This window comes from Streptomyces sp. ActVer (assembly GCF_027270795.1).
GTDB lineage: Bacteria > Actinomycetota > Actinomycetes > Streptomycetales > Streptomycetaceae > Streptomyces > Streptomyces umbrinus_A.
This window is the reverse complement of record NZ_JAPWHT010000023.1, coordinates 1-43,649: the sequence shown is the minus strand read 5'-3', so window position 1 is coordinate 43,649 and position 43,649 is coordinate 1. Positions and strand designations below refer to the sequence as shown.

The 43,649-nt window shown below is 68.3% G+C and carries 41 protein-coding genes and 5 pseudogenes; 35 read left to right on the top strand and 11 right to left on the bottom strand.

Annotation, left to right across the window (positions count from 1 at the left end; all coding sequences use genetic code 11):
* The 19 genes and pseudogenes from O3Q52_RS06505 to O3Q52_RS06415 form a co-directional block, all read left to right on the top strand.
* Nucleotides 1-149: pseudogene (locus O3Q52_RS06505) on the top strand (lanthionine synthetase); the annotation flags it as partial.
* The gene (locus O3Q52_RS06500; protein WP_269647827.1) at nt 131-1,132 is read left to right on the top strand and encodes a thiopeptide-type bacteriocin biosynthesis protein; all 1,002 of its coding nucleotides are present in this window, start codon (nt 131-133) and stop codon (nt 1,130-1,132) included. The pseudogene O3Q52_RS06505 and the gene O3Q52_RS06500, both read left to right, overlap by 19 nt.
* Complete coding sequence (locus tag O3Q52_RS06495) at nt 1,129-2,304, top strand: hypothetical protein (RefSeq protein ID WP_269647826.1); 1,176 nt, start codon at nt 1,129-1,131, stop codon at nt 2,302-2,304. Before O3Q52_RS06500 ends, O3Q52_RS06495 begins: the two co-directional genes overlap by 4 nt.
* 202 nt (nt 2,305-2,506) lie before the next feature.
* On the top strand, nt 2,507-3,745 hold the full coding sequence (fxlM, locus tag O3Q52_RS06490) for a methyltransferase, FxLD system (protein WP_269647825.1): 1,239 nt from the start codon (nt 2,507-2,509) through the stop codon (nt 3,743-3,745).
* A 452-nt stretch (nt 3,746-4,197) separates the two neighbouring features.
* Entirely contained in the window at nt 4,198-4,392 is a 195-nt protein-coding gene (locus O3Q52_RS06485) for a hypothetical protein (RefSeq protein ID WP_119582648.1), read from the top strand.
* 207 nt (nt 4,393-4,599) lie between these two features.
* Nucleotides 4,600-6,240, top strand: a complete 1,641-nt coding sequence (locus O3Q52_RS06480; protein WP_269647824.1) for an ATP-binding protein — start codon at nt 4,600-4,602, stop codon at nt 6,238-6,240.
* Nucleotides 6,241-6,329: 89 nt separating this feature from the next.
* Nucleotides 6,330-6,806, top strand: coding sequence for a roadblock/LC7 domain-containing protein (locus O3Q52_RS06475; RefSeq protein ID WP_269647823.1), 477 nt, complete (start codon nt 6,330-6,332; stop codon nt 6,804-6,806).
* Nucleotide 6,807: 1 nt separating this feature from the next.
* Nucleotides 6,808-7,173: a DUF742 domain-containing protein gene (locus tag O3Q52_RS06470; protein WP_119582651.1), complete on the top strand. Its 366-nt coding sequence runs from the start codon at nt 6,808-6,810 to the stop codon at nt 7,171-7,173.
* Entirely contained in the window at nt 7,154-7,783 is a 630-nt protein-coding gene (locus tag O3Q52_RS06465; protein WP_119582652.1) for an ATP/GTP-binding protein, read from the top strand. Before O3Q52_RS06470 ends, O3Q52_RS06465 begins: the two co-directional genes overlap by 20 nt.
* Nucleotides 7,784-7,827: 44 nt before the next feature.
* Nucleotides 7,828-8,316 carry a GAF domain-containing protein gene (locus O3Q52_RS06460; protein ID WP_269647828.1) on the top strand — a complete coding sequence of 163 codons (489 nt, stop codon included), beginning with the start codon at nt 7,828-7,830 and terminating at the stop codon, nt 8,314-8,316.
* Nucleotides 8,317-8,374: 58 nt separating this feature from the next.
* Nucleotides 8,375-9,610 (top strand): acyl-CoA dehydrogenase family protein, encoded by a 1,236-nt coding sequence (locus O3Q52_RS06455; protein WP_269647822.1) that lies wholly within the window; start codon nt 8,375-8,377, stop codon nt 9,608-9,610.
* A 197-nt stretch (nt 9,611-9,807) separates the two neighbouring features.
* A complete protein-coding gene (locus O3Q52_RS06450) occupies nt 9,808-10,236 on the top strand; it encodes a hypothetical protein (RefSeq protein WP_269647821.1) in 429 nt (142 codons plus the stop codon).
* A 36-nt stretch (nt 10,237-10,272) separates the two neighbouring features.
* A complete protein-coding gene (locus O3Q52_RS06445) occupies nt 10,273-10,458 on the top strand; it encodes a hypothetical protein (protein WP_269647820.1) in 186 nt (61 codons plus the stop codon).
* 150 nt (nt 10,459-10,608) lie between these two features.
* Nucleotides 10,609-12,942, top strand: a complete 2,334-nt coding sequence (locus tag O3Q52_RS06440; protein ID WP_269647819.1) for a DEAD/DEAH box helicase — start codon at nt 10,609-10,611, stop codon at nt 12,940-12,942.
* Between the two features lie 431 nt (nt 12,943-13,373).
* Nucleotides 13,374-15,275 (top strand): ABC transporter ATP-binding protein, encoded by a 1,902-nt coding sequence (locus tag O3Q52_RS06435; protein WP_269647818.1) that lies wholly within the window; start codon nt 13,374-13,376, stop codon nt 15,273-15,275.
* A gap of 314 nt (nt 15,276-15,589) precedes the next feature.
* Entirely contained in the window at nt 15,590-16,504 is a 915-nt protein-coding gene (locus tag O3Q52_RS06430) for an NUDIX hydrolase (RefSeq protein WP_269647817.1), read from the top strand.
* A gap of 42 nt (nt 16,505-16,546) precedes the next feature.
* Nucleotides 16,547-17,800, top strand: coding sequence for a protein-L-isoaspartate O-methyltransferase (locus O3Q52_RS06425; protein WP_269647816.1), 1,254 nt, complete (start codon nt 16,547-16,549; stop codon nt 17,798-17,800).
* On the top strand, nt 17,797-18,657 hold the full coding sequence (locus O3Q52_RS06420; protein ID WP_269647815.1) for a class I SAM-dependent methyltransferase: 861 nt from the start codon (nt 17,797-17,799) through the stop codon (nt 18,655-18,657). Before O3Q52_RS06425 ends, O3Q52_RS06420 begins: the two co-directional genes overlap by 4 nt.
* Entirely contained in the window at nt 18,654-18,788 is a 135-nt protein-coding gene (locus O3Q52_RS06415; protein ID WP_269647814.1) for a hypothetical protein, read from the top strand. Before O3Q52_RS06420 ends, O3Q52_RS06415 begins: the two co-directional genes overlap by 4 nt.
* A 74-nt stretch (nt 18,789-18,862) precedes the next feature.
* Here the strand turns inward: O3Q52_RS06415 and O3Q52_RS06410 are convergent.
* Together O3Q52_RS06410 and O3Q52_RS06405 are read right to left on the bottom strand one after the other, a co-directional pair.
* A pseudogene (locus O3Q52_RS06410) lies at nt 18,863-19,092 on the bottom strand (glycosyltransferase); the annotation flags it as partial.
* 40 nt (nt 19,093-19,132) lie between these two features.
* Nucleotides 19,133-20,479: an XRE family transcriptional regulator gene (locus O3Q52_RS06405; protein WP_269647813.1), complete on the bottom strand. Its 1,347-nt coding sequence runs from the start codon at nt 20,477-20,479 to the stop codon at nt 19,133-19,135.
* A gap of 622 nt (nt 20,480-21,101) precedes the next feature.
* On the opposite strand from O3Q52_RS06405, the gene O3Q52_RS06400 reads away from it, so the two are divergent.
* The 8 genes from O3Q52_RS06400 (at nt 21,102) to O3Q52_RS06365 (ending at nt 29,310) form a co-directional block, all read left to right on the top strand.
* Nucleotides 21,102-22,442, top strand: coding sequence for an aspartate aminotransferase family protein (locus tag O3Q52_RS06400; RefSeq protein WP_269647812.1), 1,341 nt, complete (start codon nt 21,102-21,104; stop codon nt 22,440-22,442).
* A 124-nt stretch (nt 22,443-22,566) separates the two neighbouring features.
* Complete coding sequence (locus O3Q52_RS06395; RefSeq protein WP_269647811.1) at nt 22,567-23,313, top strand: class I SAM-dependent methyltransferase; 747 nt, start codon at nt 22,567-22,569, stop codon at nt 23,311-23,313.
* A complete protein-coding gene (locus O3Q52_RS06390; RefSeq protein WP_269647810.1) occupies nt 23,313-24,698 on the top strand; it encodes a nucleotidyltransferase family protein in 1,386 nt (461 codons plus the stop codon). The genes O3Q52_RS06395 and O3Q52_RS06390 overlap by 1 nt, the downstream gene beginning before the upstream one ends.
* Nucleotides 24,695-26,254, top strand: a complete 1,560-nt coding sequence (locus tag O3Q52_RS06385) for a hypothetical protein (protein ID WP_269647809.1) — start codon at nt 24,695-24,697, stop codon at nt 26,252-26,254. Before O3Q52_RS06390 ends, O3Q52_RS06385 begins: the two co-directional genes overlap by 4 nt.
* A complete protein-coding gene (locus O3Q52_RS06380; protein ID WP_269647808.1) occupies nt 26,251-27,240 on the top strand; it encodes a hypothetical protein in 990 nt (329 codons plus the stop codon). The genes O3Q52_RS06385 and O3Q52_RS06380 overlap by 4 nt, the downstream gene beginning before the upstream one ends.
* Nucleotides 27,237-28,277 (top strand): Gfo/Idh/MocA family protein, encoded by a 1,041-nt coding sequence (locus tag O3Q52_RS06375; RefSeq protein WP_269647807.1) that lies wholly within the window; start codon nt 27,237-27,239, stop codon nt 28,275-28,277. The genes O3Q52_RS06380 and O3Q52_RS06375 overlap by 4 nt, the downstream gene beginning before the upstream one ends.
* Entirely contained in the window at nt 28,274-28,765 is a 492-nt protein-coding gene (locus O3Q52_RS06370) for an adenylyltransferase/cytidyltransferase family protein (RefSeq protein ID WP_269647806.1), read from the top strand. The genes O3Q52_RS06375 and O3Q52_RS06370 overlap by 4 nt, the downstream gene beginning before the upstream one ends.
* A complete protein-coding gene (locus O3Q52_RS06365) occupies nt 28,762-29,310 on the top strand; it encodes an NUDIX hydrolase (RefSeq protein WP_269647805.1) in 549 nt (182 codons plus the stop codon). The genes O3Q52_RS06370 and O3Q52_RS06365 overlap by 4 nt, the downstream gene beginning before the upstream one ends.
* Nucleotides 29,311-29,370: 60 nt before the next feature.
* On the opposite strand, the gene O3Q52_RS06360 is transcribed toward O3Q52_RS06365, so the two are convergent.
* From O3Q52_RS06360 to O3Q52_RS06350, 3 genes and pseudogenes are all read right to left on the bottom strand, one after another.
* The gene (locus O3Q52_RS06360; protein ID WP_240439549.1) at nt 29,371-29,925 is read right to left on the bottom strand and encodes an aminoglycoside nucleotidyltransferase; all 555 of its coding nucleotides are present in this window, start codon (nt 29,923-29,925) and stop codon (nt 29,371-29,373) included.
* A 128-nt stretch (nt 29,926-30,053) separates the two neighbouring features.
* Nucleotides 30,054-30,152 (bottom strand): annotated as a pseudogene (locus O3Q52_RS06355) (transposase); the annotation flags it as partial.
* Between the two features lie 659 nt (nt 30,153-30,811).
* Nucleotides 30,812-31,825 carry a carbon-nitrogen hydrolase family protein gene (locus tag O3Q52_RS06350; protein ID WP_269647803.1) on the bottom strand — a complete coding sequence of 338 codons (1,014 nt, stop codon included), beginning with the start codon at nt 31,823-31,825 and terminating at the stop codon, nt 30,812-30,814.
* A 958-nt stretch (nt 31,826-32,783) separates the two neighbouring features.
* Between O3Q52_RS06350 and O3Q52_RS06345 the strand changes: the two genes are divergently transcribed.
* From O3Q52_RS06345 to O3Q52_RS06325, 5 genes are read left to right on the top strand one after another with little or no spacing between them, the layout of a single operon-like run.
* On the top strand, nt 32,784-32,996 hold the full coding sequence (locus O3Q52_RS06345; RefSeq protein ID WP_269647802.1) for a hypothetical protein: 213 nt from the start codon (nt 32,784-32,786) through the stop codon (nt 32,994-32,996).
* Nucleotides 32,996-33,676, top strand: coding sequence for a restriction endonuclease (locus tag O3Q52_RS06340; RefSeq protein WP_269647801.1), 681 nt, complete (start codon nt 32,996-32,998; stop codon nt 33,674-33,676). Before O3Q52_RS06345 ends, O3Q52_RS06340 begins: the two co-directional genes overlap by 1 nt.
* A gap of 33 nt (nt 33,677-33,709) precedes the next feature.
* The gene (locus tag O3Q52_RS06335) at nt 33,710-34,441 is read left to right on the top strand and encodes a restriction endonuclease (protein ID WP_269647800.1); all 732 of its coding nucleotides are present in this window, start codon (nt 33,710-33,712) and stop codon (nt 34,439-34,441) included.
* Nucleotides 34,438-34,830, top strand: coding sequence for a transposase (locus tag O3Q52_RS06330; protein WP_269647799.1), 393 nt, complete (start codon nt 34,438-34,440; stop codon nt 34,828-34,830). Before O3Q52_RS06335 ends, O3Q52_RS06330 begins: the two co-directional genes overlap by 4 nt.
* 20 nt (nt 34,831-34,850) lie before the next feature.
* Nucleotides 34,851-35,855 carry a DDE-type integrase/transposase/recombinase gene (locus tag O3Q52_RS06325; RefSeq protein WP_332112873.1) on the top strand — a complete coding sequence of 335 codons (1,005 nt, stop codon included), beginning with the start codon at nt 34,851-34,853 and terminating at the stop codon, nt 35,853-35,855.
* 758 nt (nt 35,856-36,613) lie between these two features.
* Here the strand turns inward: O3Q52_RS06325 and O3Q52_RS06320 are convergent.
* Nucleotides 36,614-37,108 (bottom strand): DUF6624 domain-containing protein, encoded by a 495-nt coding sequence (locus O3Q52_RS06320; protein ID WP_269647798.1) that lies wholly within the window; start codon nt 37,106-37,108, stop codon nt 36,614-36,616.
* A 617-nt stretch (nt 37,109-37,725) separates the two neighbouring features.
* A complete protein-coding gene (locus O3Q52_RS06315) occupies nt 37,726-38,196 on the bottom strand; it encodes a hypothetical protein (RefSeq protein ID WP_269647797.1) in 471 nt (156 codons plus the stop codon).
* A 154-nt stretch (nt 38,197-38,350) separates the two neighbouring features.
* On the opposite strand from O3Q52_RS06315, the pseudogene O3Q52_RS06310 reads away from it, so the two are divergent.
* A pseudogene (locus O3Q52_RS06310) lies at nt 38,351-38,634 on the top strand (transposase); the annotation flags it as partial.
* A 99-nt stretch (nt 38,635-38,733) separates the two neighbouring features.
* Here O3Q52_RS06310 and O3Q52_RS06305 read toward each other — a convergent pair.
* The 4 genes from O3Q52_RS06305 to O3Q52_RS06290 form a co-directional block, all read right to left on the bottom strand.
* On the bottom strand, nt 38,734-39,327 hold the full coding sequence (locus O3Q52_RS06305; RefSeq protein WP_254076161.1) for a hypothetical protein: 594 nt from the start codon (nt 39,325-39,327) through the stop codon (nt 38,734-38,736).
* The gene (locus O3Q52_RS06300; RefSeq protein ID WP_119581996.1) at nt 39,317-40,513 is read right to left on the bottom strand and encodes an MAB_1171c family putative transporter; all 1,197 of its coding nucleotides are present in this window, start codon (nt 40,511-40,513) and stop codon (nt 39,317-39,319) included. The genes O3Q52_RS06305 and O3Q52_RS06300 overlap by 11 nt, the downstream gene beginning before the upstream one ends.
* A complete protein-coding gene (locus O3Q52_RS06295; RefSeq protein WP_269647795.1) occupies nt 40,510-41,064 on the bottom strand; it encodes a secondary metabolite protein in 555 nt (184 codons plus the stop codon). The genes O3Q52_RS06300 and O3Q52_RS06295 overlap by 4 nt, the downstream gene beginning before the upstream one ends.
* Before the next feature lie 175 nt (nt 41,065-41,239).
* A complete protein-coding gene (locus O3Q52_RS06290; RefSeq protein WP_269647794.1) occupies nt 41,240-41,734 on the bottom strand; it encodes a helix-turn-helix domain-containing protein in 495 nt (164 codons plus the stop codon).
* A gap of 682 nt (nt 41,735-42,416) precedes the next feature.
* On the opposite strand from O3Q52_RS06290, the gene O3Q52_RS06285 reads away from it, so the two are divergent.
* Both O3Q52_RS06285 and O3Q52_RS06280 read left to right on the top strand, forming a co-directional pair.
* A complete protein-coding gene (locus O3Q52_RS06285) occupies nt 42,417-43,292 on the top strand; it encodes a helix-turn-helix domain-containing protein (protein ID WP_269647793.1) in 876 nt (291 codons plus the stop codon).
* Nucleotides 43,293-43,294: 2 nt separating this feature from the next.
* Nucleotides 43,295-43,649 (top strand): annotated as a pseudogene (locus O3Q52_RS06280) (hypothetical protein); the annotation flags it as partial.

Genomic DNA, 43,649 nt, shown 5'->3' with positions numbered 1-43,649 from the left:
ACCTGGCCGCCGCCCTGACCCGGCACGCCCATCCCTGCCGCGACGCCGGCCTCCTGCAAGGCGACGCGGGCACCGCCCTCGCCCTGACCACCGCAGCCCACGACGCTGCGCCGACCTCGGGATGGGACGCATGCCTACTGATCGACTGATCCAGCCCGTCCGCCTGGAAGCGACCCTGAACGCCGTGCTGGACGTCCTGGCCGGCACCGACACGGACACCGCCGCAGCCCGCGCCGGACTCGAGCTCACGGACCTGGACGCCGCCGTCGCCGTCTACCAGCAGGCCGGGCAACAGGCCCTCGCCCAACAGGCGGGGCCCCCGGCATGGCGTCAGCTGTACATCCAGTTCACCGACTGGGCCAAGGCCGAGCAGACCGCCGCCGACCACATCGTCCCCGTCCTGGACCTCGCCCAACAGGACGGTCTGATCACCGGGTGGTGGTTCATCCGTAAGCACCCGTGCTGGCGGATGCGGCTGCTCCCGGCCTTCGGGACGTCACTCCCCCTGACACTGACCGACATGCTCGACAAACTCACGGCCGCCGGACAAGTCCACCGCTGGTGGCCCGGCATCTACGAACCCGAAACCGCAGCATTCGGCGGCGACACCAGCATGACCATCGCCCACACCCTGTTCCACGCCGACAGCCACGCCATCCTCACCACAGCTCATGGCGAGCTGGGCCGCCGGGAGTTGTCACTGCTGCTGTGCGCCACCCTGATGCGCGCCGCCGGCCTGGAGTGGTACGAGCAAGGAGACGTCTGGCACCGCGTCACCCGGGAACGGCCCCTTCCCTCAGACGTACCGGCCGCCAAAATCCACGCCATGGCCGACAGCCTCCGACAGCTGCTCATCGCCGATACCAGCCCCTCTGGTCCCATGCTCCAGTCGGACCGCACCCTCAAGCCCGCCGCCGACTGGGTGAGCGCGTTTCGGCAGGCCGGAAGAGACCTCGCCACAGCCGCCCGGGACGGAGCCCTCGACCGCGGCCTGCGCGAGGTCATCTCCTACCACGTGATCTTCCACTGGAACCGGATCGGCCTGCCCGCCCGCACCCAGAGCGTTCTCGCTCACGCGGCACATACCGCGATCCTGCATCCCGCTGACCCCACGGAAAGGCCGATGCCGTGACCGCGCCGCCACAGTACCCACAGGCAAGGCTCCGTCGGCTCTCCAGGCGGTTCCCGCTGGTCAGCCGGTCCCACCTCGTCTACCCCAGCTTCGCCGCCCGGCTCGACGAAGTCCGCTCCTGCGGGGAGAAGTCGGCGCAGGACGGACCGCTCCGCGACCGGATCAACCTCGCATGCGCCACCTGGAACCTGTCCGCACTGATCGCCTCCGACAGCGGGCTGACCGACCTGGCGACAGACCTCTGCCTGCGTCAGCTCCGTCTCTTCCAAGCCGCATGGCCTGTCACCGGGGACACCGCCATCGCCAGCCTCCAGCCCATCGTCAACCTCGTACGGCTGACCGCCCGAACGGGCGACCCGCAGGCCGCCTTTCAGCAGCTCATGAGCGTGCACCGCGCCGCCCGTGACAGCGGCAACGCGACCGTCTACGGACAGGCCATCGACCTCACGGGCTTCACCACCGACGCCGGCTTGGACCACATCCAGCCCTGGCTACACGACCTCTTGCTCGACGACGGCACCCGGCTCCTGGTCGCCGCCGGCCAATGGCATGAGGCGGCAGAACACGCGACCGCCTACGACGAGCAGCCCGAGCGGCTGTACGGCAGCAGGCAAGCACGCATCGTGGCGAACCTGCATACGGACGCTCTGGACACGGCCAACTCCCTGATCGACAAGGCCACGATCACGGAGCCGTGGGAGGAAGCCGTCGCCCAGGTCCTCCGCCACTACGCCGACCACCTTGCGGGCCGCGCCACAGCAAGAGGGTTCGCCGCTACGGCACTCGCCGTGCGGGATGCGCTGGAGCCGGACCCGCCACACCTGCGCATGTTCCGGGTGCGGCTGGCCCTGGCCGCGATCGACCTGGCGCCAGAAGGCTGTGAAACCCTCGCGCGCCCCCTGTACGACGCGATCGTCAGCGACACCACACGGGCGCGGGACGCGTACGCAGCACGCGAAATCCTCCGCCACCCCGCTCCACCGGCTGACGGGTGGTCACGCCACGAGCTGGAGGCGATCGTCCTCGACGGCGGCCTCGGCCGGGGCGCCCTGCCGGAATCGGTGCTGTCCACGTTGATGCGGGCTGTCAGCACGGCTGGGGCGAGCCTCGCTCAGTGCCTCACTGAGGAGGGAGGTGTATCGCCGCATGCGAGAGGGCCAGGCGTCAGCTGATGCAACGACCGCCGATGCTCGGGGGGCGTGGGACGCGTGCCGCTCTCACCCGCCACGCAATCGCCGCCTTCGACCACACCTGGGTGCTACCGACCAGCAGGAGGCTGGGGCATCGGCTGCGCCGTCAGTCGCCTGTGTGGAGACGCAAGCCACCGACGCGCCTCCCCGTCATTCCGCCCCGCCAGCCCCTAACCTCGCGCGAATGGAGACCACCGTGACACCCGTCACCGATCCCGCCGTATGGCGCGACGAGCTCGTGAGCCGCCTCGTCGACAGCGGCCACCTGCGCACCCCGGAAGTCATCGCCGCGTTCCGGAGCACCGAGCGCCACCGGTTCCTCCCCAGTGTCGACCTTCAGAGCGCCTGCGTCGACGACGCCGTGGCGATCAAGCACGACGCGACGGGCACAATGCTTTCCTGCATCTCCGCCCCCTCCATCGTCGCCACCCAGCTCGAACAACTGGGCGCCCAGCCCGGCCACAAGATCCTCGAAGCCGGCGCCGGCACCGGTTACAACGCCCGGCTGCTGTCAGAACTCGTAGCTCTCGAAGGCCATGTGTGGACCGTGGATGTCGACCAGGACCTCGTCGACGGCGCGCGGAAGAACCTCGCTCAGGCCGGGACCGCAAACGTCACCGTCGCACTGGGCGACGGCGCCGGCGGTCTGCCCGAACATGCGCCCTTCGACCGCATCCAGTTCACGGTCGGCGCCGGGGACATCCCCGTGCGGATTCTCGACCAGCTCGCCCCCGGTGGACGCCTCGTCATCCCGATGCGGATTCGCGGCAGCATCTCCCGCAGCTTCGCGTTTGAACGCGACGGCCAGACCTGGAGGACGGTCTCAACCGAGATGATGACGTTCGTCCCTCTGCGCAAGGGCGTCTGCAATGACGTCCGAACCATGGTCGACATGGCAGGTGAGGGCGACGTGCGCTTGGAGACCTACAGCGAGCAGAACGTCGACCGCGAGGCGATCCGCACCGTCCTGGACCAGCCCCCAGCCGAGATCTACACCAACGTGAAGTTCCGCAAGGGCGACTCCTACGAGTGGCTCTACCTGTATCTGGCATACGTGCTGCCGAACGGCCTGTCCCGGATGCCGGGGTCCCGCTCCGGCCTCATCCCGAACTTCGGCTGGGGCTCGATGACCGCACTCGACAATGACTCCTTGGCCTACCTCACGAAGCAGGAAGGCGAGGACGAGCACGGCACGTTCTGGCAGATCGGCGTCATGGGCCACGGCCCGCGCGCCGCCGAACTAGCCGACCAGGTCGCCACCGAAATCAGCGAGTGGAACCAAAGCTGGGGCAACGGCTCACCCGAACCCAGCTTCCGCATGGCCGTTGGTGACGCCCGCAACCAACTGACAGCCTGCGAACCACGCTTCGTCATGGACAAGCCCTGCAGCCGCCTCGTCGTCGACTGGCCCCGCAGGAGTTGAGCCGACGATGCCACCACAGCAATGGAGAGAATTCAGTCCGGTTGACCAGCATCACCGAACATGCAGCGCAGCGGTATTTCCCGTTCTGGGTGTCAACACCCTTGTGCACCATGCATTTTTCACAGGCTTCTGACCTGAGATCATCGATTACTTCCCTGGTTTACCTGTAAAATCATCGAAGGCCGGAAACGGTCACCCGGGCGTCGCGGACATGACGCGAGACGACAAGTCTGCGCCCCCGGAGGACAACGTGCCTGCCCCGTTTCCCGCCTTAGCCGGCATGACGGCCCATCTCGGCCGCGCACGGACCAATGCGGTCACCAGCTGCGCGGGTGCGCCATCCTTCAGGCGCGCCGACGCGTCAAGTCCCGCAGCCACGCGGGGCATTGCCGCCGACCCGATTGGCAACGCGGGGCCCCTCGGACGCACTCGCCCAGCAGAAACCCAATTCCGTGAGCATCACTGTCTCCCTGGTTGTTGTGCTGGCCGTCATGGTGTGGCTGCTGATCCGCAAAGGCGGCCTCAAGGCCGGCCACGCAATAGCGGCCGTGCTCCTCGGCTTCTATCTCCACGACAGCTCGCTCGCTCCGTCCATCAGCCGCGTCGTGCAGAGTGCGGTCGAGACGATCAGCGAGATCCGTATATAGACCGGCCGCCGGGGCACCCCCGTGGGCCCGGGCCGTACGCCGCCTCCCCCGTCGGCTGCGGTCTGGCGCGCGTGCCCCGGCGGCCACTCCCACCCGAGTCCCGGCCTGCACGCTGCGGTCCCCGCGCCCGGTGCGGGTGCGCTGCTCGCTCGTTCCCTGCCGGCCATTTCCTCCTCCCTGTCAGGACCACGTTCCGCGAGGTCACCCATGTCTGATCAGTCATGCCCGCGACCCATCGGTCACCGACGTGGCCAGCGCCGGCGTGCGCGCGGCGCCGAGCCACTACGCACCGAGAAGGGGCTGCACCTGCGGCTGCGGCTTCTGGTGCTCGTGCCCGCCCTCTTCGTCGCGGCGATCTTGTGTATGGCGGCTGCCGTCGGCACGACGGCACGCGTCCATGTGGATGGCTGGATCATCGGGGCGGTGGCAGCAGCCGCCGGCCTGGCCGTGCTGGTCTCCGCGGACTGGATGGCAGTTCGCACGGCGGCTGAGCTGCACCGGCAGCGCAGCGAGTACAGCGATTCAGTGCATGGCTGGCTGCGGCACTTCCAGTCCAGTGTGGACGATGGACGCAAGAGCATCAGCGATGCTCTGGAGCAGATCGACCGGGGCGAGCGGCCTTTCCCTCCCGACTTCAGCGCGGCACAGGCGAACTCCGACGGCAACCCGTGGAACGAAGCTGAGGCCGCTCTGTTCCAGCTGCAGGCAGAAACGTGGCGGGCGGTGGTAAACGGGCGGCAGACGGAACTGACACAGGCGCTTGTCTATCTGGCCGGCGGCTTGACCCTGCTGCTCGTACGCGCGCTCGGCATCGTGACGGAGCTGACCAACCAGGTCCAGGACCCGGACTTGTTGTACCGCGTGTACGACGTCAATAACCTGCTCAAGCGCATGCGGCGGTCGGCAGGGCGACTGGCGGTTCTGGGTGGTGTGAAGGCGCGCACGCTGAACCAGCCGATCGGGCTGGTGGCTCTGCTGCGTGGCGCGTCGGGGGAAATCGAGAAGTACGCCCGGGTCCGCATGCACACCTCCACCCTGGATGTGCAGATACCGGGCTTCGCCGGTCCCGATCTGATTCACCTGCTGGCCGAGTTGGAGGAGAACGCCACTCTCTGCTCCCCGCCGGACAGCAAAGTCGTCGTGCGCGCGACGAGGGTCACCGCGGGTCTGGCCGTGGAGATCGAGGACCGGGGCATAGGCATGGCCCAGGGCGAACTCGATCGCTGCAACCGGATGTTGGCCGATCCCCAGGACACAGACCTGGCCGAGCAACTGGCCCAGCGCCAGACCGGCTTGCTCGTGGTGGCCAAACTCGCCCGCCGGTACGGCATCCAAGTGCGACTGCAGAAGAATCTCATGCACGGGATCACGGCACTCGTGGTGGTGCCGGACAAACTCCTGCTCTGGCAGAACGAGCCGGCGGCACCGTCACAGGCTCACGCATACGTTGCCGCCACACCGGTCCCGGCAGCGCAACTCACGAGGCTCCCCGGTCCTCGGCAGTCCGGCGGTCCTCGGCCCAGTCCTCCGGCCCCAGTCCCAGCGGGGACGGCGCCACTGCCTTACCGTGACGCGCGGCCTGCCCCTGGGCGGCGCCCCGTCGCCTCGACAGCGACCACGGCAGCGCCGCCGCTCGGCGCCACATCTGACACTCGCCCCCGGTTGCCGCAGCGAACACCACAGGCAACGGTCCATGAGCGCGCGGCCCCTGCCGAGCCAGAGGCCGCCCCCGTCCCGCTCGCGCCGCCGGATCCTGCCTTCGTCAGCAATTTCACCCAAGGCGTGCATCGCGCGGAACAAGCCGCGGCAGACAGCGAGGCGCGACCGCCAAAGGGGAGCGCGAGCTGACCCCCCGCGACGCGCCCCACACATCCTTCGTGCCTCGCTTCGCGCCTGAGTACCAGTCCGTACAGCGTACGGAGATTCGGAGATTTGGAATGACCACCGACTCGACGGCAGTCCAGCCGGATGTGGTTGTGGACGAGCTCCTCAACGACTTGGCCCAGCTGCCCGATGTGACGGGCGTCCTGCTCGGCACGCAGGACGGCCTGCGGCTGGCTCACGCGGGACCGAGCATGGACGGCAAACTGGCAGACCGCCTGGCCGCAGTCATCAACGGCCTGTACTCGATCGCCCACGGAGTCGACGACGGCGAGGGCCGTGTCGAACAGGTCCTCATCAGGAAGTCCAGCTTCCTGCTGTTCATCATGAGTGCCGGCAGCCCCCCGTCCGTAGTGGCGCGAAATGCGGGACGCGACCCGAAAAAGGTCGAAAGCGTGCTGGGTGTGCTGACCAACCCCCGCGCGGACGAAGGAGCCGTCGGTTTCGCGATGGTCGACCTGATCAAGCGGATGGGCGAGTTGCTTGCCACGGAGGCACGTGTGGGCGGGGCCCCTTCCGGTGACGGCCAGTGAGATGGCGGCCGCAAGCAGCCCGGCCTGGACCGTCGAGGACACCGAGGCCCCCAGCCTTTACGTCCTGACCGGCGGCCAGACCAAGCCCACGCACGACTTGCAGATCGAGACGCTGCTGTGGGCCGAGGGAGAACCGCCTGTCGGCCAGCCGCCGGAAGCCGAACAGGCCATGGCGTTGTGCCGGGAGCAGCCCCTGGCCGTCGCTGAGATCGGCGCCCTGATCGGGCTGCCCTTCCAGATCACCAGGATCCTCATGTCCCGGCTGATCGACATCGGTGCGCTGAGTGCCGTGACCGCCACGGGCTCCACTGACCTTCCCGACGTTGCTCTCCTAAAGGCCCTTCGCAATGGACTCCTCAAGCTCTGACCTCGGGCTGCCACGCCGGCTCGGCGGCGCGAATGCCACCTCCGTCAAGATCGTCGTCGCCGGCGGGTTCGGGGTCGGCAAGACCACGTTCGTGGGCGCCGTCTCCGAGATCACCCCGCTGCGTACCGAGGCCGTGATGACGGCCGCCTCCGAGGGCGTGGACGACCTCACGCTGCTGCTCGACAAGAAGGCGACCACCGTCGGCATGGACTTCGGCCGGATCACCTTCCCCCAGCTGAACACCGTGCTGATGCTGTTCGGCACCCCAGGGCAGACCCGGTTCTGGTTCATGTGGGACGAACTCACCCGAGGAGCCCTCGCAGCGGTTGTCCTCGTCGACACTCGCCGCCTCGACGAAAGCTTTCCCGCAGTCGACTACTTCGAGCGACGCGGCCTGCCCATCATCGTCGCCGTGAACGAGTTCGACGACGCCTGCCGCTACGACCCCGACGAAGTCTCAGCCGCTCTCGCCCTGCCGGCCACGGTTCCGGTCGTGCTGTGCGATGCCCGCAAGAGGGCGGACGCGGCCGGCGTACTGGCCCATCTCATCGACCACGCACTCACCCGCCCACATTCCCCTGCCACCGTCCTTCAAGGAGCACAGCTGTGAACACCCACGCTCCGTCCGACCTCCTGTCCACCGCCGGCCACGACATCGACTGGCAGAGCCACCTGCCCGAATTCTTCGACCCCACGGCTCCGCCCGTTGGCGCGTTCGACGCCTTCGCCCAACAGGTCGCCAACGCGGCCGGCACTCCGTACGCCATGCTCAACTGGGTCGGCAGCGAGCAGTTCTTCCTCGGTCTCGCCAACCCCTCCGGAGGCGAACTGCCCGTGGTGGGCCGCACCATGCCGCTGACGCACGGCTTTTGCCCGCACGTCGTCCAGCGCCGGGGCTCGCTGGTCCTGACCGATGTCCTCGACTTCGACGAGTTCGCCGGCAACCCGGTCGTCGACGAGATCGGGGTCCGCGTGTACGGGGGAGCCCCTCTCATCGACGAGCGCACGAACCGTGTCTGGGGCACGGTCTGCGTGGTCGGCACCGAGCCGCGAGACCGCTCGGAAGGTCGCCCGCTGTGGACGCTCATCGACCACTACCGCGACGTCTTCATGACCGAGTTCTACCGGCGTACCAGCTCGTAGCAACACCCGCGCGCCCGGCCGCACCAGCCGCGACCACCACCCCGAGGGGGAGACAACGATGCCCACGATGTCGTCCACGACTCCGGTCACGCCCGACTACGAAGCCCTGGTCCAGCAGTTCGACGAGTTCGCTGCTGCGGAAGTCACCCCCCGAGTCCAGCGCATGGAGTCCTCCCCTCACTCCGTGGAACGCGACCTGGCCCTGCTCATGGCCGAGCAGGGATGGTTCGGCGCCACGATCCCGCGCCAGTACGGCGGTATGCATGCGGGACATCTCGCCAAGACCCTCATGATCCAGAGCGTGGCGCGGGCATCGGGCGCGGCCGGCGCCATCCTGCAGGCGAGCCAGCTGCCCGTATCGATGATCATCCACTTCGGCAGCGACGAGCAGAAGGCCCTGCTGCTGCCCCAGATCTCCTCTGGGGACACACTGCTGTCGATCGCGGTGACCGAAGAGGAGACCGGCAGCCATGTGCTCGGCATGGAGACCACCGCCCGCCGCGACGGCAGCGACTGGATCATCGACGGCAGCAAGGTCCACATCGGCAACAGCCACATCGCCCACGTCCACTGCGTCGTGGCCCGCACCGCCTCCGCCGAGAAGGCCGGCTCCCGCGCCCTGACCGCCTTCCTCGTCGAACACGACCGCGACGGACTGACCGTCGAACCGCACCGGCCCGCCCTCGGCCTGCACGGCTTCAGCTTCGGCAAGCTCACGTTCGACGGCGTACGAATACCCGAAGCCAACGTGATCGGCGAAGTGGGCGACGGCAAAGACATCGCCTACAGCAGCAGCATCCTCTACGGCCGGCCCAACCTCGCTGCGGTATCCCTCGGTATCCACGAAGCGATCATGGAATGCGCCGCCAGCTTCCTTGAGGGACGCCGCCGCTACAACGGCACCCTCGCCGACCTTCCCGTCCTGCGTGACCGGATCGGTGCCATGAAGTCCCGGCTGATGGCCTGCCGCGAACTCGCCCACCAGGCCGTACACATGCTCGACCACGGCCAGAGCTGCGACGGCGAACTCATTAACTCCAAGTACCTCAACCACAAATGGGCCGTCGAATCCGGCCAGGACGCCATGGAACTGCACGGCGCCCACGCCCTGCGCACGGACTACCCCCTCCAGCGGCTGTGGCGGGACGTCCAGCACACCTACTCGCCCGCCGGAACCGGCGAGGTCCAGCGCCAACGCCTAGCCGAAACCGAGCTCGGCGACCCTCCCATCCAGTGGTCCGAACGACTCGCCGCCAAGACCTCGCTCTTCCTCCCCACCAGCACAGCCGCCTAACTTCCAGGCACCCGCGCCCTCAAACACCACAACCAGCTGCGGGGAACCCGGACGGCCTATCTGTCTCCGGAGCCTGCCGCCTGGTCCAAGCTCCACCCGTCGTGTGGAGCCTGCCGACAGCGCGGCTGGCCGTGGAACAGATCACGCGCCACGACCTTCCCACCCCATCTCCTACTCAACCGACACGGAGCACCTCCATGACGAGCACAACTCCCGCCGTACATACAGCCGACACGGATGTGTCCGCGCTGTTGGTCGAAGTGCGGCGGGAGCTGGACAGCATCGCGAACCGGGGCATCGTCTCCGCCCCACGTGCCGTCGCCGACACCCTCACCACACTGAAGGAGCTGGCCCCCACCCTGATCCCGCACGCCCGCACCCTCGCCGCAGCGCTCGGCGACAGGGAACGCTCCGAACTCCACGAGCTGATTGAGCGGACCGAGGCCCGCTCCAACTCCCGGCCGCGGGCGGACCTCGCGTACGAACACCTGCTGGTGCTGGTCAGCCAGCTGCAGGAGCTGCTGCGCTGGCTGGAGCGAGCGCACGGCATCTCATGTCGACGCACACTGGCAGCCGCCGCCAGGCGCCGCGGCAGCAAAGAACCTCACCCGGACCAACTGGGGTAACGGTCTGCACCTGGTGCCAATCGGCGCTTTCGTCCTGTGCAGCCGCACCAGGGCCCACCGCAACGTGTCGACTGGATCCTCGGCACCCCCGACTGGGCGTCGACCCTCCGGCGTGTCGAGGTCATCGACACCGAGGACGTCCGACGGGTGACCGACCACGCTCTCGTCATCGCCACCTTCGAGCTGCACGCCGTGCAACAGACGCTCAGCACCGCCGTGTAACCGGACCGACGTGGCGCGAAGACGCCGGCCGCGCTCCGAAGTCCAGGCTGGTTGCCCGTCTGACGCATCGGGGCGGCGAGACGACACGCCCTACCCGCTGAACGAGTCCCTTCCGATCCCTCTTCGACGACATCGAGGAACTGACCGACCGTGAATCAGCTCCAGACCTCACCCCCGCTGTTCCCGCACCAGCAGGAGGCCGTGGACGTCCTGACCAAAACCCTGATCGACTCCAGCCGGGTCACCGCAGTGATGGCATGCGGGACAGGCAAGACGCGGGTGGGCGCCGAAGTCGCGGGCCAGGTCGCCGAGATCGGTTCCCGGCGCCGCCTAGTGGTCGTCCCCACCCTGGAACTCGTCCGCCAGACGATGATGGAATGGGCACACCAGCTCGGCCGACACCGGCTGGGCCGCATCATCGCGGTCTGCTCAGACCGCGAGGTCCTCTCCGCCCACCGCACCGGACTGCAGGACGAACTCACCAGCACAGAGGCCCAAGTCGCCAACGACGCCGCCCAGCTGGCAGCCCTCGCCAAAGACCCCGGGCCGCTCACCATCGCCTGCACCTACGCCAGCCTTCACATCCTGGCCCAGGCCCAGGCCCACCACCGCATGGCGCCGCCGGACATCGCCGTGATCGACGAGGCCCACCGCACCGCGGGCGCCGCAACCAAAGCCTGGGCGGCCATCCACTACGACGACATCATCACGGCGCGCCGCCGCCTGTATCTCACCGCAACGCCCCGGATCCTCGACGGCGAGGGCGAGGACGTCATCAGCATGGCGGACGAGCGTCTTTACGGCCCGGTCGCCTACCGGCTGCCCTTCGCGACCGCCATCGACCTCGGCTTACTGGCCCGCTACCGCCTCGTGGTCCCCGTCGTCACCAACAGCGAGGCCCACCAGCTCCTCGGCCGGGACGACGCCTTCCTGCGCATCGGCAGGACCGCCGTGGCCGCCCCCATGCTCGCCAAGCAGCTCGCCGTGCTGCGCGCCGCCCACGAGCACGGCATCCGGCGCATGATCACCTATCACGGCAGCATCGCCGAGGCGAAGTGGTTCGCCACCCTCCTGCCCCACGCCCACGCTCTCCTGCCCCCCGATCAACGCCCCACCGCCCTGGCCGCCGAGCACGTCCACGGCAACCAGACCGTCGCCCAGCGGCGCAAGGCGCTGGACAGGCTCGCCGGGCAGGAAGACGGCCTGATCGTCGTCTCCAACGCACGCGTCCTGTCAGAAGGAGTCGACGTCCCCGCCGTGGACGCCGTCTGCTTCCTCAGCCCGCGCAGCACGATCGACACCATCCAGGGGACCGGCCGGGCCATGCGGCTCAGCGACCGCAGCCGACCCAAAACCGCGACCATCATGGTGCCGGTCTTCCTCCAGCAGGACCAGGATCCCGAAACCGCGCTGAGCTCCACCCCCTTCGGCCCGGTCTGGCAGACGGTGCGGGCCCTCGCTTCACACGACGAGACACTGCACCAAGAACTCGAAACCGCCCGCCGCTCCCTCGCCACCCCCACCGCTACCGGAAAGGTCCGGCTCGGCGCCGGCACCGAAGGTGAACTGCCCGACTGGCTCTCTTTCACCGGCATTCCCGTCCCTCCGGACTTCGCCGACGCCATCACCGTACGGACGGTTCGCGCAGCCACCACCGTCTGGCCCGAATACCTCCAGGCCGCCGAAACCTACCGGGCCGAGCACGGGGACCTCCGTGTCCACGAGGACTACCGCACCCCCACCGGACTGGGCCTGGGGCGCTGGATCGCATACCTGCGCAAACTCCACCGGCTGGGCAAACTCTCACCTTCCCAGATCGAGGAATGGGAAGCCCTCGGGATGACATGGTCAGTTCCCGATCAGAAACTGCAGAAACTGATCCACGAGCTAAGAGAATTCAAGAAGGAATACGGACACCTGGACGTCCCGAAGACCTACGTCGCCGAGAGCGGCGACCGCGCGTACCCGCTCGGCCAGACATATGCCAGCCTGCGTACCTCCTACAGATACGGACAGGTGCCGGATGCCAAGGTCGCGGCCCTCAACGCGGAGGGATTCATCTGGGACCGAGCCGAGTACGTCTGGAATCAATTCGTCTCAGACTGCCGCGAGTTCATGATCTGGCATGGCCACCTCGACATACCCCAAACCTACGTCCTGCGCGGTCGAAGCATCGGCCAGCAGGTTTCCGGATTCCGTACGCATCCGGACCGCCTAAGTCCCGAGCAACACCGAACACTCGACCGTATAGGCTTCGTCTGGGACTCGCTGCAATTTCGCTGGGACCTCCATATAAAGGTAGTTACCGACTTCAAGGCCGAACACGGGCACCTGAACATCCCAGGCAGCTATGTGATCGAAAAGCCCGTCCTTCTTCGCCCGCGCAGCTGGATGAACACATGCATCCAGAAATACCGGAAAGGAAAACTCAAACCGGAGCGACATCAGCAACTCGTGGCCCTCGGAATGAAATTCCCCGACTAGCAGGAGAGGCTGTGCCCAGTGAAGATCTCCGCCGCGGGCGCGCCAATGCCTGACCGGTCGGCCCGCCATGCTGATCAAGCCGCTCCGAGCTCGATCGCGCCCCAAACATGCCGTCATCCCACCCACCTCATCGGCCTCGTCCGTATCGGCCGTCGGTGTTTCGGCCACCGCCGTCATGTGGTGGACCCGCCTGAATCAACGGCCACGAGCGTGCGGACCGCGAGATTGGGCGGCTGGGGATACGACTCAAACACGTGTGTTCGAAGACGGGCGTCGCGTCGTTGTTCCGGTCATCATCAGCCATCCCCCCAAGTCGGTGCTGGAGGTTCCCAGTTGCCTGTCGTTCAGAATGCCCCGAATGAACTCCCGACGGCCGCATGGCCGTTTGCGTCTGCCTCCCGGTTTACCGACAGGGCGAGGGGAGGTGGCCGGTGAGCGCCGAGCCCGCCTCTCCGGCGCCTGATACGGCGGCGCCGCGCCGGTTGCCGCCTCCACCGCCTGCCGAGCTGCGCTACGGCGGCCGGCACGCCAAGAATCCCCTGACGGACGCATCGTTTGCGCAGATGTGCCGGCGGCTTCCGTCGGTGCTGGCGCAGACCGCACGGATGGCGTGGGCGATCGACCGACGGGCTGTGCTGCTACTGGTGGGTTGTCAGCTGGCCATCGGCATCAGTGCCGCCGTTCTACTCACCGCCACATCCCGTGCGATGCGCTGGATCCTGGCCGACGGCGAGGTGGCCGACCGGCTCCACCAGGCGCTGCCGGCCCTGCTGATCATCGCCTGCGCGTCGGCGGTGGGGCGGGTGGCGACCGCGCTGTCCTCATACGCGGACGGCCGGATCACCCCACGGTTGACGACCGAGTCCGACTGCGCCCTGGTGGCGGCGGTGTGCCGGATGGAGGCCGCCGCGCGGGCGGAGGACGGCTGCGCGGACCGGCAGGAGGCCGCGGAGATGGGGGTGGTCCGCAGCCACGTGATGGTGCAGGACGCCACCCGCTTCACCGCTGCCATCGTGCGTATGGTCAGCGCGAGCGGGGTGCTGTCGGTGCTGCACCCGCTGTTGCTGCCGCTGTCGCTGCTCGCCGTCGTCCCCGCCGGCGTGGGCGCCGTCCTGCACGCCCGCGTCAGCTACGAGACCCACTACGCCAACGTGGGCGACCGCAATGTTCGGCAGAACCTGCGCGGCTGGGCGACCAGCGTGAAGTTCACCGACGAGATCCGCGCCAACGGCATGACCTCGTACCTGGTGTTCTGGTACCGGTCGATCTCGGAGCGGATCGACGCACGCACCCTCGCCGCGGCGCCGAAGATGTTGCGGATCGTGCTGATCAGTTCGGCAATCGGCGGCATCTTCCTCATCGCGACTTGGGCGGGTCTCGCCTGGCTGGCGGCCAGCGGACGGATCGAGCCGTCGATCGCCGCGACCGCGGTCATCGCGGTGCAGACCGCGCTCGCCGCCCTCAGTCAACTCGTCATCTACGGCGCAGCCATGTTCCACACCTCCCTCTACCTCGCGGACATGGGCGGTTTCCTCGACTACGCCGCCGAACGCGCCCCCAGCCGAGGCGAGTTCACGCCGAGCCGGCCGGTGGAAGAGATCCGCCTCGACGAGGTCGCGTACCGGTATCCGGGCAAGGAGACTCCGGCCGTGGCGGGAGTGTCGCTGGCGGTCCGCAGCGGCGAAATCCTCGCCGTGGTCGGCGAGAACGGCTCCGGGAAGTCCACCCTTACCCGGCTGCTCGCCGCCATCTTCCTGGCCGACAAGGGCATGGTCTCCTGGAACGGCCACGACGTCGCCGACCTCGACCCCGACAGCCTGTGGGACCTGTCCGGGCTGGTGCCGCAGAACTTCGCGCAGTGGCCGCTGTCCGTCCGCGACAACGTCACCCTCGGCCAGCCCCGCGAGGCGGGCGACGACCTGGTGTGGCGGGCCCTGGAGGAGGTCGGGCTGCGGGACGCCGTCGAGGAACTCCCCGACGGCCTGGACACGCTGCTGGCCCGGGAGCTGTGGGGCGGAACGGAACTCTCCGGCGGGCAGTGGCAGCGCCTGGCATGCGCGCGGGCCCTGTATCGCAGGTCAAGCCTGCTGATCCTGGACGAGCCGACCAGCCAGATGGACGCCCGCGGCGAGCACGCCATCCTCGAAGAGATCAAGACCATCGCGGCAGGCCGGATCACGATCGTAGTGACCCACCAGCTGGTCAACACCAAGATCGCCGACCGGATCATCGTGATGGAACACGGCCGGATCGCCGAACACGGAACATACGACGAACTCGCCCACGGAGGCGGCCTGTTCGCCGAACTTCTGGCCCTGTCCACCGACCGCTGACCCAACTACGTCGCGCTGTAGGGTCCGCGATTCGATGCGCAATGTCGGCTGAGGACGCGCACTCGATGCGCAAATCCGGGTCTGGGTGCGCGATGGATCACAGGACCTGCGGTGGTGTCGAAGCCGATCCCGCCCTGAACCACGCTGGGGCGGAAGAGGTGCGCACTTCCGGCCGTCCGGACGAGTGCGCATCGAGCTCGGATTCCGGCGTCTCCGCAGGAACCCGTGCGCACGAAGTCGCGAATCCTACACGCGCCCTGGCCCCCGGGGCGCGACGACTCCACCACTTACCCGCCGTACCGATGGAGGATTCCGTGACCGCACCAGCCGTTACCACGACCACGGCGGCGCTGCTCGTCAGCGCGGACGGCCACTACCTGCTGCATCTGCGGGACGCCAACAAAGACATCAGCTGCGCCGGACAGTGGTCCCTGCCCGGAGGCCATCCCGAACCCGGCGAAAGCCTCGACGACACGATCGCCCGCGAACTGATGGAAGAGGCCGGCCTGCACATCCCCGACCTCGTCCCGCTCGCCGTCGTCGAGGACACCGACGCCGACGGCCGGACCACCAGCCGGGTCCAGGTGTACGCCGGGACGTGGGACGGCGACCCCGCCCTGCTGCCCCTCACCGAGGGGATCATGCTGCGCTTCACCGATGCCGAGCAGATCCCGTATCTGACCATGGACCCCGGCACCACGGCCGTCATCCGCCACCACCAGGAGGGCCCACGCCCAGACGGTGGTGCCACCGACGCGTTGCCGGTGCTGCGCCTACGCGATGCCGGCACGAAGACGGTGCCGAACGTTATCGGCGTCCATCTGTACCTGGAACGGGACGGCGAGATCCTGCTCGGGCTGCGGCATCCCGACTCCGTCTACGCGCCCCTGGAGCACCACTTCCTGGCCGGTCACTGCGAACGAGAATCCGCCATCGCCTGCCTGATCCGGGAGGCTTGCGAGGAGGCCGGGTTGGTGATCAAGGCTGAGGACGTCGAACTTGTGCACGTCGTCCACCTCGTCGACTCCCCCGGCGCACAGCCGCGCCTCCAGCTGGTCTTCCGGGCCCGAACGTGGCAGGGCGAACCCCAGGTCCTCGAGCCGGACAAGTGCGTCAGCTGGGGCTGGTGGCCCGCCGACGCTCTGCCAGAGCCGACCGTCACCTACACCCGGGCCGCCATCGACGGCATCCGGCGCGGCCGCCTCTACACCGAACTCGGCTGGACCTGACCCTTGTGCCTTTCCCCTCGCCTTCTTTAGGAGATCGCCACCATGCCCAAACCCGCCCCACCCGTTTCCCCCACCACCCCAGCCGTGGACGACGCCGACGCGGCGAGAGCCCGTGCGGCCATGGTCGCCCACCTCCACGAGGCCGGGCATCTGCCCCCGGGCCCGGTGTCCGAGGCACTTCTGGCGCTGCCCCGCCAGGTACTGATGCCGCAGGCGTACGTACGACGCAGCGCACCGGACGAAACCCCACCACGCTGGGATCTGCTGGACTGGTCGGCGCCCGAGGACCGGGACGAACTGTTGCACGTGCTCTACAGCGGGGACAGCGTCGCCATCCAGCATGACCGTGAACCGCTCCTGGGCCGGGCGCGTGGCACGCGCTCGGGCGGGGCGATGACGTCCATGTCGAGCGTGACGGGGATGACCGCCGGGCTCCTGCAGGAACTGGATCTGGAGCCTAGGCAGCAGGTGCTGGATGTCGGCACGGGCGCCGCCGTGACCGCTGCGGTGGCCTGCTTCCTCAGCGGCGACGCCGGGGTCGTCACCATCGACCGCGACGAACACGTCACCTCGGCCGCCGCCACCCACCTCGCCGACCTCGGCTACCGGCCCACCGTGGTGACGGGAGATGGCAAGACGGGCTGGCCCGACCGGGCGCCGTATGACCGGGTGTTCGTCTCGTTCGCCGTGCCTCGTGTGCCGTCGGCGCTGGTGGAACAGCTCGCGCCGCAGGGGTTATCGCTGGCGACTGTCGGCACCAGCTCGCCGTCGTGGCCGGGATTGGCTGTGATCACGAAAACCGCTCAGGGACGCATCGAGGGAGAGCTGCGGGCGGTCGAGTTCGGGCACCGCGCCGGGTGGGGCTGGGACCGTCTCTTCCTGTCCGCCGCGTTCCGCGAGGAGATGGCCACTGCCGAAGGTGTGACCGTACGCGGGCACCGCCTGCCACCACCCCGAGAGGCGCGTGGATTCTGGCTGGCCCTCGATCACCTTCGGCCTGGACTGGTCTGTAACTTCGGCGCCGAGCACCTTCAGATCGGCGCTCCGGAGTGCGGCTCCTGGGTGCGCGTGAGCCCGGATGGTGACGGCACGTGCTCAGTCACAGAGTTCGGGCCTCGCGGCATCTGGCACGAGATCGAAGAGATCGCGGCCCAGTGGCAGGCGGCCGGCGAACCCGACGCGTACCGGATCGAATTCTCTGCGGACGGAAAGCAGTGGGCGGTCGCCGGATCCGGCCGTAACGAGCTGTGCTGGACGCTCCGCGACGAACGCCCGGTGAAAGGGGACCCGCAGTGAACACACCCGCCGATCACCCACCCACTCCGGCTCCGGATGGCGAGGATCTGCTGTTCGGCGCGGCGGCCGACGAGTACGCCCGCTTCCGGCCGGGTGTACCCGAGCAGGTTGCGTGGCTACTGGCCGACGCCGTGAAGGGCGTACCGGACGTGACGCTGCTCGACCTCGGAGCAGGCACCGGGCAAGTTGCCGCAGCTCTCCTCCCAGCGCTTCCCTGTATTACTCACGTGGATCTGGTCGACCCCAGCCGGGCCCAACTCCGTGAAGCCGTCGTCACCCTCCACCCTCTGTTGGGGAACCGCGCTCTGTCCTGCCACGAAGTCCCGGCCGACCAGTTCAACCCTCAACGGCCTCACTACGGGGCTGCCTTGATCACCTGCTGCCGGGCCTTCCACTGGATGAACCGCCCCGCCGTACTGGCGATGGCCACCCGGGTCGCAGCCCCGCACGCGACGCTCGCACTCATGGGTGACGGCAGCCTGTGGACCCACGAAGCCGACTGGACAGGCGCGTTGAAGGGCTTGATCCAGTCCTATCTCGGGCTTGGCCGCCGTGTCGGCAGCTGCGGCACCTACAACCAGCCAAGCCGCCGTTACGAGGACGACCTCGCCGACTCCGCCTTCAGCGACGTCAGCCAGCACCTCTTCCGCTTCCCCCGGGTCTGGACGCCGCAGCAAGTGATCGGCTATCTGCGCACCACCTCGTTCGCCCGAGCCGACCTGTTCGCCGAGCGGCACGCCGAGTTCGAAGCGGAGGCGCTGCACCTGCTCGAAGGACACGCCGATGAGAACGGACGGTTGACCGAGCAGGTCGAATTCACGGTGCTGCTGGCCCGCCGCCCGGGAGGAACCGCGTGAGCGGGCAGGCCGCCGCTGGGCGGTTCACACTTCCGGTCGACGTACACCTGATCCTGCTGCGCGACAGCCCCAAGGGCCAGCAGGTGCTGCTGACCCGGCGGGCCGGACCCGTGTATGCGGCCGGGATGTGACATCTGCCCTCTGTTCACTAGGCAAGCCACCTGTCGCGTATCAGCTTGTCGAGTTTCGCGCATGGAGCGTATCCCTCCAGGGTGGTCGAGGGCATCACCGGCACGTCGTGCTCGGTGAACGCCCGCCACAGCTGGGGACGGCGGAGCCAGCCGAGGTAGCGGGCCGGTATCCCGGCCGCTACAGCAGCGGTGACAGGGCGTGGAACTGGGCTCCTGAGGGCGCGACGCTCAACTCGATACCCGGGATCGGCGCCAGGCTCTGGACCAGGTGCTCGGTGCCCTTCTCGGCGGTCGGCCGTCCCGCCTAACAGGGGCAACTGTCCGGGTGTGGCATTTTAAGCCCTCTACACGACGTGCATGAGATCACGGACTCCTGGATGGTCCTCGTACGGTTGCAGTGCGGCGGCCACCTCTCGGAGCCTGGACAGCGCACGGGCCGATTCGACGCCATCGGTGAGGTGGGCCGCCTGCAGGGCCAGTGCGGTGCAGGCGTCGACGTCGCCCGAGACGCGATAGGTATCGGCCAGGTCAAGTGACGCGAGCATGTAGTCGCGGGGGTAGGCAGGGCCGGTCATGGCCAAGCGCTGCTTGAGGTAGGGCGTTGCGTCCTCTGGCTTGCGCGCGGCGAGCCAGGCGCGGCCGGTCGCTGCATCGAGCGCGTGTGGAGTGAGCCACTGTGACCACCAGGGCCCATCTGTGCCGGCGTCCTGGAGGAGCTCGTGGCCCCGGTCGCGTGCGCTGCTGAGCGCGTCGGTGTCGCCGCGGCGTCCTGCGGCGAAGATTTCCCGGTCGGCAATGACCGCGCGCACGCGGGGTGGGAGATCGCCGTGGGAGGCGACGTCGAGGAGTGTCTTGGCTTCCTGGTGCTGCCCGATCCAGGATGCCTGGTAGGCAGCCGAGGCCAGGAGGTTGTGTGCCGCGAAGCGGGCGGGGCCGGCCGGTCCGACCTCGCGGGCCAGGCGTAGTCCGGTCTGGTAGACGCGTTGCGCCTGCGCGTGGCGGTCCGCGTCGAACAGCATCCACCCGTACTGCTCACAGACCTCGATGAAGGCTGTGTGCAGGCGGTCGGCCTCGGCATTGCGGTAACGGGCGTTGATGACGACGCGGGCGACGCTCTGCCACAGTCCGTGCGCCCAGTCGAGATTGCTGGAGCTGCCTTCGGTGTCGTCCAGGTCGCGTAGCTCTTGGACGCCGTTTTCGATGCTGGCGACCAAGCGGAGGGAGAGGCGGTCGCCGCCTTGTGCGGCTCTCAGAGCCCCGCCGGACATGAGGAGTGCCAGGCCGGGCGCTGTGACAGCGGCACCGCTGAGGAGGGTACGGCGGTCCATGGAGTTGGGGTCTCCCTTGCTGATCTCGTGGAGCAGGTCGGGCAAGGCGGCGTCGCCGGGGGTGTCCAGGTATGGGCGGACAGGTTTGTGCTGGCGGCGTCGTGGCCCGTCCCAGCCCAGTTCCTGGGCTGTTACGCGGCGTCTGGCTCGGAAGCTGAGGACGGCGAGTGCGTCCGCCTGATTGGCCTTGTCGGGGCGGACTGGCACCGGCCGGATCCACGGGTATGCGCTCTTGAGGTGCAGCGGCGATAACCCGCGACGGGCACGCAGTTCGTTGATTCGCGCGGCGAGTTGTTCGGGTTTCATCCCGAGCTGCGCCAGGAGGACGGCAAGCGGTGCTGCACCTACCGGCTGTGGCTCCACCACGGCACTCCTTCCGGGCGCACAACGCGTCTGTCGACGCTAGCGCGAGGCGCTCCGGAGTGGCACCTGGCGCGGGTGAAACCTGGTGTATGTACACCGAGTTGCGTGCGTACACCCCGTCCACCCCCTAAACCGCGCGGACGACTACTCCCCGGGCCCCGTTTGCGGTTCTCTGTCGTGCACCGAACGAGGAGCAAGGGGGAGGAAAGTGGATCAACCTACCGATTCTCTGTAGTGTCGCGGACTCGACACCACGGGTACGGGCTGGACGCTCAGCGTCTGGAACGGCCGAGCCCCCGCGCCATCATCGGCGAGTGGCTGTTTAAGGATCGGCCGCCGACCGGGGGCTGCCCGGCTGGACTTGGCAGCCCGATCCCGTCCCTGTCCGGACGGTGGCGGATCTCCTGATCGCCCGGACCCCGATGTACCGGATCCGAGCCGGAGTCGCCACCAGCGGGTGGGGCGACCGCTTAGCGGACTGGATCCGCTGCCTGGAGCCCCATGCCATACCGGCGCCGGCGCTCACTCCATGAGCCTGCCCACGCCCCCTTGTCCTGCACCGCCGAACTGGCCGGGTCAGCGGCATCGCTGTGCCCTGCGCTTCACACCGGGAGGAAACGAAATGACCGCCACCGACGAGGCCGTGGCCTCTTCGCACCTGGCGCAGTCCCTGGCCCCGCCGACGGGCAGTTCCCCTCCCAGCCCTGGGCGGAGGTTCACCGCCACGGGCGGGGGGATGGCGCTCGACGACCGATGGCACGCCCAGAGTGCTCGTACGGATGCGCGGGCTGCTACCAGAGGTGACGTGGTCGGACCGTGCGCGAGCGGCCAGACCCGTTACCCGCGCTACTTCAGTCGCGCTGCCGGGCCTTACCTGTGGGATCTGGACGGGAGGCGGTACGTCGACTTCACCCTCGGGTACGGGCCCGTCGTCCTCGGGCACGCCGATGAACGGGTGACCGAGGCGGTGCTCGCTGAACTGCGCAACGGCAACTGCATCGCTCCGCTGTGGAGCCGTCGCCAGAGCGAGCTCACCGACCTGCTGACCTCGGTGGTGCCCGGCGCGGAGATGGCATACCTGCTCAAGACCGGGTCCGACGCGACGAGTACGGCGGTACGGCTATCCCGGATCTTCACCGGACGCGACAAGGTGATCCGCTGGGGCTACAACGGCTGGCACGACTGGGCGGCAGGTATCCCGGCGGGCATTTCGGAAGGGACCCGCGCCGACACGCTGCTGTTCGAGTACAGCGATCTCAGTACGCTGCGCGAGGCGTTCGCCCGTCATCCCGGGCAGGTGGCGTGCGTGCTGATGATGCCGTTCGGCGACGAGACGGCTCCCGAGGGCCACCTGCAGAAGATCCGTGACATCGCGCACGAGCACGGGGCGCTGTTCGTCCTCGACGAGATGCGTTCGGGGTTCCGGCTGGGCCTGTCCGGTGCTCAGGGACTCCTGGGCGTCCAGGCGGATGTCAGCACGTTCAGCAAGGCCATGGCGAACGGGCATCCGATCTCCGCCGTCGTCGGGCGGGCCGACGTGCTGTCGACCTTGGCCCGCACCCGGATCTCGTCGACGTTCTACGCAGACCCCGCACCGATGGCCGCGGCACTGGCCACGATCCGGATCCTGCGTGACACCGACGCGTTCGAGCGGATGTGGAAGGTCGGCTCCGCCTTCCAGGACGGCCTGTCGGCGCTCGTCGACCAGCATCGTGTGCCAGCCCGGGTGGTCGGGTACCCGCCGATGCCGTTTCTTCAGTTCACCCACGCCGATCCGGTCATGCGCGAGCGGATGAGCACGGCCTTCGCCGCCGAGGCGGCGCAGCACGGGGTTCTGCTGCATCCGAGCCACCAGTGGTTCCTGTCCGCCGCACACACCGGCGAGGACATCGAGTTCGCACTGCACGGCTGCAACCAGGCGCTGTCCGCGCTCGAACCGGTGCTCGCAACGCAAGCCGCCTGATCAACGCCGAAGCGCCTCCCTTCGTCCCGGCGCGAGCGTGCCCGTCGGCGGTTGCCCGCCGACGACGGCACAGATTCCTTCGCAACTCGCCGACGAGTTCGGCCGAAACTAGAGGAGACCACGAGTGACGACAACCCGGCTGATCGCGCCCTCCGACACGGAGCAGACGACCAGAAACCGGCTCATGGACCTGTTCGCCGAACGGCCGATCCCCGATGACGCGCTGCTCGACCACCTCGAAGTCTTCATGCGCCCGCAGCGCATCAACGAGATCCTCACTCTCGAACAGCTCTACCAGCAGATCCTCGGCGTCCACGGGATCATCGTCGAGTTCGGTGTCCGCTGGGGCCGCCACCTGTCCGTGTTCAACGCGCTGCGTGCCCGCCACGAGCCGACCAACATGTACCGGAAGATCGTCGGGTTCGACACGTTCACCGGCTTCCTCGACCCGGCCCCCCAGGACGGCGACTCCGACCGGGTCTTCGCGGGCAGCATGAGCGTCACGCCCGGCTACGAGAACTACCTGGAACAGGTCCTGCGCCTGCACGAGGCCGAAGCGCCGATGGCGCACATCCAGCGGTTCGAGCTGTGCAAGGGCGACGCTCCGGAGCAACTGGCCGCCTACCTGGAACGCAACCCACAGACGATCGTGGCGCTCGCCTACTTCGACATGGACCTGCACGATCCGACCCGCGCGTGCCTGGAGCTGCTGCGCCATCACATGCCCGCCGGCAGTGTCCTGGCCTTCGACGAGCTGACGCACCCGGACTTCCCCGGCGAGACCATCGCGCTGAAGAACGCGATCGACCTCACCGGCCACCGCGTCCAGCGGTTTCCGCAGTCGCCGTACCCCGCGTTCGTGGTGCTGTGATGGGCGCCCTCACGCAGGTCCTGCGGTGGGCTGCCGATGCACACGACACCCCGGAGGATCAGGACTTCGACGACCGCGTGCTGCTCGATCTGATCGTGCAGCACGCGCTCAGCGGCCGTCTGGCCCGGCGCCTTCCCACCGGGCCGCAATGGCTGCGTGACCGGCTCGGTGGGCCCGTAGCGGCGATGCATGCCGACACCCTGGCGCTCGCCGAGGCACACATCCGTGCGGTCGATCGCATCGTGACAGCGCTCGGCGAGCAGCAGCCACCGCCGGTGGTGGTGAAGGGGATCGCGACCGGGCTACTCACCGGCCAGAAGCACCTGCTGCGGTGCGGGGACATCGACCTGGTCTGTGCCGACGGGGGGCCGCTAATCGAGACGTTGACCCGGCTCGGCTACGAGCGCACCCGGGCACCGTTCCTCCACGAACTCGGCGAATTCACCCGTGCGGGCGTCGAGATCGACGTGCACGCCTACCTTCCGGTACCCGGGTACGGCGCGGTACGGCACGCGGACCTCACACCCCCGGAGCGGGGGACCTGGTATCAGCCGCGCCGCGCTCCCTCGATGCACCCGATCCGGCACGGCCAGCTGGTCGACGGCGGCACCGTCACGGTGGGCCGGGTCAGTGTTCCCGACCCCTGCCTGCTGACGATCGTGCTCTGCGCCCACGCCTTCTTGAACTTCACCAACATGTGGTCGCTGTCGCATCGCGCCAAGCCGTACGTCAAGTTGGCCGAGCTGGCCGACCTGCACGCCCTGGTCCAGCACGAGGCATTCGATACGCAGAGGTTCCTCGCGTTGGTCGCGGAGCTGGACGCGGGGGACGCGGTGAGCTGGGCGGGCTGGGCCTCGACCGTGCTCCTCCGGAGGAATCCGCTACCTGTACCGGCCGGCACCGGACCGTTTCCCCGCTGCCTGTGGTGGGACTTCTGGGCGCGGCTTCCGGTCGACGAGGAGGCGCTGCTCCTACCCGACTGGTTCGACCTCGCCACCGTGAAGCCCCTGCTCGGAAGCCGGATCGAACTGGACACCGGCCGCCCGGCGCCGCCCTGGACGGTCGAGGTCCGCCGCGACGGCGACGAAGTGACGATCACGGTCGGCCTGCCGGAATCAACCGACGCGGCGACCGAACGCGGCCGGGTCGACTTCGGAGCGATCGGCACGGAGTGGGTCCTGGCCGATGGACAGCTGACCGCTGTCGGCGGCCATGACACCTGCGACCTACTCTCGGGACGTCGAGTCCGGCTGCGCTACCCCGTCCCCCATGCGGGCGGCGAGATGCTGGTCGGTGTGGCCGAGCAGGACGCGTCCGGGGCGCTGCTGTCGGCCGTACTGCTTCCCGCCACCTGTCGATCGGCGGATCCGGTGGGTGTCCGGTGATCCGCGCCACGCGGCTCCCCGGATACTCCTGGGACACGACCGGCCGGGTCGAGGCCAGCGTCCAGGCCCTGATCGGTGAGCGGCTGGCGGAGCTGCCGGCGCGCGCCGCCGGAGTGGCAGCCCGGTTGCGTGAGGTAACCGGGGACTGCCGCATGGTCGCGGTCTACCTGCGGCCGGACTCGCCCGACGCCGTCGTTGGGCTGTGTGAACGCCTCGCGTCCACGAAGAACGCTCGGGAGCGCGCCCGGTTGCAGCACGAGATCGGGCGGCGCCGGTTCGCCCGCCCCGGCACTGCTCAGATAAGGCTCACGGGCGACCTGGGACAGGTGCTGACGGCAGCCGACAACCGCACCCGGGCCTACGTACCTGATCCCGGGTATCGGGACATGATCGCTGCCTTGCTGGCCGGCTTCGGCACGGGATTCTCGGACTTCGTGGAGAGCCAGCACGAGGTGCCCGGGCCGAACGCGCGCCTGCGCCAGGGCATCGTCAAGTCGTGGCGTCTGCCCGACGGCACCCGTGTGATCAGCAAACGTGCCAACCCGGCCAAACCTGGCCGGTTCGCCCAGGAACAGTTCGCCTACCGCGCCATCGCCGCCCGGCTCGCCGGCCCGGTCACCTTCGGCCGGGACCGGCGCCTTCAGCTCGCACCCCTGCTCGCGACCATCCGGGACGGCGCCACCGGGCACGTCTATGCCGTCTGGCAGTGGGCGCCCGGTGAGACCGCCGAGTCGATGCTGCTGGCACCGGGCGAGCACACGTCGCTGCTGCGCGACTACCGGGATCTGATGAACGCCCTGCTCGACCGCGGCATCCTCTGGCGCGACCTGAGCCCCCGCAACGTCCTCGTGCACGGCCATGTACACCATCTCGTCGACTTCGAGAAGACACAGGTCCCCGAAGTCAACGCAGCTCCCGTACCGCACGAGGACCGGGGCGCCTACTGCCGCGGTCAGATCGGAGTCGAGGAACTCGGGGTCCTCTGCCCGGAAGACGAGGTCCGCGCGTGCCTTAACGGCTACCTGGACCCCGACACCTGGGACTTCGACGCGTCCGGCCCGGTGCCGTTCCCGCCGCGCCCGGAGGTGACGGCGGTCCTCGCCGCGCGCGGCATCACCGACCCGGACCTGGGCGCCTACAACCGGACCGACCGGCAGATCTGGCAGGTCCGATCGCCGGACCTCGACCCCGTCACCGGGCAGCCCCGATATCCGGGCCTGGTCAATTTCCGTGTCGAGCACTACCTGAGCTGCGCCGGTCGCACCGACGCGGACGACTACGACCGCAAGACCACCGAGATCCTGATCGCGGGCCGCCGGCACGGCTGCTTCGACGACGCGGTCCAGTCCGTCGCCGACGCGGTGGACGAGGCGGAACGGCAGTTCGTCGTCGCCGAGGTCGCCGAGCTTCTCGCCGGCAACGACACGGGGCCCGTCACCGCGCCGCACGCGGCAATCCGCGCACTGGTGGACCGCATCGACGTCCTGGACACCGCCCGGCAGGATCCCGACTACTTCCGGTCGGCCTGCACGCCCCTGGGGGAGGAAGGACGATGACGCACCCGCCCTTGCCCGGACCGGTGTGCCTGCGTACGGATCAGGTCGTCCGTATCGGCCCGCTCACCCTGCGCATCGCCAGCGACCAGGCCGGCTTCCCCGCGCTGCGCTACTACAGCCGTGCCGCCCGGATGCCGGTCGGCACCGTGCCCGACGTGGAACTGTGGTGCCTGTCGGACGCCGATCCCGGCCTGCCCGCCGACACCACGGCGCGCGCCCGCAACTTCGCCTCCGGCTACTACGTGACCGACCATTTCGGCGCACCGGTGCGCATGTCCAGCTCGGGCAACCGGATCGTGCTCGTGGGGGACCACCTGGAACGGCTGGTCTGGCCGTACGTCGTGAAGTACCTGCTCCTTCGGCACACCGCCACCACCGGTGGACTCTTCCTCAAAGCAGCCGCCCTCGCCTTCGGCGACGGGGCGACGCTGATCGTCGGCCGCGGTGGCGCCGGCAAAACCGTCCTGGTCACCGGGCTGTGCCGGAACGGCGCGACGTTCATCACCAACTCACACGTGGTCCTCGCAGACGGGGCCGTCCAGGGCGTCGCGAGCACCATGAGGATGCGGCCCGGCCCCTGGCTGGACCAGGCGGCGAGTACCGCGGCCCTCGACCCGAGCGAGCGCCTCGTCGACCCGTACGACGCGTTCCCCCACCACACGGGTGCCGCGATGCCGCTGCGCGCCGTGTGGATCGCCGACTTCCGCGCCCCCGGGGAACACGACGTGCAGCAACTGCCGCCCGACGAGGCGGCCGGCATCGTCGAACAGTTCGCCTTCGGGCTCAACGTCTACCGGCTCGAAGAGGACCTGCTGGACCTGTGCGGCGGCGACTACCGCGCCTTCTCCACCCAGTACGCACGGATGCGGACACAGCTACACGCGGCAGTCAACAACTGCCCCACCTACCACGTGCGCTCGGACGTCCAGCTCACCGCACACCGCGACCAGCTTCTCCAACTGCTCTGTGACGGAGGTACATCATGAGGGGCGCCCTCATCGGCTACGGCACCATCGCGACCGGTCACGTCATCGGATACCGCCAGGCCGAAGGCATCGACGTGACCGCCGTCGTCGACCCCACCCCAGCACGCGCGGCAGCCGCCCGCAGCTCCGGGCTGCGCGCATACGCCACCTACGCGGAGATGATCGACCGCGAGGCTGTCGACTTCGTCGACATCTGCACGCCGCCCAACAGCCACGCAAGCTACATCGAGCTCGGGCTGCGCGACGGTCTGCACGTGCTGTGCGAAAAACCGGTGTTGATGCCACACGAGGGTCGCTACGACCGCTTACTCGACCAGATCGCGGCCTCCGACAAGGTCTTCTACCCCTGCCACAACTACAAGTTCGCCCCCATCCTGGAGACCATGCAACAGGTCGTCCACAGCCCCGGTTTCGGCGACGTCCTGAGCGCCCGCTTCCGCACCCTGCGCCAAGGCCACGCCGTCGGCGTCCCCGAGTGGAACCCGCACTGGCGGCGCGATCCGCTCATCTCCGGCGGCGGCATCCTCCGCGACCACGGTCCGCACAGCGTGTACCTGGCGACCCACCTGACCGGACGCACGCCGCTGGCCGTGTCCTGCCTGACCGGTGCTATGCGCCACGACGGCCACACCGGCACGGAGGACACCGCGATGCTGATGATCCGCTGCGACGACGACGTCCAGATCGAACTGGATGTGACCTGGTCGGCCGGATACCGCAACAGCTACTACTCGGTCATCGGCAGCAGCGGCAGCGTCACCGTGGAGAACGACGACGTCCAGTACAGCCTGGACGGCCGGCTGCACCGCACCAGCCTGCTGTCCAACTTCGACGACCCCAGGCACCCCGACTGGTTCGCCGCGATGTTCGCCGACTTCCTGACCAAGACACAGCACCCGGAACAGGCGGCACCGCTGCTCGCCGAGTCCCTCACGACCTCCCTGGTGATCGACGGCGCCTACGCCTCGGCCGCCGACGACGGCCGGTGGGTCGAGCTGACACCGGCGCGGGACCTGCTCATGGGCACCGCGCGATGACGGCGCCGCGCGACGACGGAACCGGCCCGGTCCCACTCGACGACATCCGGGACTGGCTCAGCAGCCGGCCCGGCGACCGGACCGTCGTGCTCGCCACCGGCTGCTTCGACCTCCTGCACGCGGGACACCTGACGTTCCTGGAGGAGGCGAGCCGGCTGGGTGACCTCCTGGTCGTCGGGGTGAACAGCGACCAGTCGGTCCGGGACCTCAAAGGCCCGAGCAGGCCCATCGTCGGCGAACGCGAACGCGCCGTCCTCGTGGGCGCTCTGAGGTGCGTCGACCGGGTGTTCCTCTACGACGAGCCCACCGCCGACCGCCAGATCCGCTTCCTGCGCCCGCAGATCTTCGCCACCGCGCGCGCAAGCATCACCGCGTACCCGAGTGAAGTGGCGTCCGCCGTCGAGGTCGCGGCACACGTACACGCGATCGACCGGATTGCGCCGTACTCCACGACCACGCTGGTCGACACCCTGCGAGCGAACCTATGACGGAGGAGGTCATCGCCACCGGCAGCGCCCCATGGATCCCGGTGCCGCATCTGATGGAGGTGGTCCCCGCAGACTTCTCCCCGCCCCAGCACCTGACCACCGCGGCCTTCGCCCTCGTATCCGAAGCAGAAGGCCGCCTGCTGCTGACGCACGTCAACCTTCCCGGCCGGGGCTGGGACGTGCCCGGCGGCCACATCGACCCGGGCGAGGACGCCCGGCGTGCGGCAGCGAGAGAAATCAGCGAAGAGACCGGGCTTCTCGTACCTTCCGAGACACTGACGCTGCTCGGATGGCAACGATTCACCTTGCACGAGAAGCCACAGGACAGTTATCCGTACCCGTTCCCAGTGTCGTACACGCTGATGTTCACCGCGCAGACCGGCCTCGCCGATCCGCCGGTGGCCCCACCCCGGGACTCGGAGTGCGGGCCTGCCGGATGGTTCACCCCTGCGCAAGTCCGGCAGCGGTGCGCGACCTGCACCTGGCTGCCGTTCCTCGCCCTGCTACGCGAGGCCCGGCACCCTGCCGACGTCTCCTCAGACTGAGAAGACTGAGCTTCCAGCGTCGGGCACGAGGAGACACCGATCGAGAAGGGTCACCTGCGTCTACGCCGGGCCGCTTGGGGAACGCTCCTCAAGCGGCTCGAAGCCCTCAGGCAGAGGGATCCCGAACCGCTGGCACAGCAAGGGCACGTCGTGGCGATCGACATCACGAGCCGGATAGCCGGTATGCCAGCGCACCGCCCACTCGGCCGACTCGCACCGCACTGCAGTTCCGGCAATCGAACCACGTCCGGCGAGGGCCTCAGCCGGGAAAGGACCGCCCTCCACCACGGATCCGTAATGCAGCGATCCGTCCGCGAGCGGCTCGTAGAGGTGCAAGTCGACCCGCAGCCGAACACCGTCGTGCAAGACGAAGTTCCACGGCCTGTCACCAGGCCACGGGAAGATCCGGTCGACACCAGCCTCAGCGAACGCGACGAACAACGACTCCAGATGGGCGGCCGGCGCCCATACGTCAAGGTCTGAATGTTCTCGCGTCTGCTCCCCGAGCAGCGCATCCACGCCCCACCCGCCGCCAACACACGCATCTACGCCGTGGGCGTCGAGCCGTTCCACAAGCGCAACTACATCCTTGGCTGACATCGAATAATGGCTCACCGCATCAGGGTAGAGGCTAGCCCGACCCCACATCTGGCGATCACTTCGGCTTCACCGGACTGGCTCCCGGGGAGAGACGCCAAGACCGCCTACGCCTCGTCGAGCCCGGCGGCGGATCTAGTGCCGCCTCAGGCAACGTTCGCCCTGTCGACGACCTTGCGTAGTCGTTCGTCGGCGGTGTGGTTGTTCCACCAGACGATGTAGCGGCGGATCATGCTGCCCTGCTGTAGACGACGGACGTCCTCGAGCATTCCGACGGACTCTGGGCGATCGTCTACGGGCCGTCCTACACACACGGCCTCCGAAGCCGCGACCGGCCCAGCCGGATCTGACGTGAGGCGGCCCGCACCCGTTCTGGCTGCCGGGCTGGGAGAAGTACCCCACCTTCCCTGTTGGATCGACGTGTTGGAGCGGATCGAGCAAGAGCGGATGCGTGCCAGGTCGGCGTACGTACTGAGCGCCGAAGGATCGCCGGGTGGCAGGGGATCGAGTGCCTGTTCTTCGACTTCCTGTGGCGGGAAGGCGCGGAGCTCAGCCACGGCCGACGATCTGTGGGACTTCGAGAACTGGCGGACCCAATCCCTGCGGAATCCACGTCGGGTTGGTGGGGCGCGGCGGAACCGTGGGCCGGCCGCGCTGATCCGTGAGCACGAGGGCGGCCCTCGGTAGGAACGGCGAGCGGGTCCTGATCCCGGCTGCTCGGACGAGGAACGCCCGGAGCAGCGAGGTCCGTTGAGCGAGGTCCGTTGCCTGACGCCGCGGGCCTTTCGCCGTTGGGCGCAGGTCGGGTTACTCGGGTACGGCGCGGACGGTGTGCTCTCACCGAGGTGTTCGCGGCGCCGGGAGCCATCTCGTGCGCCGCGACACCTCGGATTCTGTTTCTGGGCTAGAAGGCTGCTGTCCGGTCTTCGCTGCGCGGGTCGATCACTTGGTGGCCGGTGTAGACGCCCGCGCGCGCCTCACGACGCCAGGGACGCGCGTAGGTCAGTGCCCATGTGGCGGCCTCGGCACTGTCGTCGAGGTTCACGACAGCCACGGATGGCGAGTCGTCCGCGGGGCACCGCGCAAGCCAGTCGCCGTTGGGAGCGACGATTCCGGACGGTGCGGTGGCGCTCTGCTGTGTCGGCCCTGACAGGCTGACCCAGTAGCTGTTCACCGCGGCGTGGCCTTGGGCTTGGGCGGCGGTGTTACCCGGGGTGCCGCTGGTGGAGAACAGGACGCAGTCGACATCCAGCTTCTCGTATTCCGCGAACAACTCCGGGTAGTGGATCTCCATGCCGAGCAGGCAGCCGAAGCGCACCCCGTCGACCTCGAAGGTCACCGGTGAGACGCCCGGCGAGTACATGTACGAGACCTTCGTCTTCGACATCAGGCGCTCGTCATAACGCGTGACGACCTCCCCGCGATCGGAGATGACATAGAGGCTGTTGTGCGGACGGTTCGGGCCGGTCAAGCGGTGCACCGACGGGATCACCGTCCACAACCGCAACTCGCGGGCCAGCTCGGCGATCGCAGCCAACTCCGATCGGAGCACGGGCCACTGGCACCGATCCCAGTCCGCCGGGCCGACCGCGTCCGGGCCATCGACGGACATGACGAACTTGCTGGGAAAGCAGATCGCGCCTTCCGGGAAGTGCACGATCCTCGCTCCCTGAGCACTGGCCTCGCGCATCAGAGCACGGACCTCACGCCCACTTTCGCGCAGCGCTTCCGCGTCTCGGGGGTCTTCGCGTACGGGGGTCTGCGCTACGGCGAGCCGCACGCTCTTGGGATTCCTTGCTTCCGACATGACGTCTCCTGATGGAGTCGGACGGAAGTGCCGGAGGGCGGACGTGTAGGACTCGCCGGTCTTGGCGGCGCGGGCACGCACCTGGTGCTTGAAGTTCCTACGGGCTGTCATCGCGGCCTTCCACGCCCTGAGCGAAGGCTCCCCAGCAACCTCGCCCGAGGCGATCGGGCTGCAACAACGACCTGAGACGCTGGTCCCTTTGCCTCCGATGGGAGACCGCGCTGGGGACGGTCGCGGGAGGTTTGGCGTAGGCCACGCAGTCGGTCATCATGCCGTCGCTCGCGGGCTCCGTCAACATCCTTCAACACGTCCAGCGCGCCGTCGCCCGGCCGGCCGCTGGAGAGGAACACCTCAGCTCAACACACTGAACTTGACAGAGAAAGCAACGTGGGGCAAAGGGCAGGGCCCCGGCGGACACAGCACCTGTACGCGCAACCGATCCCCAACCAGGGCGGGCCGGACGCCGAGCCGCGGATCTGGATCACCCCGCCCCGGCACACTGTGCAGACCGTCGATGAGCTCGCTGACGTGATCAGTGCGGCCATCGCGCCCTATGAGCCGGTCAGATGCCCGGCGTGCTGATCAAGATGTGGCTGACCCGTCCGCCCCTGTCACCCCAGTAGACCGAGTCCAACAAGCCCCGCTCCGTTGGGTGCCGTTGAGAGGACGGCGCGATAAAGAAGGCCGCGAAGAACCCAGGCCGGGGGCGACCCCGGCGCAGAACAACAACGAGTGCGCTCCTGCTGCATTTCGCCATTCACCATCGCGGGACCGCCGGTGGTGACCGCGGCGGTTCTTCGCAGGTGAGAGACACCCTGTCGTGAACCTCGAAGCGCTTCGGCGGGGCGGGACATTCCTGACCGGTCAGGAGTCGGCAGGTTCATCCGCCGAGGTCAGCAGCCCAGGCTTCCATCCTGGTGGGCTGACAGCTCGGAGTGGCGCGCCTGGCTTGATGACGGCCTGCCCCGGCTCGCTCTCGTCATGATCCATCAGTTTCTGTCAGTGCCCGCTGCTACACCATTTTCGAGGGACAGGCCGCGACCGCGGCTCGCATACGGGAGGGGACACCATGTCGAAGGCGCCGAACGGCTTCCACTACGTACGCGGCCACATTCGCCGCAATCCGAAGCCGGGCAGCGGGAAGCGGATGACCGGCTGGATGATCGCCGGCCTTGCGGCCGGCATCTGGTTATGGGGGCAGGTGTTCGGGTTCGGCGAGGCTAGTTCCACGACGCCGCCCGCTCAACCGCAGCCGGCCGTCTCCACTCCGGCCGCCCGCTGATGGGGCGAAAGCAGTTACGCATTCGCCGCCCGCGCGGCGCGCCCGAGTTCCTCTCCGCCACTGTCGTGGCGCTGGCCGCCCTGGTCCTGACGTTCCAAATGGCCGCCGCGGCGGTCGGAGCGCTCAAGGACGCCTGGCCGTTCCTCTTGGCCCTGGTCCTGCTGGCGGGGGCCGTCGGGGCCTGGCGGATCGCGCGCACGGTGCACGGTAGACGGCGTGCCGCCGAGCGGCTGGCCACGCTGCGGATCACCCTGGCCGAGTTCGACGCCATGGACGACCGGCAGTTCGAGCACGCTTTGCGGGACCTGTTGGTCCGCGACGGCTGGTCGGCACGCCGCGTAGGCGGCAGCGGCGATCAGGCCGCTGACGTCATCAGTGACCACACGCACCTTGGCCGGATCGTCGTCCAGGCCAAGCACACCCGCGTCGGCGGGAAAGTGGGGTCCTCAGTCATGTACGCGGTGAAAGGGACGGCCGGCCCGGCCCACCGCGCCGACCACGCCGTCGTCGTCACCAACAGCACCTTCACCCGAGACGCCATGGCCTGGGGCGACCGGCATAGCGTCCACTGGGTCGACCGGAACAGACTCCGGCGCTGGGCGGAGACCGGCACCGCGCTGCACGAGCTCCTCGGGCTGCCCGCACGCTCCCGCCGTGCCCGGTTCAGGCGCGCCGCCTGACACGCCCCTCATCGTCAACGTCTTGGAGGTGTTGTGTTCGATGAAGACGGGTCACTCGACCCGCTGCTGAAGTTTCTGTTGTACGCCGTCCTTGCGCTGGCCATCGGCAAGATGGTGTGGGAGTGGCTCACGGACGACGTCAGCCGGTGGATCACCGTGGACCTGTGGGGGCTGATAGCTGATCACCCCTGGTGGACCGGCTTCATCGCCGTCGGCACACTGGCCACACTCACCCTCGTTACGAGGCTGCTGTCGTTCCGGTTCGGCGCCGGCACGTACACCTACGTTGGTGACGGCGAGGACTACGCGTCCACCGCCGCACCGGGCGAAGCCGTGGATCCGGATGTGTTGACCTTCAAGATGAAGCAACTCGCCGCGATGACCGCGACGGGCTTCGAGCAGGCGTGCGCCGATCTCCTAGCCCGTGACGGCTTCCGCAGGACACGGCGGGTGGGAGGCGCCGGAGACCTCGGCGTGGACGTCACCGCCCGCGACTACGACGATCGGCTCCTGATCTTGCAATGCAAGCAGTACCAGAACCCCGTCGGCTCGGGGCACGTGCAGAAGTTCAACGGCACGGCACGCCTCCACCACGGAGCCGATGTACCGATCATGATCGGCCTCAACGGCTTCACTCAGCCTGCGATCGACTTCGCCGCGCACCACGACCTCATCCTCATGGGCCCCTCCCTGTCAGTCTGCGGTGAGACACCCGGTATGCCGGGTTATCCTTCCCGGGCGAGACAGGAGTCCACCCCCGTATGACCAGCACGAATGGCCCGATAGCCGAGTCTGAGGACCCGGCACCGAGACCGACCCGCCGCCGTTTCTCCCCGGAATACAAGCTGCGCATGGTCGCCGAGTACGACGCCGCCCCGACCGGGGAGAAGGGCGCGATCCTGCGACGCGAGCGGCTGTACCACTCCCACATCCTCGAGTGGCGGGCCGCCCGGGACGCCGGAGGGCTGACGGCCCTGAGCGACCGGCGCACCAGCTCGGCCCGACCGAAGAAGGCCGCGGAAACCGCCGAGCTGGAACGGCTGCGCAAGAAAGTCGCCCGGCTGGAGAAGGACCTGGCCAAGCGCGATGCCGCTCTTCAGGTCATGGGAAAAGCTTCCGCGCTCTTGGAACTGCTTGCCGAGAGCGCGGACTGAGCGACGCCGCCGACCCGGTCGTGGACGAGGCGTTCACCGGCCTTCAGGTGCATCTGGGCACCGTGGCGGCCTGCCGGCTGACCGGCCGCTCCCGGGCGACGCACTACCGGCGTCTGAAGCCCCGCCTGGCCAGGGAGCCGGAACCGCGTCCGGCTCCGCCGTCAGCCCTGTCGGACGCGGAACGGGCCGCAGTACTGGAGCTGTTGAACCGGCCGGAGTACGCCGAGCTGCCGCCCGCCCAGGTGTGGGCCCGGGAACTGGACGCCGGCACCTACTGGTGCCCGCCTTCGACGATGTACCGGATCCTGCGGGCCGCCGGACAGAGCGGCGACCGCCGCCGCCAGGCCACGCACCCCGCGAAGGTCAAGCCGGAACTGGTCGCCGACGGGCCCTCGCAGGTGTGGTCGTGGGACATCACGAAGCTGCGCGGGCCGGGCAAGGGTGACTGGTACCACCTGTATGTCCTGATCGACATCTACAGCCGCTACGTCGTCGGCTGGACGGTCGCCGCACGGGAAGACAGCCTGATCGCCGAGGAGTTGATCCGCACGGCGATCGAGACCAACGGCGTCGTGCCGCACACCGTGCATGCCGACCGGGGCACCTCCATGACCTCCAAGCCGGTCGCCCAGCTGCTGACCGATCTCGGCGTCACCCGCTCCCACTCGCGGCCGAAAACCTCCAACGACAATCCCTACAGCGAGGCCCACTTCAAGACCATCAAGTACAGCGGCGACTTCCCCGACCGGTTCGGCTCCCTGCAGCATGCCCGCGACTGGTGCGACGGTTTACTCACCTACTACAACCACGAGCACCGACACTCGGCGATCGGCCTGCACACCCCGGCCAGCGTCCACTTCGGCACCGCCGACCTGGTGCGCCAGCAACGGGCCGTCACCCTCGCCCAGGCATATACGGCGCATCCCGAACGCTTCGGCCGCCGGCCCCAGCCACCGACGCTGCCCGCGGCCGTCTGGATCAACGAGCCCCGACCTGAGACAGAACCCCAGAAACAGAACTCATAGCTTCATACCGTCTCATTTGACTTGACAGCTTCCGGGCCGTCCCGAACTGAAGAAATGGGCTCACGGCCAGCACCTGTACGACGTCCTCGGTATCCCGAGCACGACGCAGTGACCCCAGCCGGGACACCTGATGCGGACATCGACTACCTCGACACCCTGAGCGCTGGCCGCGTGTGGTCCTACCGGGACGACCATCTCATCGAATGACCGTGCACGGGAGCTGGCCACGGGAGCAGAGAGAGGACCTATGACGCTCACCCGCGACCTTGACTCGACCACGGCCGCGCTCGACCCGTTTGGTGCAGACGCGGTAATGAGGGCCCTGCCCGAGGCCCAACGTCGCAGCCGACACCACCTGGCTGCGTACCCGAGCCGAGCGCCTCTCCCGGCACGCCGCCCCCGCCCGGGTGGCGCTACGGAACCTGGGCATGATCACCGCTTCCCTCGCCCCGCCACACCGGCCACGCGGTCCCGCCGGCCGCTGTCGAAGCGGCCATGCTGCGTCTCAGCGCTACGGCCAACGATGTGCCCCGGGGGACGGTGTACTCCTACGCCACCCGCAACCCCGGGTCCCCGGAGGCGTTCCTTCACCGACACCACAGGCGAGCACGTATTCATCGGCGAGAACACAGCTGACGCCCTCGCCGCCGCGTCCACGAGCGGCTGCGAGACTTCGCCGCTCGCTTGCTGACGGTCAAACGCACGCTGACACCGCACTACTTCACCATGGTCTCCTGCGCCCAACTTCCCTGGGGCGGTCAGTGACCGCGCATGCGTTGGTCATAGTCCGCCGCTGGTTCCAGGCCCATCGCGGCGCGGCGTTCATCGAGCCGGTCAGGGTCGGCAACGGGCTGCAAGCGCAGGTTCGAGCCGTCTGGGTCGTCGGTGTATTGCGTTCCGTACACCTGGGGTTCGCCAGCGGCGACCAGGACCCGGTCGGTGAGGTAGGCGAGCTGGCGTGGAGAGGCGTCTCCGGCCGCGACCGCAGCCTTCAGGAGTTCGAGCGCCTGGCGCTGGAAGGTGGGAGCGAGGTCGGCGTGTTGGGCGAGAAGCCACGCCTCCTCGGCTCCCGGCGCGCCCACTAACGCGACACCTGGCCAGCCGTGTTCGGCGATTACCTGCTTGAGCCAGGCGGTGTTTTCGGCGTCGATCCGGCACATCTCGCGTCCGTCTCGAGTATTGGCCGCGACGCACCGTGCAGCTTGGTCTTGTTCGGCGCGGCGGTGGATCTCAGCGGCGAGGTCGTGGTTCATCGTGTACAGATTGACCTCGTTCGGGACTTTGGACAAGGCAAGGGACCCATGCACCCTCCGCCACTGGTCGCGAGGGGCGCGCGGGCATGGTGGAAGGCGCAGGTCATGCCGGGTGTGTGGCGTCGCCGAAGACGCGCACCGCGGTGGGAGGGACCGGGGCGGCGAGGGGCTGGGCTTACTCAGGCCGGCCGGCGGCGGTGAGGACACGGGCAAGGTCATCGGACCCGATGGCCGGACCAACAGCGAGCCAGGCCACCGTTCCTCTCAGCCCAAGAGGTCGTCTTCCCCTGACTACGGTCACGGTGCTGTCCGACCGGTCCTGGGCTCGGCAGCACGCGGTGATCGCCGAGGACGCCGTCGCGGCGGCCCACGCAGTCCAGCTTCACGCACGGCGGGGAGAGCGTCCTGATGGGCAGCGGAACAAGGCGACGCTGTTGCCGCTGAGTCGAGCACTCGCCGGGCCCGTCGCCCTCTGGGGTGTCGCCTCCCCAGGCGAGAAGATTCGCCGTACCAGATCACGGAGTCGCGACCAATGCTCCAGTGGTAGATCGTGATCTTGGTGTCTGACTGCCGTCGGCATAGAGCGACTCGCCTCAGGCCATGGGGCATCGGCCCTGTCAGGTGATGGCGCTGAAGTACGCAGCTGCAGCGTCAATGAAGCGGTCGTGTGCCGCCCGTGCAGCGTCCTGCGCTGCGGTGAGTTCCTCGATGGTCGTGGCGGCATCGACCATGTTGTAGGTGGCGACAACCATCGCCTGTGCGGTGGCGTGGACAGCCGGGTCGGGCACGAGGAGCCGCAGCGCAACCAGGGGGCGGGTGATGGCGGAGCGGGTGATGTGAGACCTGGCTCGTAGTTCTTCCAGCTCAACGTCGCTGACCCCGCGCAGCCGAGCCTCCCCACGCATCCACAAGGCCCGTCGGTGGTCGGAGTCGGCGGAGGCGAGTGTGGTCACCGCGTCGAGCCGGTCGCGGCGCAACTGCTCAGCGGCGGCTGCGCGCTCGGCGCGGCCAGCCGCCAGGTGTTGGAACGTGCCGGTGACAATCGATCCCAGGAGCGTCCCGATGACGGCAAGGACAGTGGCGATCATGAGCTGCTTTCTTGGCCGTGCACTTGGTCCGGGACCGGTGCAGAGACGGGTGCGGCCACCGTTGATCATCGTGAGTTGTGTGGACTGACGATGAGACGGTGGCCGCAGGCCACAGCATAGATCCCGCCCGATGGCGGGAGGTGTTCGAGTGGCTATGGGACGGATTGCGGGCCGGTTCCCCCGGGCCGAACCCCGCCTGCGGGCCGGGCAGATGGTGCTGGGCCTGGACCATCGTGGAGTGGGCTGGGGAGGCCGGCCCACATGGCATGCAGCTATCTGTTGTGCCGAGCCGTCTGGGACGCCGAACGCCGTCCGCGATGACGTGCATGCATATGTCTCGAGCATCTCCACGACGATGCCGCGGTGCTGGTCGTGGACGAGACCGGCGACCTGAAGAAGGGCAGCCATACCGTCGCCGTCCAGCGCCAGTACACCGGCAGGCCACAGTGCGGCAGCGTCTCCGGGAAGCGGTTGCTGGGTCACGGCGCCGAGAGTAGCGGGCGCCGATCGCCCGCCGTCAGGCCGACGGCGGGCTGATCAGCGTGCCAGCTGGAACACGGCCGCGGCCACGATGGTGCCGAGAATTGTGCCCGCGATGACCTGGTTGCGTGTGTGGTCCCGCAGCTCGACCCGGGACCATCCAACAATGACGACCAGGAGGAACCCGAGGGCCATCCACGCACCGTAGGTCTGTACGAGCATCGCGCAGGCACCTGCCGAGACGGCCTGGTGCACGGAGATCTTCCAGACGAACGTGATCACGGCGAGGATCGCCAGGGTGACCAGCATCGACACGATGAGGGCGGTCATCGTCCGCGGGGCGCCTGCGGCGGCCATGAGAAGGATTCCGGTGGCCACGGAGAGCAGGATGACGGCCATGACGACCAGCCGTGCAGGCTTGGCCCCGACGTGCCGATCGCCCCAATGGCCCTTCCGAATGCCGTACTTGATGAAGGTGATGGGAATGATGGCGGCGAAGAGTGCGCCGACCGCTCCCCAGGCGACGCCAATCCATTGCGCCGTGTGCCAGCCGATCAGGAGAGTGACGGCGATAATCCAGTTCTTCGGCTCAAGCCAGTCGGTGATGCGGCGCGCCAGTTTGGACTCCGCGGGGTGCACGTCAGTTGTCATGGGAGGAGTCCCTTTCCGGTCCGCCTGTCGGCAAGGCCGCAAGCGCGACTTCCTGGCGGGTGAATTCTGTTACGACGGGTGAAGAAACGTAGGCGCGGGATACCGCGTGGAGCCACGCAAGTTCACTCGGCCGGTCCCTTCCAGTGACACCGAGGGGCGGGTACTCAACATCTTCAAGTTGGTTTCCTGTTCGAGCGGCGCTAGCGGCCACGCGCAGCCAGGCGGCTTCTGTCACAGCATCAACTTCCTGCTCGCTTACGCCTTTTTGGAAGGCGAGGGCGCGAGCCCGCTCGCGGACATCTACGGACACGTATTCACGTAGCGCCAGGCACGCGTCCTCGATTTCGATGACGCATCGTTCAAGTCGGAAGCCGACACGCTGCTTTGGAACCGATGCGGAGAGCACCACGTGGGGAGCGGCGTCTGTCAGGCGCTTCCACAAAGGCTGGAGCCGCCTGAGCATGATCCAGGATCTGACGTACTCCACGGCCACGGAGAGCGGTGGCAGACAGCTGCCGAGCGCGATCGACAGAATCGCCAACTGCTTGAGTGCAGTGGAGATCTGGTACTCCAGCGTCGGATACCGGACTCCGGTGGCGAGGTCCAGCGTGACGAAGCCGACGCGCTGCAGGGCATAGAGGCTGCCGAGCAGCGTGCCGAGCCCCATGAGGCCGAGGCCGGCCCTGCCCAGGAAGGTGCGGCTGTGCCGGACGCCGCTGAGGAAAAGCCAGGTGGCGACGAACATGGCGATGCCGATGTACAGCGTGAAGACCGCCGTGTAGAGAACCGGGTAGATGGCGCGCTCGCCGTCGCCGACCCGTACTGGCCCACCTGGCATCCAGTTGGCCAGCGCATAGAAGAGGACCATGAGGGGGAGCGTGGCTGCGATCGCTGCCAGCCTGGTGCGGCGGGCCAGGCCCTGCGGGCGGACGACGGCGACGATGAAGTCCAGGAGGAAGGCCGCGGAGGTAACGCCGAGCAGGTGCTTCAGCAGCGGAGTAAGGCTGGTGACGCCGGCGTTGTCGCTGATGGCGGCTTTGACGGCGGGCACCTCGAAGGTCATGGCCGCGGCCAGGGCCGCGAACGTGAGCGCAAGGCTCCGCTGCTTGTGGGAGTGACGGATGGCCGGCAGACGCCACAGAGTCACGAGCCACAGGGAGCCGGCGACGAGGGTCGGGGTGTTCATGAGCGGCGGTTCCTCCGGGGATGGACGAGGGCGTCGTCAAGACGCGTCATGGCGCCTGGCCGCCCTGGTTCTCGACCGGAGTGGGCCAGTTCCTCGAACAGCTCACCGAGGGACGAGGCAGCCATCTCAGCGTCGTACTCGGTCTCACTGTCGTAGCTGGTCCGGCCGAGCGCTGTGAGCACGGCCGAGGGGTCGACGCCCGGCGGCATGACCGACAGGAGCGACTCCACGACGCTCGCGTTCTCGCTGGCGTGCCCGAGGAGTAGGTGTGCCAATTCATGGCGGACTATTTGCGCGCGGTGCCGCTCACTTGTCGCCGTCACATGAAATATGTGATCTCCGCTGTCGAAGGAGATCATGAGACCGCACGGGGCGTTGACGCCCCCCAGGTCGGGCAGTTCGTGGAGGTGCAGCGGGCGCCCACGCTTGTCCGCCAACTGGCGGCATACTTCATCCACCGCGTAGGGGTCGGATATTTCGATTCCCCGCAGTTGCTCCTCGCACTGTCGCCTCAGCTGCGCTTCTTTTCGCGCATAGCGCCGATTGAACATGAACGAGATCCTTGCTGTGATCCCCGAGCAGGCGCAGTACGCAGTCCTTACTCGACTCTTACTCACCAGCACACGAGAATTCCCCGCGGCCCAACGGAGCTTTACACAGCCTCACCGGGCGACCAAGAGGATCTTGAAGGCATATCCGTCAAAACGGGATAGCGGGTGAGGGAGGTCACGTTACTGAGGGATTATCAGGCTTATCAAGGCCCTCTAGGCGACGCGCCTGTTCAATTACCGTCGTGATCATTTTGAGGCTGTCGGCCGAGAGTCCATTGGCTCGCAGTGCGAGCCCTCGCACCTTGCTGTCCCCCACGGCCGCGATCAGCTCCATAGAGGCCCGGATCTTCTCGGACTCCTCGGCGTCGAAGTCAGGGAAGAAGTATTGGGGCGTGACATTGAAGTGGCGCGCCAGCGCTTCGACGGTATTCACGGTCGGGTTCGGCTTGGCTCCGGAGCGTAGCTGCGAAATGGCACTCTCCGAGACAGTGAGGCCGTCCGCCTCGCCGGCCTCACGGATCGCGCGAGACACCTCCGCATTGGTGTACCTCTTGCCCGTCGCCGGGTTCTTCACCGTTTCGAAGAGGTGGTTCAGCTTGTCGGCGAGGCTCAGCTGCCGACCGCCGGACGGCCCCGAGGGCACCTCCGCCGATCCGCTGGACTCCACCATCACCCGGCTCCTCCCATCTACGCCCTGAAGACCTGACGATACTCCAGTGTTGATGTGAGACCAACCTGCGAGACGGAACACTACGGTGTTGACAGGCGGGGATCACTTTGGCGTATGTTCCAGCCACGGCAACACCAAAGTGTTGCAACGTCGGGGAGGCGGCAGAGCGCATCGCTCCCTGCGGCTCGCCATACCCCTAGGCCCGAGGACCGCTCATGAGGACCCGCCCCGCGTCGCGCTCGGCCGCGCGACTTCTACAGAGTTTAAGAACCAAGTCTGGATCTTGACGCAGGGTCGTGCGTATGTTCGTCGTCCGCCGGGCAGCCGGCCCGCACGACGAACGAGGAGAAGCGCATGCGCTCACTCCGGGCCTCGTAGGCCCGCATGACAGCGACGGCGTCCGAGAGGTGCGAACTCCCGGACGCCGAACGCTCAACGGCACAAACCGCCCCGGCAAGGGCGGAGATTGCCCACCATCACCACGCTGATCCCTTCCACGGGGCGCTTCAGCGTGGCAACACTGCAAAGGGGATTCTTGCATGCCTCCTGCCCTGCGCAAAAGGCCGAACTGCCTGGCCTGCGCGGCAGCCTCCTTCGTCTCGGCGCCTTACCGCCCCGGCCCGGAGCACGCCATCACGGCCTCGGAAAGCCGCCGGTCCTGCCTCGTGAGCGGGAGCGGCCGATGAGCAGTGAAGCCCGCGACTGGGTGTGGGAGCACAGCTCCAGCCGGGGGACCGCGCGTCTGGTCCTGCTGTCGATCGCCGACCGGGTGGCCGACGAGCAGTGCGTCTCCTGGGCCTCGCTGTCCAGCCTGGCCAAGCGCACGCGCGCTTCCGTCTCCACAGTGCGCGAGGCCATCGACCGCCTGGTCCACGCCGGTGAGCTGGAGCAGCTCGACGACCTCACCGGCCCGCAGCGCAGCACCGTCTATCGCCTCCCCCTCGCCGCCAAGGCCGTGGCAGAGACCGCGGAGGACGAGGACGCCGACCATGCGCCCGAGGCCACCCTGACGCTCCGGATCTCGGCCCTGCGACGGTGCGGAATCCGCCCCCGTGAGGTGCCGGAATCCCCCGCGAGGGTCCGGAAACCGGCAGTACTGGAATCCGGCAGGTCCCGACGTAAACCGGCACCTCGACGTACCGGAAACCGGCACAGCGATGTACCGGAAACCGGCACACAGAACCGTAGTGAACCGGATTTGAACCGTAGGTACAGCAGTGGTGGTGCTGGCGTCATCTCGGCTGCCGAGTGGCAGGTCGACCCAGCCACCCACACCTGGACCCGCCAGCAGGGACACCTCGACCGCCTCGGCGAGCAAGGTCTGCAAGCTGCCGACGCGAAGTGGCGTGCCCACCGGGCCGACTTCAAGCCGAGACCGGCGGATGCCTGGGCTGCCGACTGGCGCTCCTGGGTTGCCCGAGAGCACGCCCCGGGTCGCCCGAACCTCTACGCCGTCGCTGGCAAGGGCCCCGCCGTGCCGGGCGGCATGACGCGGGCCGAGGCCCACACCGCCGCCCTACTCGCCGCCCTCGACGAGCCGACCGGAACGGAGGGCTGACCGTGGACCGCCGCGAAACCGCCGCCCTGCTGGCCTACATCGGCCGACTCGACCCCCGCACCATCCGCACCGACCAGGGCGAGGCCCGCGACCAGCTCGCCCAGTGGCATGAGCTGCTCGGCGACGTGCCGATGGTCACCCCGCACGGCTGGGACGCCCGCGTCGCCGCCCGCCAGCACATCCGCACCTCGCCATACCAGATCCTGCCCGCGGACATCGCCCGTCCCTGGGAGAGCTACCGACGCGACCGCCTGGCCCGGCACACCGATCCCACGCCGTCCGTCGACCCGGGCGACCAGGCCGCCTGGACCGCCGGGCTGGTCGGCACCCGCCGCGCCGTCGCCGCCGGCACCGCGC

What these genes read in the sequence shown, in the direction of transcription:
- O3Q52_RS06465 (WP_119582652.1), top strand. Translation starts at nt 7,154, where the DNA reads ATGGACTCCTCAAGCTCTGACCTCGGGCTGCCACGCCGGCTCGGCGGC.
- O3Q52_RS06295 (WP_269647795.1), bottom strand. Translation starts at nt 41,064, where the DNA reads ATGTTCAATCGGCGCTATGCGCGAAAAGAAGCGCAGCTGAGGCGACAG.
- O3Q52_RS06320 (WP_269647798.1), bottom strand. Translation starts at nt 37,108, where the DNA reads ATGAACCACGACCTCGCCGCTGAGATCCACCGCCGCGCCGAACAAGAC.
- O3Q52_RS06450 (WP_269647821.1), top strand. Translation starts at nt 9,808, where the DNA reads ATGACGAGCACAACTCCCGCCGTACATACAGCCGACACGGATGTGTCC.
- O3Q52_RS06390 (WP_269647810.1), top strand. Translation starts at nt 23,313, where the DNA reads ATGGGCGCCCTCACGCAGGTCCTGCGGTGGGCTGCCGATGCACACGAC.
- O3Q52_RS06455 (WP_269647822.1), top strand. Translation starts at nt 8,375, where the DNA reads ATGCCCACGATGTCGTCCACGACTCCGGTCACGCCCGACTACGAAGCC.
- O3Q52_RS06380 (WP_269647808.1), top strand. Translation starts at nt 26,251, where the DNA reads ATGACGCACCCGCCCTTGCCCGGACCGGTGTGCCTGCGTACGGATCAG.
- O3Q52_RS06400 (WP_269647812.1), top strand. Translation starts at nt 21,102, where the DNA reads ATGACCGCCACCGACGAGGCCGTGGCCTCTTCGCACCTGGCGCAGTCC.
- O3Q52_RS06365 (WP_269647805.1), top strand. Translation starts at nt 28,762, where the DNA reads ATGACGGAGGAGGTCATCGCCACCGGCAGCGCCCCATGGATCCCGGTG.
- O3Q52_RS06345 (WP_269647802.1), top strand. Translation starts at nt 32,784, where the DNA reads ATGTCGAAGGCGCCGAACGGCTTCCACTACGTACGCGGCCACATTCGC.
- O3Q52_RS06300 (WP_119581996.1), bottom strand. Translation starts at nt 40,513, where the DNA reads ATGAACACCCCGACCCTCGTCGCCGGCTCCCTGTGGCTCGTGACTCTG.
- O3Q52_RS06500 (WP_269647827.1), top strand. Translation starts at nt 131, where the DNA reads ATGCCTACTGATCGACTGATCCAGCCCGTCCGCCTGGAAGCGACCCTG.
- O3Q52_RS06370 (WP_269647806.1), top strand. Translation starts at nt 28,274, where the DNA reads ATGACGGCGCCGCGCGACGACGGAACCGGCCCGGTCCCACTCGACGAC.
- O3Q52_RS06425 (WP_269647816.1), top strand. Translation starts at nt 16,547, where the DNA reads ATGCCCAAACCCGCCCCACCCGTTTCCCCCACCACCCCAGCCGTGGAC.
- O3Q52_RS06285 (WP_269647793.1), top strand. Translation starts at nt 42,417, where the DNA reads ATGAGCAGTGAAGCCCGCGACTGGGTGTGGGAGCACAGCTCCAGCCGG.
- O3Q52_RS06475 (WP_269647823.1), top strand. Translation starts at nt 6,330, where the DNA reads ATGACCACCGACTCGACGGCAGTCCAGCCGGATGTGGTTGTGGACGAG.
- fxlM (WP_269647825.1), top strand. Translation starts at nt 2,507, where the DNA reads ATGGAGACCACCGTGACACCCGTCACCGATCCCGCCGTATGGCGCGAC.
- O3Q52_RS06340 (WP_269647801.1), top strand. Translation starts at nt 32,996, where the DNA reads ATGGGGCGAAAGCAGTTACGCATTCGCCGCCCGCGCGGCGCGCCCGAG.
- O3Q52_RS06305 (WP_254076161.1), bottom strand. Translation starts at nt 39,327, where the DNA reads ATGACAACTGACGTGCACCCCGCGGAGTCCAAACTGGCGCGCCGCATC.
- O3Q52_RS06470 (WP_119582651.1), top strand. Translation starts at nt 6,808, where the DNA reads ATGGCGGCCGCAAGCAGCCCGGCCTGGACCGTCGAGGACACCGAGGCC.
- O3Q52_RS06330 (WP_269647799.1), top strand. Translation starts at nt 34,438, where the DNA reads ATGACCAGCACGAATGGCCCGATAGCCGAGTCTGAGGACCCGGCACCG.
- O3Q52_RS06480 (WP_269647824.1), top strand. Translation starts at nt 4,600, where the DNA reads ATGTCTGATCAGTCATGCCCGCGACCCATCGGTCACCGACGTGGCCAG.
- O3Q52_RS06350 (WP_269647803.1), bottom strand. Translation starts at nt 31,825, where the DNA reads ATGACAGCCCGTAGGAACTTCAAGCACCAGGTGCGTGCCCGCGCCGCC.
- O3Q52_RS06315 (WP_269647797.1), bottom strand. Translation starts at nt 38,196, where the DNA reads ATGATCGCCACTGTCCTTGCCGTCATCGGGACGCTCCTGGGATCGATT.
- O3Q52_RS06375 (WP_269647807.1), top strand. Translation starts at nt 27,237, where the DNA reads ATGAGGGGCGCCCTCATCGGCTACGGCACCATCGCGACCGGTCACGTC.
- O3Q52_RS06290 (WP_269647794.1), bottom strand. Translation starts at nt 41,734, where the DNA reads ATGGTGGAGTCCAGCGGATCGGCGGAGGTGCCCTCGGGGCCGTCCGGC.